A 41,173-nucleotide genomic window follows, 5' to 3' on the forward strand; every position below is an offset into this window, starting at 1 on the left:
GTCGGCGAGGAGGCGGACATGGGACGGCGGGGTGACGGGGTCGGCGCGGCCGACCAGGACGAGCGTGGGCGCGGCGATCGTCGGCAGCTCCTCCCGCAGGTCGTAGGTGGCCAGGGCGTCGCAGCACGCCGCGTACGCCGCGGGCTCGGCGGCGCGCAGATCCGCCAGCAGACCCGGATGCGTGAAGCCGGCGGTGAACCACCGCTCGGCGGCCGACGCGGCGACCGGGGCGGTGCCCTCGCGGCGGACCAGGGCGGCGCGCTCACGCCAGCCGGCGGGGTCGGGGAAGCGGGCGGCGCAGGACACGACGGCGAGGCGCTCGACGCGTTCGGGGTGGCGGGCGGCCAGCCACAGGCCGACGGCGCCGCCGAGGGAGACACCGGCGTAGGAGAAGCGGTCCAGGCCGAGGTGGTCGGCCAGGTCCAGGACGCGGCCGGCGAGGTCGGCGACGGAGGCGCCCGGCGCGAGGAGCCGGGGGGAGGAGCGGCCGTGGCCGGGCAGGTCCCAGCGGACGACCCGCCAGGCGCTGGACAGTTCGGGGGCGAGCTGGTCCCACAGCGCGGTGGACGTCCCGAGGGAGGTGCCGAGGATCAGGGGAGGCGCGCATGCGGGGCCCTCGGCGGTGTGGTGGAGCAGGAGAGGCGCGGCCATGGTCGTCCTTCCACGTCAGGGGCGTTCGAGGGCGCGGTCGGTGAGCGCCGTCGCGGCGCCCGTGCCGCGGGACGGGTCGAGGAGGCGCCCGAGGTCCAGGCCCGCGAGCTCGGGTGTGTCGGCGAGGACGGCGGCCAGCGTGCGGCCCCGCTCGCCGGCCTCCCGCGCCGCGGCGGCCAGCAGCTCCCGGGCGCGGGCACGGCCCAGGCGGTCGGCCAGCGCGGCGGCCACCTGCTCGGAGGCGATCGCGCCGCCCGTCAGGCGCAGGTGCGCGCGCATGGCGGCGGGGTCGACCCGCAGGTCCGCGAGGAGCGTGGCGGTGTGGTGGGCCCCCGCCCCGGCCAGCCGGAGCAGCTCGCGCAACGGCTCCCACTCCGCGTGCCAGGCGCCCGCCGGGCGTTCGTCCTCGGCGGTCAGGCTCCCGTAGAGCGTGCCGGCCAGGGCCGGGGCGCGGCGGGCCGCCGCGGCGACCAGGGTGGCGTGGACCGGGTTGGCCTTGTGCGGCATCGCGGACGACGCGCCGCCGCCGGCCTCGGCCACCTCGGCGATCTCGGTGCGGGTGAGCACGAGGACGTCGGCGGCGATCTTGCCGAGCGCGCCGGTGGTGAAGGCGAGGGCGCCGGCCAGGTCGGCGACGGGGGTGCGCAGCGCGTGCCAGGGCAGCGTGGGCTCGGCCAGTCCGAGGTCGGCGGCGAAGGCGGCCACGACCGGCAGCCCGGCACCGCCGGCGGTCCCCGCCCCGGCCTCCCCACCCGCGTACGCGTCCGCACCCGCGTACGCGTCGAACGCGCTGAGGGTGCCGGCGGCGCCACCGAGTTGGGCGGGCAGCGTGTCACGGACGGCCGTGAGACGGTCGCGGGCGTCGAGGACGAGCCAGCGCCAGCCCGCGGCCCTGAGGCCGAAGGTGGTGGGCACGGCGTGCTGGGTCAGGGTGCGGCCGGGCATGACGGTCTCGCGGTGGTCGAGGGCCAGCCGGGCCAGGGCCGCCTCCGAGTCGGCCAGGTCGGCGAGGACCAGGGCCGTGGCGCGGCGGGCCACGAGCATCAGCGCGGTGTCGAGGACGTCCTGGCTGGTGGCGCCGCGGTGCACGTACGCGGCGGCGGCCGGGTCCCGCTCGGCGACGGCCGCGGTGAGGTCGGCCACCAGCGGGATCACGGGGTTGCCGCCGCCTCGGGCGCGCAACGCCAGGTCCCGGGCGTCGAAGCGGCCGGCGTCGGCCGCCACGGCGGTGACGGCCCGTGCCGCGGCGGACGGAGCCTGGCCGCACGCGGCGAGGGCGCGGGTGAGGGCCGCCTCGGCGTCGAGCAGGGCCCGCAGGACCGCCGCGTCCCCCGTGGCGGCGGCCACGGCCGTCCCCGCGTGGCCGGGGCCGAGGAGCCCGACGTCGCCGTGCGGGACGGGGTCGCGGGTCACCGGAACTCCAGGAAGACGGTCTCGGCCTCGCCCTGGAGGTGGATGTCGAAGCGGTAGCAGCCGAGGTCTCCCGGCGCCGCGACGAGCGTCGCGCGCCGCCGCGGCGGCAGCGCGGCCAGCAGCGGGTCGTCGGCGTGCGCGGCGGCGTCCTCGGGGAGGTAGAGGCGGGTGTGGAGGTGGCGGAGCAGACCACGCGCGAAGACGCAGACGCTGAGGTGCGGGGCGGCCGGGCCGCGCGCGCCGGGCCGCAGGGTACGGACGGCCCAGTGGCCCTCCCGGTCGGTGGCGACGCGGCCGAAGCCGGTGAAGACCGCGGGGCTGCGGCCCAGGAAGCCGCCGGTGGTCTCGTCGCGGCGCAGCGAGCCGGTCGTGGTGGCGACGCGGCCGGCCGGGTCGGGCCCCCAGACCTCCAGCAGCGCGTCGGGGACGGGCGCGCCGTGGCCGTCGTAGACGTGCCCCGCGACGGTGACGGCGTCGGGGTGGCCGGCGGGGGCGACGTCGGGGCCGCCGGGGAAGGGCAGCGCGTGTCCGTGGAAGGGCCCGACGGTCTGCGAGGGCGTAGGGCCGGGCGGCGTCCCGGCGGCGGGGTCCGGGGCCGTGTCCGAGGTGGTGTCCGGGGCGGTCGTCATCGGGTGTGCCCCTCCTCGGTCCAGGTGGCTGTGGGGCCGTCGAGGACGATGTCCCAGCGGTAGCCGAGGCTGTGCTCGGGGCGCGAGAGGGTGTGGTCGTAGGTGGCGACCAGGCGTTGGCGGGCGACGGGGTCGGTGACGGACTGGGCGACGGGGTCGTGGGCCAGCAGCGGGTCGCCCGGGAAGTACATCTGTGTCACCAGTCGCTGGGTGAGGGCGGTGCCGAAGACGGAGAAGTGGATGTGGGCCGGGCGCCAGGCGTTGGTGTGGTTGCGCCAGGGGTAGGCGCCCGGCCTGATGGTGGTGAACCGCCAGCGTCCCCGGTCGTCGGTGAGAGTGCGGCCGACGCCGGTGAAGTGGGGGTCGAGCGGCGCGGGGTGCTGGTCGCGCTGGTGGGCGTAGCGGCCGGCCGCGTTGGCCTGCCACACCTCGACGAGCTGGTGGCGCACGGGGCGGCCGTCGCGGTCCAGCAGCCGTCCCTGGACGGTGATGCGTTCGCCCAGCGGGGCGCCGGGGTGCTGGAGCGTCAGGTCGTTGTCGTGCTCGGTGACGTCGCTCTCCCCGAAGGCCGGGGAGGTCAGCTCCACGGCCTCCGGGTGGCGCGCCGCGGCGACGGCCACGAGCGGCTGCCGGGGGTGGCGCGCGGCGGTGGAGCGGTACGGGGCGTAGGCGCGGTCGGGATGGTACGGGTGTGAGGGCCGCTTCTCGCGGGCCGCCGCCGCCTCGCGTATCTCGCGGTCGATGTCGTGCTGGGTGAGTGCCACGGCTCGGCTCCTCTCTTCGGCGCCTCGGCTTCTCGACTTCTCGGCTCCTCGGCTCTGCTGGGTCCGCTCTCCTCGGCTCGCGTCCGCTCTCCCGGGGCCCGTCGGGCGTCAGCGTTCGAGCACCAGGGCCAGGCCCTGGCCGACGCCGACGCAGAGGGCGGCCACGCCGACGCCCGAGCCCGCGGCGGCGAGCTGGTGGGCCACCGTGCCGGCGAGGCGGGCTCCGGAGGCGCCGAGCGGATGGCCGAGGGCGATGGCCCCGCCGAGGGGGTTGAGCACGGCCGGGTCGAGCTCGGGCCACTCGGCGAGACAGCCGAGGACCTGGGCGGCGAACGCCTCGTTCAGTTCCAGGACGGTCAGGTCGGCGAAGTCGCGGCCGGCGCGTCGCAGGGCGCGGGTGACGGCCGCCACGGGACCGAGGCCGTAGTACCGGGGGTCGCAGGCGGTGACGGCCCAGGCGGAGACGCGGGCCAGCGGCTCGCGGCCGATGGCCGCGACGCCTGCCGCGTCGGCGAGGACGAGCGCCGCCGCGCCGTCGTTGAGCGGGGAGGCGTTGCCGGCGGTGACCGTGCCGCCGGAGGGGCGGAAGCTGGGCGTCAGACGGGCGAGGGCGGCCAGCGAGGTGTCGCGCCGCACGCACTCGTCGGCGTCCGCGGTCGCCCCCTCCGCCCCGGTCCCCGGTCGCGGGCCCGTTCCCGGCCCGCTCCGGGGGAGGGGCACGGGCGCGATCTCGGGGGCGAAGCGGCCGGCGTCGTGCGCCGCCGCGGCCTTCTCGTGGGAGGCGAGCGCGTACGCGTCCTGCCGCTCGCGGCTGATGGCGTGCTTCTCCGCGACCAGCTCGGCGCCCTCGCCGAGCGGAACCGTCCACTCCGGGCTCATGCGCGGATTGACCATGCGCCAGCCGAGGGTGGTGGAGTACAGGCCCGCGTCGTGGGTCGGAAAGGCGCGCTCGGGCTTGGGCAGCACGTACGGCGCCCGCGACATGGACTCGACGCCGCCGGCCAGGGCGACGCGGGCGTCGCCGAGCGCGATGGCACGGGCGGCCTGGACGACGGCTTCGAGACCGGAGGCGCACAACCGGTTGACGGTGGCGCCGGGGACGGTGACGGGCAGGCCCGCGAGCAGCGCGGCCATGCGGGCCACGTTGCGGTTCTCCTCGCCGGCCCCGTTGGCGTTGCCCAGGTGGACGTCGCCGATCAGCTCCGGGTCCAGGCCGGGGCTGCGGTCCAGGAGGGCACGCAGCACGTGGGCGGCCAGGTCGTCGGGACGGACGGCCGCGAGCACGCCGCCGTACCGGCCGAACGGGGTGCGCACGGCGTCGACCACGTACACCTCGCGGACGTGTCGCCCCGTCATCCGCCCTCCCCCTCGCCACGTCCTGCGAGCCCCGCCGCGACGCGGAGCGGGGCGGCGGTCCGGGAGACGACCTGGGCGACGGTGACGTCGGGTGCGAGCTCGGCGAGCAGCAGCCCCTCGCGGGTGACGTCCAGGACGCCGAGGTCGGTGATGACCCGGTCGACGCAGGCGCGGCCGGTCAGCGGCAGGGTGCACTCATGGACGAGCTTGGGCTCACCCTCGCTCGTGGTGTGCGTCATGGTCGCGATGACGCGGCGGGCGCCGTGGACGAGGTCCATGGCCCCGCCGATGCCGGTCACCAGCCGGCCCGGCACCGCCCAGTTGGCCAGGTCGCCCGCCGCGGAGACCTGCATGGCCCCGAGCACCGCGGTGTCGATGTGCCCGCCGCGGATCATCCCGAACGACAGCGCCGAGTCGAAGAACGCCGCCCCGGGCAGGACCGTGACGGTCTCCTTCCCGGCGTTGGTCAGGTCCGGGTCGAGTTCGTCCTCGGTCGGGTAGGGGCCGGTGCCGAGGATGCCGTTCTCCGAGTGCAGCACCACCGTGATCCCCTCCGGGAGGTGGTCCGGGATGAGGGTGGGCAGGCCGATGCCCAGGTTGACGTACTCGCCGTCGCGCAGCTCGCGGGCGGCGCGGGCGGCCATCTGCCGACGGGTCCAGGGCATCAGCTCGGCGCCTCCCTCTCGCCCGGGGCCCTCCCCGTGGCCGGGGCAGGCACGGGGTCGGCGCGCACGGTGCGGATCTCGATCTGCTTGTCGGCCGCCTGACAGGGGTCGAGGGCCACGACGCGCTGGACGAACACGCCCGGCGTGTGGACGTGGTCGGGGTCGATCCCACCGGGCTCGACCAGCTCCTCCACCTCGGCGATGGTGACGCGGCCGGCCATGGAGGCCAGCGGGTTGAAGTTGCGGGCCGACCTCGCGAAGACGAGGTTGCCGTGGCGGTCGCCGCGGGCGGCCCGCACCAGGGCGAAGTCGCACCTGATGCCGCGCTCCAACACGTACTCGACGCCGTCGAACGAGCGGACCTCCCTGCGCGGGGAGGCCACCGCCACGCCGCCGTCCGCGGTGTGACGCCAGGGCAGGCCGCCCTCGGCGACCTGGGTGCCGACGCCCGCCGGCGTGTAGAACGCGGGGATGCCGGCCCCGCCGGCGCGCAGCCGCTCGGCGAGCGTGCCCTGGGGGATCAGCTCCAGCTCCACCTCGCCGGCCAGGTACTGGCGGCGGAACTCCTGGTTGTTGCCGATGTAGCTGCCGGTGACCCGGGCGATGCGGCCGGCGGCCAGGAGCACGGAGAGACCGGAGTCCATCGCGCCGCAGTTGTTGGAGACGACGTGCAGACCGGCCGGACCGCCGTCGAACACGGCGCGGATGAGCACGTTCGGCACGCCGCTGAGCCCGAAGCCGCCGACGGCCAGCGACGCGCCGTCCCCGATGTCCGCGACCGCCGCGGCGGCCGACTCGACCGTCTTGTCCATGGCCGTGCTCACTCCGCTTCCACCGGAAGGCCCGTGTACTGCGCCGCGAACTCCGCGGCGGCGTGGGGGGAGGTGGCGAGGCGCTCCAGCTGGGCCAGCTGCAACCGTGTGGCGAACGCCGACTGGTCCGGGTCCCGGTGCAGCAGCGAGGTCATGAGGTTCGAGAAGTGTTCCGCGCGCCAGACGCGGCGCAGACAGGTGGCGGAGTACGTGTCGAGGAGCCGAGTCGAGCCCGTGACGTTGAGGTGGGAGAAGGCCCGGCCGAGGACCGTCACGTCCGCGGCGGCCAGGTTCAGGCCCTTGGCGCCGGTCGGCGGCACGATGTGGGCGGCGTCGCCGGCGAGGAAGACGCGGCCGTGGGCCATCGGCTCGGTGACCGAACTGCGCATCGGCAGCACCGACCTGGCGGTGATGGGGCCGCGGTGAAGCCGCCAGCCGCCGTGGGGGGCGAGGCGGGCGTCGAGCTCGTCCCAGACGCGGTCGTCGGGCCAGTCCTCGGGGTCCGTGCCGTTGGGGACCTGCAGATAGAGCCGGCTCACCTGCGGGGAGCGCATGCTGGCCAGCGCGAAGCCCCGCTCGGAGTGCGCGTAGACCAGCTCCTCGTACGCCGGCGGTGCCTCGGCGAGGACGCCCAACCAGGCGTAGGGGTGGCCGCGTTCGTAGGTCCTGAGCACTCCTCGCGGCAGCCCGTGTCGCGTCACGCCGTGGTAGCCGTCGCAGCCCACGACCCAGTCGCAGCTCAGGGTGTGCTCCCGGCCGGAGCGCGTGTAGCGGATGACGGGGTTGTCGGTGTTCGCGCCCTCGACGGCCAGCGCCCGCGCCTCGAACAGCAGCGGCGGGCCCTCCTTCAGCTGGAGGGCGACGAGGTCTTTGACCATCTCGGTCTGGGCGTAGACCCACACCCGGCGACCGCCGGTCAGCGAGGGGAAGTCGAGGCGGAAGGAGCGGCGGGAGAAACGGAGTTCGATCCCGTCGTGGGGGAGGGCCTCCCGCTCCAGACGGTCGGCCGCGCCCACCGAGCGGAGGGCGTCGACGGTGCTCTGTTCGAGGATGCCGGCGCGCTGGCGCCGCTCGACGTAGCTCCGGTCGCGGCTCTCCAGGACCACGCAGTCGATGCCGCTGGCGTGTAGCTGTCGGGCCAGCAACAGCCCGGCGGGTCCGGCACCGACGATGCCCACGCGTGTCCTGACGGGTTGCCCCACGCCCACCTCACGTTCGCCTAGTGAAGGAAAATTCACATAGCCAGGGGCAGTCTCGCCCGTGGTGCGGAACATGTCAACCACCCCCCGGTGGCTCGACGGCAAGGCCGGGGCCTGTCCGGCCGTTCGCGTGTGGTCTGCTGGTGCCATGAGCGTGGTAGGCGATGAGGGCGGCCAGCCGAACGGCCGGTTGGTCGTGCGGCCCGAGACACTGCTGCTGGTGCTGTTCGGCGATCACGTGTTGGGGCGGCGGGTGGCCGTCTCGACGGGAAGCGTGATCGCGGTGCTGGGCCGGCTGGGGGTGACGGAGCACGCGACGCGCACGAGCCTGGCCCGCATGATGCGCCGCGACCTGCTGCGTTCGGTGCGCCGGGGCCGCCAGGTGTTTCTCGCCCTGCCGCCCCGTGGGGCCGAGGTGCTGCGCGACGGCCTCGCCCGCCTGGGGACCGAGGTCGTGGACCGCGCGTGGGACGGCCGCTGGACACTCCTGGCGTTCTCGGTGCCCGAGGCGCGGCGGGCGGACCGGCACGCGCTGCGGCGGCAGTTGGGCTGGGTGGGCTTCGCGCCGCTGCGCAGCGGGGTGTGGGTGTCGCCGCGGGAGGCGGACGTCGGCCAGATCCTGTCCGGGCTGAACCTGCTGGACCACGCCGAGGTCTTCCGGGCGGAGGCGGTCGGCTGGAGTGATCCGGCCAGGATCGTCCGTGAGGCGTGGGACCTCCCCGCCCTCGCCGCCGACTACCGGGCCTTCCACTCCCGCTGGTCGGGGGAGGTGGGCGGCGAGCTGGACGCGTTGTCCCTGAGGACCCGCCTGACGGCCGAGTGGCTGCTGTTGATACGTCAGGATCCGCGGCTGCCGGCGGCCCTGCTGCCCACGGACTGGCCGGGGGTGCGGGCCCAGGAGTGCTTCCGTGCCCTGCAGGGCCGACTGCTCGGACCCTCGCGCGACCAGGCGGCGGAACAGCTGGCGACCATCGAGCTCGCGTGAGGGGCGAGGCTTCCTCCCAATATTAGTCGCATCCTTGACGACCGTCAGAAGCATGCCTAGCTTTTGCTCGGGGGCATTCGACAAGGAGGCAGCAATGACGCGAGTGAGAGCCGCGCTCGCCGCGATCGCCAGCACCTTACTGATCACCGTCGCCGCCCTCGCCCTGCCCTCGACGGCACACGCCGCCGAGCTGGTCGAGATCACCAACTTCGGCGACAACCCCGGCGGCGCGCGCATGCACGTCTACGTCCCCGACTCCCCGCAGGAGAGCCCGCCCGTCGTGGTCGCCATGCACGGCTGCGGCGGTAACGGCCCCGGCTTCGCGCAGTCCAGCGGGTTCAACGCGCTGGCCGACCAGTACGGCTTCATCGTCATCTACCCGACCGCGACCCAGCAGACGGCCTTCGGCACCTGCTTCGACGTGTGGTCGCCCGAGTCCAAGACCCGCGGTGGCGGCAGCGACCCCGTCTCCATCGCCTCGATGGTCAGCTACGCCCACCAGCAGTACGGCGGCGACACGGCCCGTACCTACGTCACCGGTAGCTCCTCCGGCGGCATGGAGACCAACGCCCTGCTCGCCCTCTACCCCGACGTCTTCGCCGCCGGCTCGGTGTTCATGGGCGTGCCCTTCACCTGTTTCCTCAACGAGGCCGACTTCCCGCCCTGGTCCAGCCAGTGCGTCAACGGCAGCAAGAACCAGACGCCGCAGGCGTGGGGCGACGCCGTCCGGCAGGCCTACCCCGGCTTCAACGGCACCCGCCCCCGGGTGCAGCTGTGGCACGGCACCAACGACACCCTCATCCCGTTCCAGCTGCTCCAGGAGGAGATGGAGCAGTGGACCAACGTCCACGGTCTGAGCCAGACCCCGACCTCCACCGACCAGCCCCAGGCCGGCTGGCAGCGGCAGAACTTCGCTGACGCCGCCGGCACCGTGCAGGTCGAGTCCATCGCCGTCCAGGGCGCGGGCCACACCCTGCCCATGAGCGGCATGGCCGCGGCGGCCGTCGCCTTCTTCGGTATCGACGGAGGCTGACGCGGTCGCGTCGAGTCCAGGGCTCGGCGCCGGTGCCACGAAGGTGGGGCGTCGGCGCCGGGCCCTCCCTCTCCGCCTCCCGCCGTTCCCGCCCTTCCCGCCGTTCCCGCCCCGCACCGAGCGGAGGCTAGGCGTAGAAGCGGGTGAGGCTCTGGAGCACGGCCGCCGGCTTCTGGCCGCCCTCGATCTCGATCGAGCCGTCCACGGCGAGCTGGACCCCGCCCGGCACGTCCTCCACGGAGGCGAGGTCGGCGACGAGCCTGAGACGGGACTCGACGGGGACGGGCGCGGGGAAACGAACCCTGTTCAGCCCGTAGTTGACCTTCGTGGTGACGCCCCTGACCTCCAGCAGTTCCGAGAACAGGGGGATGAACAGGGAGAGGGTGAGGAACCCGTGCGCCACGGGCACCCCGAACGGCCCGTCCTTGGCCCGCTCCGGCTCCGTGTGGATCCACTGGTGATCGTCGGTGGCGTCGGCGAAGGTGTTGATCCGACCCTGGCTGACCCGGACCCACGCGCTGGCCCCGAGGTGGTGTCCGGCGAGGCGCCGGAGTTCGTCCAGTCCGTTGACGGTGAGGCTCATGCGCGGTGTCCCTTCCTGGTTCGGGCTCTCGTTCACGGCGTGCCGTACAGCTCGCGGACCAACGGCTTGACGACCTTGCCGCTGGCGGTGCGCGGGAGCGTCTCGGCGATGACGACGGACTTGGGGATCTTGTAGCGGGCCAGGCGGCCCGACAGCCGGGCGAGCACCGCCCCGGCGTCGAGCGAGGCGCCCTCCCGGAGCACGACGACCGCGCGGGGCACCTCCCCCCACCGTTCGTCGGGCGTGCCGATCACGGCGCACTCGACGATGTCCGGGTGGTCGAGCAGCAGGTTCTCGATCTCGGCGGGATAGACGTTCTCGCCCCCCGAGATGATCATGTCCTTGACACGGTCGACGATGTGGACGTGGCCGTCCTCGTCGACGCGGGCCGCGTCGCCGCTGCGGAACCAGCCGTCGGCCAGGCAGGCCGCGGACGCCTCCGGCGCCCGCCAGTAGCCGGGCATCACGTTCGGGCCGCTGACCAGCAGTTCCCCCGCCTCGCCGGCCCGCACCGGAGTGAGGTCGGGCCGCACGACGCGCACGTCGGTGAAGAAGTGGGGGACGCCCGCCGAGCCCGCCTTGGTGACCGCGTGCTCCCGGCCGACGAGCAGCACGCCGGGCGCGGCCTCGGTCATGCCGTAGCCCTGCTGGAGGACGAGCCCACGCTCCTGGTAGGTCGCGAGGAGGGAGGTGGGGACGGGCGCGCCGCCGCAGGTGAGCGTGCGCAGCGAGGAGAGGTCGGCCGCCGGCCAGCCGGGATCGCGGGCCATCAGGTCGAACATGGTGGGCACGCCGAAGACGAAGGTGATCCGTCGCGCCGCCACCACCGCGAGGACCTCCGCGGCGTCGAAGCGTTCGAGGAGCACGCAGGTACCGCCCTTGAGCAGCACGGGCAGGGCCAGCATGCCCAGGCCCGCGGCGTGGAACAGCGGGGCGGCGACCAGGGCCCGCTCGTCCGCCGCCAGGTCGAGGTCGACGAGGACGTTGACGGCGTTCCAGGTGAGGTTGCCGTGGGTGAGGACGGCGCCCTTCGGCGCGCCCGTGGTCCCCGAGGTGTAGATGATCAGGCACGGGTCGTCCAGCCCCACCGGCTCGTCCAACGGCCGCGCGGGGGACGTCGCCACCAGCTCCTCGTACCCGGAGCCCACCGCCACGCGCACCGGCACGTCGACCCCCAGGCCGGGCAGTTCCGCCACCAGCCCGGCGTGGGAGGGCGCGAACACCAGCGCCCGCGCGCCGCAGTCCGTCAGCTGGAACGCGGTCTCCGAGGCCGTCAGGCGGGAGTTGAGCGGAACGAACACCGCGCCCAGCGCGCCGACGGCGAAGAGCGTCTCCAGGAAGGCGGGGTGGTTCGGTCCCAGGTAGGCCACGCGCTCGCCGCGCCCGACGCCGAGGGCGCGCAGGCCGTGGGCCAGGCGGGTGGCCCGCTCGTGCAACGCGGCGTAGCTGAGGGACCCGCCCCGGTGCAGCAGGGCGGCGCGGTGGGGGGTCATGCGCGCGCGCCGCGCCGGCCAGGACCCGAGTCCTTCGTCGCGCATCGTCGCGTCCTCCCTTCGGGAACGGCTAGCGGGGCGGCTGGGGGAGTGACGGGGGGACGAGGCCGAGGAGCCGGGCCGCGTTGTCCTTGAGGATCCTCGGCCTGACGTCGTCCCGGATGTCGAGCTCGGCGAAGTCGGCGAGCCAGCGGTCGGGAGTCAGCACGGGGTAGTCCGAGCCGAAGAGGACCTTGTCCTTCAGCAGGGTGTTGGCGTACCGCACGAGTTGGGGGGGAAAGTACCGCGGCGACCAGCCGGAGAGGTCGATGTGCACCCCCGGCTTGTGGGTCGCCACCGCGAGCGCCTCGTCCTGCCACGGAAAGGACGGGTGAGCCAGGATGATCTTCAGGTGGGGGAAGTCGGCGGCGACGTCGTCGACGTACAGGGGGTTGGAGTACTTCAGGCGGATGCCGCCCCCGCCGGGCAGACCGGCCCCGATCCCGGTCTGCCCGGTGTGGAACAGCGCGATGGTCCCCGTCTCCTCGATCACCTCGTACAGCGCGTAGGCGAGCGCCCGGTCGTTGGGGCGGAAGCCCTGGAGGCTGGGGTGGAACTTGAAGCCCCTGACGCCGTGCTCCTCGACCAGGCGGCGGGCCCGCCGGACCCCCGCCCTGCCGCGGAACGGGTCGATCGAGGCGAAGGGGAGCAGCACGTCCGCGTGGCGCGCGGCGGCCTCGGCGACCTCCTCGTTGGGCACCGGTTCGATGCCCAGGGCGTGCTCCGCGTCCACGGGGAACACGACGGCCGCCATCCTCCGCTCCCGGTAGTAGGCGGCGATCTCCTCCAGCGTCGGCTGCCGCGCGCCGGTCACCCCGAAGTAGGCGGACGAGGCCTGGTTCAGGCGCTCGTCGAGTGAACCGCGGCCGGTCCTGGAGGAGATTTCGGCGTGGGTGTGCACGTCGATGGCGACCAGGTCGTCGACGCGCAGCGGGCCGGCCATCACGCCTCCGGCGTCTTCGGAGCGGGGATGCCGACGCTCTGCGGTTCGGCGCCGACCGAGGTGTGCCAGGAGGTGGCGAGGGCCTCGGGGGTCCAGCCGCCGCCGGCGTACGCGGTCCGGACCTCCTGCGGGTGGGACCAGAGGCTGAGCCGGTCGCCGCCGATGCCGACGCACTGACCGGTGACGTCGCGGGCGGCGTCGGAGGCGAGGAAGGCCACCAGGGCGGCGCAGTCCTCGACCGCGCCGAAGCCCTCGCCGGCGCGCAGGGAGTCGGGGAGCGGGAGGCCGTGGCGCAGGGCCTCGACGTACGGGGCGAACGCCGGGATCCGCTCGGTCATCGCCGTCGCGGCCACCGGGATCACCGCGTTGACGGTGATGCGGGCCCGGGCCAGCTCCATCGACCAGGTGCGGGCCATCGCCGCGATGCCCGCCTTCGCCGCGGCGTAGTTCGTCTGGCCGACGTTGCCGCGCTGCCCGGCGGGGGAGCCGACCAGGATGATGCTGCCGCCCTCGCCCTGCTCGCGCATGCGGACGGCCGCCGCGCGGCCACAGGTGAAGGTGCCCCGGAGGTGGACGGCGACCACCGTGTCGAAGTCCTCGTCGGTCATCTTCCACAGCATCCTGTCGCGCAGCACGCCCGCGTTGGCGACCAGGACGTCCAGCCGCCCGAACTCCTCGACGGCGCGGGTCACCAGGCGCTCGGCGGCCTCGGTCGGGCCGACCGCGACCGGTTCGGCGACGGCCCGGCCGCCCGCCGCGCCGACGAGCGCGACCGTCTCCTCGGCGGCGTCCGCGTCGACGTCGTTGACGACGACGCGGGCTCCGGCCGCGGCGAGGGCCTGGGCGTAGGCCCTGCCCAGGCCACGGCCGGCGCCGGTGACGACGGCCACGCGGCCGCCCAGGTCGACGGCGGGCGGAGGAGGGGAGGCGGACATGGTGTCAACTCCTTGGTTCGCTTGACGCACGGGACGCGCGAGGCGCGCGGTGCGGAAGGCGCCCGAGGGCGGGCCGAAGAGGAACGGAGACGATCCCCCGGGGCAGGAACAGGACGACGAGGACGAGCAGCGTCGCGTAGACGGCGTAGCTGAGGATGCTGGGCGCGGTGGCGGGCATGCCGGGCATGGTGGCGAGGTCGTTGAGCAGTTGGACGAGCAGCGTGATCGCGCAGGCGCCCAGGAGCGCACCCCACAGGCTGCCCAGGCCCCCGACGACGACCATCACGAGGAACTCGACGGACAGCAGCACGGGAAACGAGTGGGGGGCGATGTAGCCGATGTAGAAGGCGTAGACGCCCCCGGCGAGGCCGGCGAACGCGGCCGCCAGCGTGAAGACGACGAGCTTGTAGCGGGCCACGGGCACCCCGCTGGCGCTGGCCGCGGTCTCGCTGGTCGCCAGCGCCCGCAGCGCGCGCCCCACCCGGGACGTCGTGAGGTTGTGGGCGAGGAGGAGGATGACGGCCAGGGCCGTCCCGGTCAGGTACGCGTAGTGGATGTCCTCGCCGAACTCGAAGCCGCCGGCCGACAGCAGCGGTATGCCCGCCACGCCGACCGACCCGCCGGCCCACTCCCACTCGCCCAGCAGGGAGATCAGGATGAGCTGGGTGGCGATGGTGGCGAAGGCCAGGTGGTGGCCCCGCAGCCGCAGCAGCGGCCCGCCGACCAGGGCGGCACAGGCCGCGGCGGCGACGGGCGCGGCGGCCAGCGCCAGGAGGGGCGGCACGCCGTGGGTGCTCAACAGGGCGGCCGCGTAGGCGCCGGCGGCGTAGAACGAGGCCTGGCCGATGGACACCTGGCCGGCGTACCCCATGAGCAGGGTCAGGCCGACGGCGACCATCGCCGACAGGCCCAGCAGCACGAACACCGACAGCTGGCCGCTGTCGAGAAGCGGCGGCAGCGCGAGCGTGGCGATCACGACGACGGCCAGCATCCGGCCGGCGGCACTCATGCGAGCCTCCCTTCCGGGGTGCGGGCGGACTGCCACAGCAGCAGCGCGAGGATCAGGCCGAGCGCGACCACGGTCTGGTACGGGGCGTAGCCGTAACCGGCGACCATCGCCTGGGTCACGCCGAGCAGCAGGGCCCCGGCGAGGGTGCGGCCGATGTGGTGCAGGGAGCCGACGATCGCCGCGGCGAAGCCGTTGATGATGAGGGAGACGTCGGAGTCGAACGACATCGAGCGCGTCGGCATCAGCAGCACGCCCGCCAGACCGCCGAGGCCGCCGCCGAGCGAGAAGGCGAGAAGGCCCATCCGGGTGACGGGGATGCCGACGATCCGCGCGGCGTACGGGTTGGAGGAGCAGGCCGACAGAGCTCTGCCGGTGTCCGTCCGGTTCAGCAGGACGGCCAGGGCGACGAACAGCACCGCGGTGACCGCGATGATGAGCAGGTAGTGCTGCTGCACGCGGGCGCCCAGCACGGTGACGGTGCCGGGCAGCCCCTCCGCGGAGCGGCCCTGGTCACCCCAGACCAACACCTCGACGGCGTACGCCAGCACGCTCACCCCGAGGGTGACGATGAGCGCGGACTGGGGCGAGGTGCCCGGGCGGCCGATGGCGATCAGGCCCGTCAGCAGCCCGACGGCCGTGGCGGTGACGATGCCGAGGAACTCGGCGGCGCCGTGCGGCACACCGGCGTCGAGCAGGGAGATCGCGGTGAACGCACCGATGACGGCGAACGTGCCCTGGGCGAAGTTCACCACGCGGGTCACCCGGTGGATCAGCACCATGCCGCTGCCGACCAGGGCGATGCCGCAGCCGGTGCCGAGGCCGGTCAGGAGGTAGACCACGAAGTCGCTCACGGCGCCTCCCCGGCCGCGGCCTCGTCCGGGCGGGCCTTGTCCCGTGGGGCGGAGGTGTGGGGGGTGGAGGCGCGTGGGGCGGAGGCACGTGGGGAGGCCGGGTCGCCGAGGTAGGCGCGGGCCACCTCCGGGCTCGCCGACAGTTCGGCGCTGCTGCCGGCCGCGGTGACCAGGCCCGCTTCGAGGACGTAGGCCCGAGGGCACAGGTCCAGCGCCAGCCGGGCGTTCTGCTCGATGAGCAGCACGGCGGTGCCGTGTTCCTCGTTGAGGCGGGACAGTTGGCGCGCCAGGCCCGTGACGACGAGGGGCGCGAGGCCCATGGACAGCTCGTCGATCGCGATGACGTCGGGCCGGCCCATCAGGGCCCGGCCCACGGCGACCATCTGCTGCTCGCCGCCGGACAGGCTCCCCGCCCGCCGCTGCCGCAGCCGCGTGAGCTCGGGCAGCATCGCGTAGATCCAGGCCGTGTCGCGGGCCGCGCGCCGGTTGCGGGCGGGCAGCCGCCAGGCGCCGAGGCGGAGGTTGTCCTCGACGGTGAGGTCGCCGAACATCTGCCGGCCCTCCGGCACGTGAGCCAGCCGGCCGCGCACCGAGACGGTGCCCGAGGCGGGGGTGTGGATGCCGGACAGGGTGTTGACCAGCGTCGACTTCCCGGCGCCGTTGGGCCCGATCAGGGCCACCATCTCGCCGGGCGCGACGCGCAGGGACACGCGGTCCAGGGCGGTGGCGGCGCCGTGCCGGACGACGAGGTCGCGCACCTCGACGACGGCGGGAGCCGAGCGCGCGGCGGGGGCGCTCACGCCGGGCCGTCCACGTGCGCCGGCGGCGGAGCCGTTCCCAGGTACGCGCGCACGACCGCCGGGTCGGCGCGGATCGCCTCCGGCGTTCCCTCGGCGATGACGCGACCGAGGTCGAGGACGGTGACGCGGTCGGCCAGGCGCCCCACCAGGCCGACGTCGTGTTCGACGAGCACCATGGTCACGCCCTCGGAGCGAAGGTCCTCGATCAGCTCGGCGAGCCGTTCCCGCTCGGCGGCGCGCAGCCCGGAGGCCGGCTCGTCCAGCAGCAGGAGCCGTGGCCGCCCGCACAGGGCACGCGCGAGCTGCACGGCCCGCTGCCGGCCCAGCGGGAGCTGCTCGGCGGGGTGGTCCGCCCACTCGGCCAGGCCCACCCGGCGCACAGCCTCCCGTGCGCGCGCGGCGATCGAGCGTTCCTCGCGGCGGTGCCTGGGCAGGCGCAGCGCGGCCGCCACGAAGCCCGCGCCGGTCGTCGCGTGGGCGCCGACCATGACGTTCTCGACGACCGTCATGCCGTGGAAGACGCGGGCACCCTGGAAGACGATGGCGACGCCCAGGCGGGCCCGTGCCTGGGGCGACAGCCGCTCGACGCGGCGGTCCCCGAGGCGGAGCGTGCCGCCGTCGGCCCTCAGGTGACCGCTGATCAGGTGGAACAGGGTCGACTTCCCCGCTCCGTTGGGCCCGATGACGCCGAGCGTCGTGCCGCGCTCGACGGCCAGGTCCACCCCGTCCACGGCGAGGACGCCGCCGAACGCGCGCGTCAGGCCGGCCGCCTCCAGCAGGGGCCCGCTCACGGCGCCTCCCGGTTCGCGTCGCGGTCCTCCGCGTGCGCCGCGGCGGCCGGGCGGCTCACCGGGCCACCCGTTCCATCTCGCGCAGTGACCGCTCGGTCGGCACGAGCTCGCCGTCGACCACGGTGTTGACGGAGATGTAGTCGGGGGACAGGCCCGAGCGGTCGTCGGCGCTGTAGTGGTAGGTGCCGTTGGGCGTGGTCAGGGTCAGCCCCTCCAACGCCCGTCGGATCTCCTCGGGCTCGGTGCCGCCCGCCTCTTCCAGCGCCGCGGCGAGCACCATGACGCCCGCGTAGCCGTCCTGTGCGAACTGCGGCGGTTCGTAGCCGTGCCTCTCCTCGAAGGGCACGGCCATACCGTCGATCACCCGCCTCAGCTCCCCCTCGGGCAGGTGGTCGCCCACGACGCCGATCGCGCTGGCCACCGTCGTGCCCTCGGCGGCCTGACCCGCCGGGTCCAGCCACAGCTCGCTGGCCTGCGAGCCGGTGAAGGCGATCGGGATGTCGAGCCCGGCGGCGTCGTACTGCTTGACGAGGGTCACCGCGCCTCCGCCGGTCAGCCACACGACCAGGGCCTGGGCGCCGGTGTCCCGCACCCGTGTGAAGACCTGGCTGTAGTCCTCGGCGTCGCCCTGGATCTCCTCGGTCGCCACGATCTCGATGCCGTGGTCGCCGGCCATCCGCCGCATCGCCTCGTTGCCCGCGAGCGGATAGGTCGTCTCGGTGTCGTGGGCGACCGCCAGCCTGGTGACGCCCTGCGCCTGGTAGTGGCGCAGCAGCGCCTCGGCGTAGTCGGAGGCGAGCGCGGGGATGACGAAGACGTACGGGTGGTCCTCGGTGACCTGGGCGTCGACCGGCGTGAGGGAGAGATAGGGGATCTCCGCGCGGTCGACCGAGGGCAGCGTGCCGCTGGCGACGAGCGAGGACGGCGAGCCGAGCACCGCGGCCACGCCCTCGTCCTCGAAGTCGTTGAACGCCAGCACCGACTGCTCGGGTCTGCCCCGGGCGTCGCTCACCAGGAGCTCCAGCGGCCTGCCGTCGACGCCGCCGGCTTCGTTGATCTGCTCGACCGCCAGTTCGGCCGCCTTGCGCCCCTCCGTGCCCAGGGTCTGGAGCGGCCCGCTGAGCTCGGTGATCATGCCGATCTTGATCGGTCCGTCGTCGCCGGTGCCGGAACCGCTCCCGCAGGCGGAGACGGTGAGTGCCAGGCAGGCGGTGAGCGCGGCGACGGGAATTGCAGCACGCACGGGACCTCCCGAGGACGGGGTTACGGCCGCGTGACACGAGCCGTGATGGAAGACTAGGACAATCATTGTTGATGTCAATAGTTGTCGCTGACACCTCTCCTGAGGCATGCTGGTCACTCGCACGAACCACCATCAGCAGGAGGCAGTCATCGCCACCGCACGACCGGGCGGCGGAGCCCGGGAGCACGCCCACGGCGCCGTCGACTCCGACGAGCCCTGGATGCGTTCGCTCCACTCCGACACCGGATACGTCCTCTACCGGCTCGGCCTGCGCGCGGGACAGCTGTTCAACGCGACGCTCCAGGAGTCGGGTCTGCGCCTGCGCCACTACGCGCTGATGCGGTACCTGTCCACCGTGCCCGGGGCGCTCCAGCGCGAGTTGAGCGTCCACCTGGGGTACGACCCGAGCGCGATCGTCAGCCTGGTCGACGACCTGGAGCGGCAGGACCTGGCGGTCAGGCAGCCCGATCCCTCGGACCGACGCAACCGCGTCGTCGTCCTGACCGAGGCCGGCTCGGCCTTCCTGCGCGACAGCGACGCCGCCGCACGGCGCGTCACCGACGAACTGCTCGACCCCCTGGAGCAACAGGAACGCCGGACGTTGCACCACCTGCTGCTGCGGATCGCCGCCCCGAAGCCGGGGGCGCCCGACGGCGGACGCTGACGACCCGTGAGCCGCCACGCGGCACGGCCCGGGACGATCCCTGGCCGGCCGACGGGGCCGGGTCCGTGCTCTCCCGGCGGGTGCCTCAGACCGTCGGGAGGGCGGCGAAGCGGCTGGCGACGCGGAGGTCGGCGCTGATTCCGTCGGCCGTCGCCCGCAGCGCGGGAAGGACCTCGGCCACGCACTCCCGGGCGGTCCGCCGGCCGGTGTGCGTGGCGACGTTGACGGCGGCGACCGCCCGACCGGCCCGATCGCGGACCGGCACGGCGATCGAACGCAGCCCCTCCTCCAACTCCTCGTCGACCAGCGCGTACCCCTCGGCGGCCGCACGGTCGACGAGCCCTGCCAACTCCCCCCGGTCCGTCACCGTGGCCGGCGTCAGGGGCCGCAGCTCGACGCGGTCCAGCCACGCGGCGCGGTCGGCGGGCGGCAGGTCGGCCAGCAGCACCCGGCCCATCGAGGTGGCGTAGGCCGGGAACCGCGTCCCGACCGTGATCTCCACGCTCATGATCCGTCGCGACGCCACCCGGGCGGTGTAGCGCACGTCCTTCCCGTCGAGCACCGCGAGGGAGGTGGAGTCCTGGATCCGCTCGGCGAGCGCCGCCAGGTGGGGCCGGGCGATCTGCGGCAGCCTGAGGCGGGACAGCGGCGCGTAGCCGAGCGCCAGCACGCGCGAGGTGGGGCGGAACACGCCCGAGGTCGCGGCCACATAGCCCAGGTGTTCCAGCGTGATGAGGGCCCGGCGGGCGGTCGCCCTCGCCTGGCCGGTCGCCTGGGCGACGGCGGCGAGCGTCAGCGCCCCGCGCCCCGCGCCGAACGCCGTCAGCACGCTGAGCCCGCGAGCCAGGGACCCGACGAACTCACGGCCGAGCTCCTGCTTGGACGCGGCGATCCACGACGCCCGCTCCTCGGGCGAGGGCTCGGGAGCCGGGGCCGCCGGGTTCGTCAGCGCGCGCTCCATCGCGTCCACCGCCTCCCGCAGCCGGGGCATCAGCCGCTCGCGCAGTTCCTCGGCGCTGTGCCTGCTGGTGTGGCTGACCAGACTCGCGACGCAGGCCGTCGTCCCGTCCGAGTGGCGCACCGGCACCGACAGCGCGACCAGGCCCGGCTCGATGAGCTGGTCGTCCAGCGCGAAGCCCCGCTCGCCCGCCTGCCGTGCCCAGGCCGCGAACTCCTTCGGGGTGGGCAGCCGCGTGGCCTCCCGTGGCGGCAGCGCGGTGAAGGCCCGCCCCATCGGGTCGGCGGCCCGGCGCCGTCGCCAGCGTTCCCAGTCCGGGTCGCCCCAGCCGGCGGCGACCAACGGGCCGGGCGCCACGCACTCGACCGGGAGCAGGTCCCCGACGCGGAAGCTGACCGACAGCGTGCGACGTCGCGTGGACTGGTGGACGAACCGGACGCCGTCGCCCTCGGCCACCGCCAGCGACACCGACTCGCCCAGCTCGTCGGCGAGCCGCCGCGCGTGCGGACCGAGCAGATCGGGCAGGCGCAGCGCCGCCAGGTAGGCGTTGCCCAGTTCCATCAGCGGTGGGGCGAGCGTCACCACACGGCCGTCCAGCCGGAGGTAGCCCAGGTGCGCGAGGGTGGCGGCGATCCGGTCGACGGTGGAGCGGGCCAGGCCCGTCGTCCGCTCCAGCGCGGGCAGCCCCAGCGCGCCGTCGGCGTCGGTGAGCGCACGCAGCACGGCCAGACCCCGCATCAACGGTGCCACGGCCTCGGGCGGGACCTCGTCGGCCGCGGGTGCCGAAACCACGGTCTCGGGCGAGGACATGGCGCCTCCGTGCTGTTCGGACCGGCATCTCTCGGGCGCCGGACGCGCCCGACACACGCTATCCCGCCGGGATCGTCGAGGGGTGGCCTCTCCCCGCGGCCGGACGCCGGCGGCGAGGGGCGTGGGGGAGCCTGGCCACGAACCGGGGGAGCATTGGTGAAGTTTTTTTCACGTGGGTTACGTGCCCGGAAGCGCGCTGCTACGTTGCGACTCGGCTGGGAGGTGTGGCTCACACCTCAGGGAGTCTCGTGTCGACGAACAGGCGAAGGGTCGCCGCCCTCGCTCCCGCCCTCGTGTCCCGCGGGAAGGGGAGCCGGGTGGGCGGCGAGGTGACGCGCCCGCCGACGCGACGACACCGCTCCTCGCCGACGCACGAGCCCTCCCCGGAGCGGCCCGGCTGCCCGCCGACGGCCCGTCACCGACGACGGCGCCGCCGCCCCGTGGTCTCCCGCGCCGCCGCCCCGTGAGCCTCCCACCCCGACGAAGGAGGAGCACATGTCGACCATGCGACGGCACACCATGGCGCGGAGGGCGAACCACCGGTTCCGGCTCGCGCCCCTGGCCGCGCTCGCGGCGGCCCTCGGCCTGGTCACCGGGGGACAGGCGCTGGCCACCGGCCCGGCCGCGACCGCGCCGCCGGACACGCGGACCGCCGCACCCGCGGACGACGGCGTCCTCGACGCGACGGCCGGCTGCGGCCAGACACCGACGCTGCGGGACGGCACCTACACCATCCAGAGCAGCGGCAAGAACCGCAGCTTCATCCTGGACGTCCCCGACACCTACGACAGCGGCCATCCCCACCGGCTGGTCCTCGGTCTGCACTGGTGGGGCGGCACCGCCGAGGACGTCGCCACCGGCCGCACCGTGGAAACAGGGACGTGGGCCTACTACGGCCTCAAGCGACAGGCGGGCGACAGCACGATCTTCGTCGCTCCCCAGGGCCTGGACAACGCCTGGGCCAACACCGGGGGCGAGGACGTCGTCTTCGTCGACGACATGCTCGCCATGATCGAGGCGGACCTCTGCGTCGACACCTCGCTGCGCTTCTCCATCGGCTTCAGCTACGGCGGCGCCATGAGCTACGCGCTGGCCTGCGCCCGGCCCGACGACTTCCGCGCCGTCGTGTCCCAGTCCTCCCCCGGGGTCGTCAGCGGCTGCGCCGGCGGCACCGAGCCCGTCGCGTTCATGGGGGTGCACGGAATCAGCGACGAGTTCGGCAACGCCCACGAGGGGCAGCGCGACACGTTCGTCAGGAACAACGGCTGCACCCCGCAGACCCCGCCGCGCGCGGCGGCCGGCAGCCTGACGCACATCACCACCGCCTACCAGGGATGCGCCGAGGGGTATCCGGTGGTCTGGGCCTCGTTCGACGGGAACCACAACCCCGCCCCGCGGGACGGCGCCTCCGGCAGCGGTGGCGACACCTGGGTCCCGGGAGAGGCGTGGGAGTTCATCACGCAGTTCGCGTCCACGTCCACCCCGTGACCGACGGCGCACACCGGGGGTGGACCCCGACCGGGCCCCCCGGGCCCGCCGCCGGTCCACCCCCGGGCGCGCCGCCGCACGCTCGGAGGGTGGGGCCGGTCGGACGCGCGGTCAGCCCGCGGTCGGTCAGGGAGTGACGCGGAAGGTGGCGTCCTGCCGGTCGGTGGCGCTGGAGGAGCCCCCGACCGGGTCGACGCGCAGCACGTAGCCGGAGTGGCGAAGGTAGCGGGTGGCGTCGGCGTGGGAGCGGAACGACGACCAGCTCGCGTCGGCCAGACCCGGCGTCTGGTGGAACGTGGCGTCGGCTCTCAGGCCGCCGGAGCCGTCGTCCGGGTCGAGCCGGACGACGGAGTCGAGCTGCCGCAGGTAGTGGTCGGGGTAGTTCAACGACTCGAAGGAGACCCCGCTCGGGTCGGCGAGCCCGGGGACCATGCGCCACATCTGGTCCTGGTACGGGTCGAACGGGTACGCGTCGAGCCGGGCCGTGAAGTCGGCGTGCCGCACGAACCGGTCGGGGAAGTTGAAGGACTTCAGGCGCACCCACCCGGGCAGCCCCCACCGGGCGACGAGGGCGTCGTACTCGGCGTCGGTGATGCCCACCATCGACCCGTGTTTGGCGTTCAGCGGCGGGGTGTAGTCGCGCTGGTTCAGCGGGGTCCAGCCGTCGCCGGAGATGTTGGTGGTGCGCCAGGCGTAGTAGACGGCGTTGACCGGGCTGAAGGAGTCCGCCCACAGCCGCCAGCCGCCCTCGTTGGTGCGCAGGAGCAACGGCGCCTCCATGGCGTTGCCCTGGAGGAGACCACCGGTGTAGGTGGTGAAGCTGTTGGGAGCGCCGGTGGCGGACCGGGCGCCGTAGGTGCGGCCGTCGGAGAGGTTCTTGTAGTACAGGTAGGTGGTGGAGCCGTCGACGACGACGTCGCCGTCGAGGACGGGGAAGCCGGGGCTGAAGAAGACCTGCGGCGGGCTGACGGTGCGGAAGTCGCTCGTGTGGTTGACCAGGAAGACGTCGCCGTCGTCGGTGTTGGCCGAGTAGACGATGCCGTACGCGCCCCGCGCGGCGTCCCAGAACGCGGTGGGCGCCCAGGTGTGGGTGTCGGTCATGGTGTGCATCCGCAGGCGCCGGTACCCGGTGAGTTCGGTGAGGTCGGTGGAGTCCCAGACGTGGAGGTACTGGCTGCTGAGCGAGAAGTCGGTGCCCCGCAGGTCGGTGGCGAGGACGACGAAGGTGCCGTCGTTCGTGCGGAACACGAAGGGGTCGCGTAGCCCCCGCGTCCCCTCGGTCGGCGTGGCGACCGGGTTGTTCTGGTTCAGCGGTGTCCAGTTCAGACCGTCGCGACTGACGGCGAGGTGAAGGCCGTAGTCCGCGCCGTCGAAGTTCGGCGACTCGGTGAAGTAGCTCATGAGGTAGGCGGTGTTGCCCTGCGCTGTCGCGGCCGCTGCCGCGCGCGGCAGCGACGCCACGCCGGCACCGACCGCCGCCGAGGCCACCACGGCCTGACCGAACCTGCGCCTGCTGAGGGACATGCGTGCTCCTCCTGGGAGTGGGAAGAAACGGGGCCGTCGACGAAGCGCTCCCGGGGCGACGCCTGGGCCGACCGCCGTCGGGCCGAGGGCGGATGACTCCGTGGCGGCTGTCCCGGAGGACCCGTCCCACGCGTCCCTGTCGTCCTCGGGCCGCACGGGAGGGACCGCTCCGGAACGGGAACGGAGTGGTGCGCGTGCTGTCGTGCCGTGGCCTCGTGGGCGACGCAGGCCACCCGACCGTGCGTTCGGTATCACGAACGCTGGTCGGGTCGTCAGACACGCATCATAGGCAGTCCTCCCGCGCCGTCAACCGCTCCTGCTCGTCCGGAGAAAGGGGGGCGGGGGTCGCGCCGGACGGTCCCTTGGTCGTGGCCGGGCGCGAACGCGTCCGACGCCGCCCGGCTCTCCCGGCACCCGGGTGTCCCGCTCCGACATCTCGCCATCGTTCGACATGGCGGACGTAGTTCACCATGTCGAAAGTCGGTGCTAGCATTCCTGTCGTGTACACGCCTATGCGTGCGTGAAGAACGACGCAGGGTGAAGCGGCGAGCCGTGGCGGCGCGACGGTCGTCGGGCAGGTCGGCCCCCGGTCAGTGGACGCTGGCCGGGACCGTCGACCCGGCGACGAGTACGACGTCGAGGCCGCCGGCCGACCCACCGTCCGGGACGGTGCGGGCGCCTCGGCCGAGTCCGTGGAGAGGGGCGTCCGCAGAGCCTCCGCCCCGCCTCCCCGTACGCCGACGACACGCCGACGCGCCACCCGGTCCGCGACCACTCGGACTCTCGTCGCTCCTGCTCACCAGCAGGAAAGGAGGACCCGCGATGACGTCCCGCAGACCGTTCACCCCGCACGTCGTCGACGGCACCGCGTACCTCTTCACCGGCCGGCACCAGGTGGCCTCCGGCCGGCGACGGGCCGTCAGGGACGCGGGCGTTCGTCGACGACCAGGCACCCCGCGGAGGCTCGTCCAGACCTCGTGAACCCGGGGGTGGCCCTGATCCCGCCGGGGTCGCCCCCGCCCCCCACACACATCTCACCGAGAAGGCGGTCCCATGTTCCGAAGACTGAGAAGCGCAGGCGGGCGGGTCCTGCGACGACGCGGCCTCGCGCTCGCCACCGCGTTCGCCACGGCCCTCGTGCTCGCGGGCTCGGCGGGAACGGCCAGCGCGGCCGTGGAGACGCAGCAACAGGGGAAGCAGACGCGGATTCCCCAGTTCCTCATCGACGAGGGTGCCGAGACCGGGAACGTCGTCGAGTCGGAGCACTTCGCCGTCCGCTGGGGCGACGCGGTCGACGTCGTCGCGTGGGGACGGCAGAACCGCGGCATCGACAACTACCCGCAGTGGATCGCGGACCACATGGACGACATCTACGACTTCTACGTCAACGAGGTCGGGTTCGTCGACCCCGCCGACCACGAGGTCGGCTCCCGGTACAAGATCAACCTCTACCTGTGCGGATCGTGGTCGGGCGGCTTCCTGCCCCCGGCCAACTGGGCCGGCCCCGACGAGATCGGCCTGGGGCACATGTGCATGCCCTACGACAAGATCTGGGACGAGTGGGTCGAGTCGCACGAGTTCAACCACGTCCTCCAGAGCTACGCCGTCGACCTCAACATCGCGGCCGGCAACGGCGGCGGCTGGGGTGCCGGCAACCCGGTGGCGGGACCGGTCTGGGAGGCCCACGCCAACTACATGGCCCGCATGAAGCGTCCCGACGTCGTCGTCGGCTCCGGCTACTACGTCGACCGCCAGCACTTCCGCTGGCTGGCCCAGGAGACCTACTACGGCGACTGGATGCTGTTCAACACCATCCGGGAGCTCTACGGGGCGGAGGTGATCGACCGGTTCTGGTACGAGGCCCGGCAGGGCGAGCACCCGATCGACACCATCAAGCGGGTCCTCGGCCTCGACCACCAGGAGTTCGCCGAGCTGATCGCCGAGTACACCTCCCGGCAGGTCGTCTACGACTTCGCGGACGGGGCCGCGATCCGCGGCGACCTGTGGCGCAACGGCGAGAGCTACCGGCCCCTGCACACCGACCCGTTGCAGAGCCTCGGCGGCGGCCGGTACCAGATCGCCGGCAGCGACGCCCCGCACCAGTACGGGCACAACGTCATCCGGTTGAACCCGAGCGGTGGCCAGGTGTCCGTCCAGCTCCAGGGGCGGTCAAGCCTCTCCGGCGCCGACTGGCGGTTCCGCCTGGCGGCGGTCTCGCCCGACTTCTCCGTCCGGTACAGCGACGCCTTCGCCCCCGGACAGACGGCGAACCTCAGCCTGCAGAGCGGCGAGACGCACCTGATGCTCGTCGTCGCGGCCACCCCCTCGCAGCACCGCAACTACCAGATGTGGCAGGTCGGCGTCGGGGACCCCTTCCCCTATGAGCTCACCATCCAGGGGGCCTCGCCGGCCTAGACGGGCGCCGGCCCGAACCCGGGGGAGACGGCGTCAGGAGCGTCGGGTTCCCCGGGTGAACGCGGCCCGTCGCACCGTACGTCACCGGAGGGCCGGGAAGCCGGGCGCTTCCCGGCCCTCGCCGCTGAGTCCTCCGCCCGCCCCGTCGAGTTGCCCGCGACTTCCTCTGTCGTATTCCGATATCGGAGGCCGTAATAATGGAGGAGTCGTGAGAGCCGTGAGAGAGGTGGCGCCATGAGCGAGGCGACGACGGCGGACGCCCCGGGCACGCTGCGGCGCAGGCTCGGGATGCCCGACGCCGTGGTGATCGGCCTGGGGTCGATGATCGGCGCGGGCGTCTTCGCCGCCCTCGCCCCGGCGGCGCGCGCGGCCGGTTCGGGTCTGCTGCTCGGCCTGGCCCTGGCCGCCGTGGTCGCGTACTGCAACGCCACCTCGTCCGCGCGGCTGGCCGCGCGCTACCCCGCCTCCGGCGGCACCTACGTCTACGGCCGGGAGCGGCTGGGCCCGTTCTGGGGGTACCTGGCCGGATGGGCCTTCGTGGTGGGCAAGACCGCGTCGTGCGCGGCGATGGCGCTGACGGTGGGGCTGTACGTCTGGCCGGACCAGGCGCATCTGGTGGCGGTGCTGGCGGTGGCCGCGCTGACCGCGGTGAACTACGCCGGGGTGGAGAAGTCCGCCTGGCTGACCCGGGCGATCGTCGCCGCGGTCCTCGCCGTTCTGGCCGCCGTGGTGACGGCCGCGTTGACCTCCGGCGAGGCGGATCCCGCCCGGCTGGACATCGGCGCGGACGCGTCGCTCGGCGGGGTGCTGCAGGCCGCCGGCCTGCTGTTCTTCGCCTTCGCCGGCTACGCCAGGATCGCCACCCTGGGCGAGGAGGTGCGCTCCCCGCAGCGCACCATCCCCCGGGCGATCCCGCTGGCGCTCGGCATCACGCTCCTGGTGTACGTCCTCGTCGCGGTGGCCGCCCTCACGGTGCTCGGCGGCGACGCGCTGGCCGCCGCCGCGGCGCCGCTGGACGCGGTGGTGCGCGAGGCCGGCGCCGGCTGGCTGACCCCCGTCGTGCGGGCCGGGGCGGCGGTGGCCGCGCTCGGCGCGCTGCTCGCCCTCATCCTGGGAGTCTCGCGGACCGGCCTGGCCATGGCCCGCGACGGGCACCTGCCGCACCGCCTGGCCGCCGTCCACCCGCGGTTCGGGGTGCCGCACCGGGCCGAGGTGGCGGTCGGCGTCGTGGTGGCGGTCGTGGCGGCGACGGCGGACCTGCGCGGCGCGATCGGGTTCTCCTCCTTCGGCGTGCTGGCCTACTACGCCATCGCCAACGCCTCCGCCTGGACCCTCGCCCCGGACGAGGGCCGGCCGCCCCGGATCATCCCCGTCGTCGGCCTGGCCGGCTGCCTGCTGTTGGCCTTCACCCTGCCGACCGTCTCCGTCGCCTCCGGCACGGCCGTCCTGGCCGCCGGCGCCGCGCTCCACGCCGCGCGGCGCGCGATCGCCGCACGCCGCGCCCCGTAGCCGCGCCGAGGTGCGACCTCGGCCGCGTCGCGAGAGCCTCCGGCCACGCCGACCGGCCACCGGCCACCCGCCACCGGCCTTACGACGCGTCGTCCCCGAGCACCTCACGGGCCAGCTCCCTGAGCGCCGCACGGTCCTCCGCGAGGGCCCGCCTCCCGGCCTCGGTCGCCCTGTAGACCCGGCGGGTGCGGCCGTCGACCACCCGCTGCTCGGAGACCAGCAGCCCGTCCGCCTCCATCCGGTGCAGCGTCGGATACAGCGTCCCGGGGCTGATCCGGTACCCGTGGCGGGCCAACTCCTCGGTCATCCACGCACCGTGGATCTCCTCCTCGGCCGCGTGGTGCAGGATGTGCAACCGCACCGCGCCCCGCTGGAACTCCCGCACCCGACCCACCTCCACGCCCAGCGGACAGTGACGAAACCGATATCGACATCCGATCCTACGCTCGGTCACCCTCCCGAACCCGCCGCGTCTCGGACACGTACACGCGAGCACACCCCCACACACCGCGCCGACGTGCCCGCCCCCGGGCCACGCGGATCCGGCGGAGCCTCGTGCGTCCCAGCGTCCCCGGACACGAGCAGATCGGCGTCGAGTCCCTCGTCCCATAGCCGGATGAAGTCCCGACCGAGGTGCGGGCGCCGATGGAACCCCAGGGTGGCATCGCCATCGGCGGTGCTCTCGCTTCCTCCGGATCAAGCAGATCCGGTATCAGTGTGTCCATCACTCAGGGGGAGGCTTCCACCACCTGCTGAGCTCTGCCAGTCACTGAGTCGTCCAATGAGCCAGACGAACACCTGCGTATCCCCGGAGAGCACACAGGCGCCCGCGAGCACGCTCTCCAGCAGGCGCCCCACGTTCCGTGAGCACAGCGCGGCTGTTGCCGCATCGTCGATCAGGCGAAGCGAACAGGCAGGCGTCGCGGTGGTGCTGTCGGGTTCGCGGGTAACCCCGTGTTCGTTGATCCGGACGACAAGACTTCCTTCGTCCTCTGGCAGGGCGATCGTGACCGTGAGATGTGGCGCCGGTGTGGGAAGCTCGGCCAGGACGGATTCCAGATAGGTCGTAAACGCGTCAGCCCAGTGCGCCACGTCCCATGGTGCGGACTCCTCGTCCCTTTCCTCTCGCAGGTCCATGGCATCATGCGGCGCGGGGGCGGTCGCGGCTTCCGCCTCGGCTTCGATCAGGGCCTGTAGTGTCGCGTCAACATCCGCTCGGGTATGGGACGCCGAGCAGATGAACCTCAATCGGCCCCGCCCGCGCTCGACAATCGGGTACGTCACGGCAGCGGCATGGACGCCCCGCCGGAGAAGCCCTCGGGCTATCGCATGCAGGTTCTCGCCGTCGGAGAAGAAGGGCGTGATGATAAGCCCGTCCCCGGCGCCGAGTTCGTAGCCGGCCTCCGAGAAGCGCTTCCGCATGTAGTGCGCGGTGTCCCACAGCCTGGCCCGCAGCGTGTCGCCGGCAGCGACCCTGCGCAGGGTGGCAAGAGCCGCCGCCACGTCGGCGGGTGAGATGTTCGCCTGGAAGATGTACGACCGCGCCGATGCCCTCAGCAATGCAATGTGCTGCTCCCGGGCGGCGACCACACCGCCGATGCTCCCGAGGGCCTTGCTCAGGGTCGTGAGGATGAAGTCAACGTGCTCGGTGACGCCTTCCGCGGCGCACAGTCCGGCGCCCCGCACTCCGTAGAGCCCGAACGAGTGGGCCTCGTCCACAAGGACGAGCGCGCCGGACTCCTTCGCGGCAGACACGATCTCCCGCAGCGGCGCCGCCCCCTCGCCCATGCTGTACACGCTCTCGAGCACCACCAGCGTCGTACGGTAGGGCGAGGACTCCGCTGTGAGGACCGACCGCAGGTCGGCCGCGTCGTTGTGCTTGAAGGTCCGCACCCTCGCGCCGCTCAGGCGGGCCCCGTCCACCAGGGAGGCGTGGCAGAGCTGGTCCATGACCACGACGTCCTGATCGCCCACGATTCCGGCGACGGCTCCGAGGCTCGCGGTGAACCCGGTGGGGAACAGGCAGGCCGCCGGCTTGCCCACCATGGCGGCGAACTCCTGCTCGAAGTCCGTGTGGAGGCCGGTCTGCCCCGAGCCCGCCGCTGATATCCCCATCCCGGTACCGAAGCGGTCCAACCCTCTGCGTGCCTCCTCGATGACCTCCGCGTCGCGGTTGAGTCCGAGGTAGAGGTTGGTGGTCCAGATGAGGGCCTCATGCTCCTCGCCCGTGCCCGGGTCGGCGACGACGCCCCGGTCGGCGCTTCCGGTGCGGACGACCTTTCCGTACGGGTCCAGTCCCGAGCGCGCCAGGAGGTCCCGGAAATGCTGTACGAGCGCGCCCCGGTCGGTCGCGGACCAGGCCGGGACCTTGGCGGCGAAGGCCGGCGGGTATCCGGCGCGGACCTGTTCCTGGAACACGCCGAGCCGATCCGCGGCCCCGGCGCTCCGCGGGCGCCCGCACACCTGGCCGCCGCCGGAAGCACGGCCCAGCACCGCCAGCAGCCCGTCGACGGCCTCCATGGGAGTCATCTGCTCCACCAGGGTGGATGAAGTGAGGTCAGTGGCCAGCCCTCGGGACAGCCGCGCCGTGAGCTCCGCGATGTCCAGCGAATCGAACCCCTGCGCGATCAGTGGCTCGTCCGGCCGGACCGCGTCGGGGCCGGGGGCGTCGAGGAGCAGCGTCGCCTCCTCCAGCACCATGGCGAGGAGTACCGAGCGCCGCTGCTCGTCCGGCGAGGGCGGCGCACCGGGGCCGGTTCGCGAGGCGGCCGGGCCGTCGCCGCCCGCCCTTCCCTCAGGGGTCGCCTCGTCGCCGTGCTGCGCGGGGGCGGGGAGCCGAAGCCGGTCGACCTTGCCGTTGGGCAGTTTCGGCAGCTCCGCCGGCAGCATGATGTGGTGCGGGATCATGTGCTTCGGCAGGCGGTCGGCCAGCTGGGAGCGCACGGTCAACGCGGTCACCGACTCCTGCCGGCTCACCGCGTACGCCGTGAGGAGACTCTTGCCTTCCTCGCCTGTGGTGACAACGACCGCCGCCTCGTCCACTCCGGGCAGCGAGGCCAACTGGACCTCGATCTCGTCGAGTTCGATCCGGTGACCCCGGATCTTGACCTGCCGGTCGGCACGGCCGAGGAACTCGAGCTCTCCTGTTTCCGTCCACCGGGACAGGTCGCCAGTCCGATAGATCCGCTGCTCCGGGATCGGGCCGTCCGGCGCGAGAGCCGGGAAGCTCCGCCGGGTGCGCTCGTCGTCATGGAGATATCCCCTCGCCAGCTGGTCGCCGGCGAGCGCCAGCTCTCCCGCCGTGCCGGCCGGCACCGGCTGCAGGGACTCGTCCAGCACGTACGCTCGCGCGTCCGGGACCGGGCTGCCGATGGTGATCGGCCCGTTTCCCACTTCGGCGGTGGTGATGAACACGGTGGCCTCGGTCGGGCCGTAGACGTTCACGACCCGCGGTGCACAGGGATCAGCGTGTAACCGCTCCACCAGAGAACGGGACAGGACCTCACCACCCAGCACCACACACCGCAACCCACCGGGCAGCGGTCCGGCCGCGAGCAGCGCCTTCATCGCGGACGGCACCATGATGGCCGTGCGCACGAGGTGCGCTGCGGGCAACTCGCGCAGGGCAAGCACGTTCTCCGCCAGGACGACCGTGCCACCGAGGATGAGCGTCCCCAGAATCTCCATCACCGAGGGGTCGAAGCAGACCGAGGCCGCGGCCAGGACACCAGCAAGGTCCTCGTCGCCCAGCAACCGGCGCATCGAGGCGGTCATCGCCACCACGCTGCGGTGCTCGACCGCCACGCCCTTGGGCTTCCCGGTTGACCCCGAGGTGTAGATGACGTACGCGAGATCACCGGCCGAGCAGGCCGCCCGCGATGCCGCCGGGCGGTCCGGCACCGCGTCGAGGCGCACGCGATCGGGGGCCGCCGAGCACAGCGCCGCCGTACCGGCATCGACGACCACCGCCGCCGCCCGAGAATGCTCGATCATGTAGCGCACCCGTTCGGCCGGGTAGGCGGGGTCCATTGGCACATAGGCGCAGCCTGCCCGCAGTACTCCCAGCAGGGTTGCTACCAGCTCCCATGTCCGGCCGAGGCACACGCCGACCAACTCCCCCGGTGCCACGCCCCGGGCTGCCAGCTCCCCGGCGATCGCCTCCGCCCGTGCCCGCAGCCGCTCGTAGTCGATCTCGACCGCCCCGTCCACGACGGCGATCCGGCTCCCCCGGCGCGCCGCCTGGGCCTCGAACAGCTCCCAGACGGTCTCGTCCGGACCACCGCCCGCAGCGGGTACGGGGGCGTCCCCGCAGTCCGGGGCGCCCGCTCTCCCGCGGGCGGCCTCGTGCTCGGCGTGGTGCATCTCCGGCTCCCAACAAGATAGAGATGGTCACGGGGTACGAGCCGGGGCGGGACCTTCGAGCGGCGCCGGCCAACCGTCGCTCCCGACACGCCACGTCCCGATAGCCGCATCGCGTGCCTCCAGGGTCCACGGACGGTCGCCAGTCCACCGAAGCACGCTCGACGTGACGGTCACAGGGTGGCACACGAGCACGAGGAAGCGGCCTCGCTCCCTGCCACCCTCCGCCATGCCAGGGAACCCGCACGGAAAGATGCTCGACAAGGGCATAACGGACTCTCCGGGCACCGTGCTGCACAAGTCGCCCCATCCTAGGGTCTGTCCGATGCCGTGATAAGGGGCGGGATGACCTTCGACGCCACGCATCCGGTCGCGTGTGGCGCAGGTCGTCGGCCGTCGTGTGTGACGCGGCCATGGTCAGTCGTCGGCTGGCGTCCACCGAAGGCTGGGTGTCGTTGGCGGTCACGGGCTTCACGTCGCCGGGTATGGGCACCCGCCACCCAGGGTGGGACGATCGACGGCAGGTACTGGACACGCCGGTGCATGAGACGTTGACTTTCCACGGGCTTCGCCATTCACACAGGACCTGGCTGATCGAGGACGGCAACCCCGACGTGGCGCAGGCCCGCCGGCTCGGTCACACGCTGCAGAACCAGATGGACGAGACCTACGGCCACGTCGCCGCCAGCATCGACGCTCGGCTGCTGACCGCGCTGGAAGACCGTTGGCCCCGATCCCCGACCGCCTCCAACGACGCCAATCCCGCCGCCCCCCTCGCCGACAGCGCGGAAGATCGGTCAAGATCGTGCCTGCGGGGGGTACCCGGCGACGCGCCCCTCGGGCGAGACCAGTTCCGGTTCACCCCCGCGCGGGGAACACGGCAGGCACCTGCGCGAGGTCGGTCATGGACGAGGTCTACCTCCGCGCCTGCCGGGAACACGGTCCGCCAGTAGATCGTCAGGCCCATCGGGGCGTGCTCCCCGCAGGCGCGGGGAGCCGTCCTTCAGACGGACGGGCGCGGCCAGCTCAGCTGACGTCCTGAGAGCCTGGGAGCGCGAGGGCTCCCAGGTTTCGCTCCCATGGGAGCGAAGGGCACGCGAAAGGCCGCCCCCGCCAACGGCGGAAGCGGCCTATGACCTGCGAAGACGCTGGTCGGGACGGCGGGATTTGAACCCACGACCCCCTGACCCCCAGCCGCGTTGCCCGGGGCGGTGAGGAGCCGCTGACGGACGCACCGGGAAGTCCCGTGCCGTCCGCAGACGTCTGCAGGTCTATAAGGTGCACTGAACCGACAAGGGACACCGAGTCGGTGGACAGCTGCGCCGGTTCGAGTCCTGGGCGGGGGGCCCGGAATCAGAGCGCAGCCAATGCCGCAGGCAGCGGTCATGGAATGGTGATTCGCGCGGTCATTCCGGTTCGGCGGTAAGTCATCTGGCCGCGGGTTTGAGTGTCGGGCAGGAGCCGCCACGAAGGGTTGGTCGTGGCACAACCGCCGCCGACCTGCGCAGACGCGCTTGATCGTACGGTGGGGCACCCTCGGCAAAGGACCCGGGACGTGGGCTAATTAGCCCCGCGCTTTCATGGAGTGGGTCTGTCCGACTGGTGATCAAGAATGCAGAAAGTGCCTCTGACCAGCGAGAATGAGGATTGTCGAGGTCCTTGTTCCCACTGCTGCCGGAGGCACTTCCCAGGTGAAGTCCTATCCGCGTGTTCGTGTTGAGGGCGGTGGCCACGGGGTGGTGTCCCAGGCCGGGGCCGTGCTGCTGGTGGAGACGATCCGCAAGGCCGGGCTGGACCAGGCGATATCGACAGCGCTGACGCCGTGGCGACGTCCGCGGGCGGTGCACGATCCGGGGAAGATCCTACTGGACGTGGCGCTCGCGGTCGCGTTGGGCGGTGACTGCCTGGCGGATGTCGGGATGCTGCGGGCTGAGCCGGCCGTGTTCGGACCGGTTGCCTCTGACCCGACGGTCTCCCGGCTCGTCGACACCCTCGCCGCCGCTGGGCCGAAGGCCCTGTCCGCGATACGGGCCACGCGGGCCGAAGCCCGCGAGCGGGTCTGGAGGCTGGCCAAGAACACAGCTCCGGATGCCGCAGGTCAGGTGATCGTGGACCTGGACGGGGTGCTCGTGCTGGCCCACTCCGAGAAGCAGGACACCACTGCGACCTGGAAGAAGACCTTCGGACACCATCCCCTGATGGCCTTCGTCGATCACGGCAGCACGGGTAGCGGTGAGCCGGTGGCCGCCCTGCTCAGGCCGGGCAACGCGGGCAGCAACACCGCCGCCGACCACATCACCACGGCCCAACTCGCCCTGGCCCAACTGCCGAGGAAGTACCGGCGCGGACGCCAGACGCTGATCCGTACCGACTCCGGCGGCGGCACCCACGAGTTCGTCGCCTGGCTCGCCCGGCGCGGCCGGTGGCTGTCGTACTCGGTCGGCATGACCATCACCGACGCCATCCACCACGCCGTCCTCAAGGTCCCGCCCGCCGCGTGGACGGTGGCCGTCGAGCCCGAGGGAGACATCCGCGACGGCGCCTGGGTTGCCGAACTCGACGGCGACGTCCTCAAGGGCTGGCCGCCCGGGATGCGGCTGATCGTCCGTAAGGAACGGCCCCACCCCGGAGCCCAGTTGCGCTTCACCGATGCCGACGGCCTGCGGCTGACGGCCTTCGCCACCAACACCACCAGCGTGCCCATCGCCTCCCTCGAACTGCGGCACCGCCAGCGCGCGAGGGCCGAGGACCGCATCCGCGCCGCCCGTGCCACGGGCCTACGCAACCTACCCCTGCACGACACCGGGCAGAACCAGATCTGGTTGGAGATCGTCCAGATCGCCCTCGACCTCCTCGCTTGGATGCCCATGCTCGCTCTGACCGGCGAAACACGCAGTGGGAACCCCGTCGCCTGAGGCTCCGCCTCTTCTCCGCCGCCGCCCAGATCGTCACCACCGCCCGCCGCCGGCACCTGAGGTTCGCCCGCCACTGGCCCTGGACCGACGTGATCACCAACGCCCTGGACCAGCTCGTGGCCCTCCCGAACCCTGGCTGACCAGCACGTCCCCGTCCCTGCGAGCAGCACCACCCCAGACCGGAGCCGTGGAACCCGACGCCCACCCGACGCGACAGCCGGGCCATCAACCTGGCAACCACCAGCCCGAACAACCGAAACGGCCCGCCGAAGAGACCGACGAACCATCACGAAAGATCGGGGTTAGGTGGATTCATCGCATACCGGATGAGGATCGCTTCGAGCCCTCAACGGCTACCATCCGGCCCGAGCCACTGCGGCCACTGCCACCGCGTCCCGACCGCCAGGATCGACGATGGGCCGTCCAGCTTCGACACACGATATGTGCCGCTGGCCTCTCCCGTACGGCGGTTGTACGCGTTGGCACGACCACACGGCCGACAACCCGGCGAACCTGCATGGCCACAGCAGCAGTTACTCTCGATCGAGATACTGTTCCACGTAACAAGACAGCCAACGGCGGCGACGACTTAGGATCTCTACGGACTGGACTGCAGAGGAGGACTTATGGGGCGGTTGCTCTCAATGGCCTTGGATGACGGCGATGCGGCCGTGGCGGTGTTCGAAGTCGATGACGATCTCGTCGGTTCTGAGCTAGAGATGGCGGCGAGCGGCCGTGGCACGGTGGCCCGGGCACGGGCATCGCTGACTGACGCGTTAGCAGAGGTGAGGCCGACGCTGTCCAAGGTGGTGCAGACGGTCCGTGAGCTCGGGCCAGATCAGGTGGAGATCGAGTTCGGGCTGAAGGTCGGCGGGGACACGAGTGTGATCATCGCCAAGGGCACGGCTGAGGTCAATTTCGCAGTGCGACTCACCTGGAACCGGTCCTAACGCTATGGGGGCGCAGCGGGAGGGTTTTATCGTCAAGATTCGCTGCGGCGCGAAGGATTATCCCGCCGGGGTGGGGTTCCTTGTAGGTGACAAGCAGATTGTGACTTGCGCCCATGTGATCAACGTAGCGTTAGGCAGGGACAAGCCGGTCCGCGACCGTCCTGCGGATACCGCTCGTGTGCAGATTGAGTTCGTGCTACTCGGAGATGCGGAGGGTGCGCCGTTGCGGAACTGCCGTATCAGCGCCTGGGATCCACCCCCGGGCCCTGGCCAGGCCGGCCGGGACACGGCAGGACTCGTACTCGTCGGGGGAGACACGCTGCCCGTGGGTGCGGGCGCCGCACGACTGCTGGATACGCGGATGGGCCTGCCTGCCGAGGGAAAAGCGACAGTATTCGGGTTCCCGGGCAATCCACCACGCAGGCTCAACGGTGCGTGGAGCACCTGTGAGCCTCGCGGCGCTGTCGGTGGTGGGCTGGTCCAGCTTGACGTTGGCAGCGAGTCGGCTCTACGGGCGCAGCCTGGCTACAGCGGCGCGCCTGTGATTGTCAGGGATAGCTGGGGTGATGCGGTCGTCGGGATGCTCGCTGTCACGAGTCGCGATGGTTCGACGGGTGATGCTTACGCCGTGCCGATGTCGGAGGTTGCGGCGGCGTGGCCGGAAGTACTCGATCCGAGCTTGCTGCCCGATTGTCCTTATCGTGGTCTGCACTCCTTTACAGCGGAGGATGCCCGCACTGGGGTTTTCGTGGGGCGGGAGCGCGAGGTCACAAGGTTGCGTTCCATGGTGAAAACGCAGCCGCTTGTGGTGGTCACGGGTCCTTCTGGGGTGGGGAAGTCATCCTTGGTCGCTGCAGGTCTAGAGCCTGCGCTTGCTGCGGATGGCTGGGTCGTGGCTTCCTTCCGCCCCGGGGCTACGGCGTACGATGCGGTCGCCCGAGCGCTACTGGACGTTGAACGCCCCGCGGGGCAGCATTCTCTTGAGCAGTTGGCGAGCAGAGCTCGGGCAGTACGAGAAGAGGGATTCTGGGCCGTCGCCTCGAAGGTAGCGTTATTGACTGGCCGACGGCTAGCTCTGATCGGTGACCAGTTCGAGGAAGTTCTCAGCAGTGGCTGGGACAGGAAGGAGCTATTGGAATTTCTCGGCCGAATGTTTCCGTCTCAGGGGCAAGCGCAGAGCTCTGACGTGCGTCTCATTTGTACGCTGCGTGCCGACTTTCTGCCTGATCTGCTCGAGCTTCCTGACATAGGACAGCGTCTGCAGGATCGGCAGTTGAACGTGCCTCCGCTAGACGAGTCAGCACTGACACGCGTAATAGTCGAGCCCGCCGCACTAGCTGGCGTAACCTTCACCGAAGGCTTAGCCGGAGCGATCGCCCGGGAGGCTAGCAGAGGGCCGGGCGGTCTACCGCTCCTCGAGTTTACATTGACCGAGCTGTGGCCGATGCAGCGCGATCGACGAATCAGTTTCGATAGCTACTATGCCCTGGGTGGCGTGTCGGGCGCTTTGAATCGTCATGCCGGGAAGGTGTACAGCTTCCTCACGGCACACGTGGATGAGGCTCGTATTCGGCGCGTTCTTCTTTCAATGATTCGGGCCCGTGGCGGATCCGCCAGCGCTGTTCGCGTCACCGCTCGGCGCTCCCATCTGGGGGAAGACTGGCATGTCGCGCAACTTATGTCCGAGCCCGAGCAAAGACTCGTCGTACTTGGCCCGGATGGATCCGACACCGCGGAGATCGCCCATGAGGCCTTGATCCGCGGATGGAACAAGCTGGCCGCATGGGTTGATGAGGACGCAGATTTCCAGCAGTGGCTGGCGATGATGGAAGAACGTGCGGCGGAAGGGGACCTGCTGTCTGCCCTCCGCGTCGCAGAAGCACAACGATGGCTTGACGAGCGCCGCGCCGACGTTCCATATGCTGTAGTCGAATTAGTTGAACACAGCAGTTCGGTGATCCTCCACCAACAAAAAACTGAAAAAATGCTGGGAGAATCCCAGCGTCTGGCGCAAGAATTGATGGAGCAATCTTCGGAATTGATGAAGCGCCAGCGGCAGTTGGAAGAGTCCAATACTGAACTGGCAAGTAAGGCGCAACAGTTGGCTGACATTAATCGCGACATCAAGATCAAGAATGTCGAGATCGAAGATGCGCGACAGGTCCTGCAAGAGCGCTCTGAGCAGCTCGCGGTATCGATGGAGTACAGAACGCAGTTCCTGGCTAATCTTTCTCACGAGCTGCGTAACCCTCTCAACTCGCTGCTCATATTGGCCAAGCTCCTTGCCGATAATCTCGAGGGGAACCTCTCGGCGAAGCAGGTGCAGTTCGCCGAGACCATCCATGGCGCTGGGTCAGATCTGTTGCAGCTCATTAATGACATCCTCGATCTGGTGCACATCGAGGGGCATAGGATACAGATCAACCCGACCCGATTCGAGCTTTCCCATTTTGCGGATCACATAGAAGCGATTTTCCGGCCACTGACTCTTAGTGAGGGCCTCGACTTTCATGTTAGCATTTCTCCGGAGTTGCCAGCCACGATGTATACCGACGAGGCGCGGCTGTTGCAGATTCTACGCAATTTATTGAGCAATGCGGTCAAGTTCACTGATGCCGGGTCCATAAGTCTTCTGATTCAACCTGCAGAGCGGAGCGCCTTTCGTGAAGCGCCACAGAAGGAGAATCCATCACGCCCCGACAGGCAGCATTTGATCTCCTTCGCCGTGAGAGATACTGGCATCGGCATCGCCCCAGACAAAATGAACGTGATCTTCGAATCATTCCGTCAGTTGGATGGTGCCAAGAGTCGCAAGTACGGCGGCACGGGCCTAGGTCTCTCAATCTGCAGAGAGATTGCCCACCTTCTGGGCGGGGAAATACTCGCATGTAGTCAGCTTGGTGAAGGTTCTACCTTCACGCTCTACTTGCCGATCGATAGCAAGGAGCCGCCATAGAGAGGCCGACAGGACATCTCCGGCAGGAACGGCGCCGATGAGCGAAAGAGGTTCTATCCGAATTCCTTTCAGGTGTCCGCCAGGCTTGCACCGCTATTCAAACGGAGAAAGATTATTCATCGATGATGATGTTCGAAATGACTATAACTCTTACTGCGGCACTGGAACAGTGTGGACTCACTGTTTTTGTTCACCGAAGCCGACCAAGAAGGCATCGGAGTCCTGAAAGTGCGCGGAAATGTGGCGCTTGTATTGATGGGCATGATGTCGCCTGAAATGAATGGTTGTGTTGCCATTACTAAATCCGGAAGGTGTCTCGGTTCCCCAATCTGGCAGTTATCGCTGTGCGGGAAAAACTATTCCGTCTGGGCGCTTCGGAATATACTGCCAAACCGGTCGGCGAGGTTCTTGCCGGTCGTCGAGATTCTTTTGTTTTCCCTAATAGTAAGCGGATGGGTTATCGGTGAAACTCGGTCGATGGTCTTGAGGCGGGGAGAGCGCGGATTCGATACGAAGCCAGACAATGATCCTCCTTTGCGCGCCCACGAGAACGGGAGGTGACACCGTGATGTAGCGGTGTTTATGCCGCTCGGAGGCTCGTCGTCTGCCGGTGGAAGTCCGGTCCAGGTAGCTGTCAGGAGGTCCGGCAGTAGGCTGGCGGCTTCGAAGGGAAACGTCCGGCGGCGAAGCCCGGCGTCAAATGTCCTGTAACAGGGTGCTCCCCGCGGGCGCAGGGTGGCGCGGGGCACTGGGGGTAGGCGAGGTCACGAACTGGACTGCCAGGACGATGTGGTGTTCGCGAAGCAGAGGAAGGCTTCGTCGAGGATGAGTGAGGGCGGGTTTGGAGTTCTCCAGGATGGTCGGTAGAGGTCGTCGTCACGGCATCGAATTGTGATGTTGAGCATCCAAGGAATCGCTGTTGAGTGAGCGAATGAGATGTTTGAATGAGGGTCGTGTGACTTCAAGGGGCCCATGCTGTGGGAATTTGGAATCGCGCAGGAGAAGTGTGCTTCCAGTATCGAAGAGTTCCACGCAATCGTTGGCTCCACCGCTGAAGGAGCTCTTCCGCCAGCGTCCTGGAGGGATATTGGTGGGCCGGGGAGTGCTCATGTGTCGAAATCCTTGATCATCTCGGCGAAGCGAGTGCGGGTGTCAGAAGGGCTGAGGGCGCAGGCGCGGAGGTGGTCGAAGATTTCCCAGTAGTTGTCGACGTCCGTGCTGGCCTCAAGGTAGACAGAGTTTCTGGGGTTTTCGAGCCAGACCAGGTCGGGGGTGTGGGCGGGGAAGGTGAGGATGACGAAAGGGCCGTAGAGGCCGGGGTGGGCGCCGAGGGAGAAGGGGAGGAGTTGGACGGTGATGTTTGGTTGGTCGCTGGCGGTGATGAGGTGGTCGAGCTGGTTGGCCATGACGGTGGGGGAGCCGATGGTGCGGTGCAGGACGGCTTCGTCGAGAATGGCCCAGAGTTTGGTGGGGTTCGCTCCGCTCAGGCGGGTGTGCTGGCGTTCCAGTCGGATCGTGACGAGATCCTCGACCTGAGGCGGCGTCAAGTCCATCCGCATCTGGGCGATGACGGATCGGGCGTAGTCCTCCGTCTGGAGTAGCCCCGGGACCAGCATCGGCTGGTAGTTGGAGAGGGCCACGGCTCCTGATTCGAGTGCCAGGTAGCCGTCGTACCGGGTGGCCGTGAGAACGGTGGAGTACTTCCGCCACCAGGACTTCTGCTGCTCCCTGTCCGCGCGGACCAGGTCGAGTACGTCGTTGCGTTGCGCGGGGTCATCGACGCCGTAGCACGTCAGAAGAGCTCCGGCCAGGACGGGCGTTGTGCCCCGCTCGCCGTTCTCGATGCGGCTGAGAGACCCCTGGTTGATCTCGACGCGCGCCGCGACCTCGGCGAGGGTGAGGTCGGACGTCTCCCGCAGTTGCTTGAGGCGCGCGGCGAGTTGGCGCCGGTAGACGGACTGGGGGACGAGGGTCTTCTTCCGGGGCATGCCCGCAGTCTGGACCGGTCGTCGCGCTGCCGACAAGTCGCCCAGGCAACTTGCCGAAGGCATGTTGCCTGGATCGGATCGGAGTCGGCACACTGTCTGGGTGTCACGGGACGTCTCCATCCGAACACGCGAACGCTCGTCTCGGCTCCCAACCGTCCGGGGGTGTCCATGCCTCGTCCGACCGTGTTCCGGCAGCTTCTCCAGCGGCGTCACCTGACGACCTATGAGGCGTTCGCCACGCAGTTCAGACGGGCTGCTCGCGAGCTCGCCGAGCAGGTGGGAGACGCGCGGTTGGCGTCGTTGGACGTGTCGTCGCGGCAGTTCGACCGCTGGATGGCGGGAGAGCTGCGGACTCTTCCGCGCCCGGACACCTGCCGGGTCGTGGAGCATCTGCTCGGCAGGCCGGTCGACGAGCTCTTCGCGACACCCGGGGAACGGGAGGC

32 protein-coding genes and 2 pseudogenes are annotated in these 41,173 nt (G+C 71.5%); 11 read left to right on the plus strand and 23 right to left on the minus strand.

Features of this window, described 5'->3' with window-relative positions; genetic code table 11:
• From ACTWP5_RS29525 to ACTWP5_RS29560, 8 genes are all read right to left on the minus strand, one after another.
• On the minus strand, positions 1-651 hold a 651-nt coding region (locus tag ACTWP5_RS29525; RefSeq protein WP_443224226.1), incomplete at its 3' end, for an alpha/beta fold hydrolase.
• Between the two features lie 15 nt (positions 652-666).
• Positions 667-2,064, minus strand: a complete 1,398-nt coding sequence (gene pcaB, locus ACTWP5_RS29530) for a 3-carboxy-cis,cis-muconate cycloisomerase (RefSeq protein WP_443224227.1) — start codon at positions 2,062-2,064, stop codon at positions 667-669.
• Positions 2,061-2,693 (minus strand): protocatechuate 3,4-dioxygenase subunit alpha, encoded by a 633-nt coding sequence (gene pcaG, locus ACTWP5_RS29535; protein WP_443224228.1) that lies wholly within the window; start codon positions 2,691-2,693, stop codon positions 2,061-2,063. The genes pcaB and pcaG overlap by 4 nt, the downstream gene beginning before the upstream one ends.
• Positions 2,690-3,457: a protocatechuate 3,4-dioxygenase subunit beta gene (gene pcaH, locus ACTWP5_RS29540; protein WP_443224229.1), complete on the minus strand. Its 768-nt coding sequence runs from the start codon at positions 3,455-3,457 to the stop codon at positions 2,690-2,692. Before pcaH ends, pcaG begins: the two co-directional genes overlap by 4 nt.
• A gap of 108 nt (positions 3,458-3,565) precedes the next feature.
• Positions 3,566-4,813, minus strand: coding sequence for a thiolase family protein (locus ACTWP5_RS29545; protein ID WP_443224230.1), 1,248 nt, complete (start codon positions 4,811-4,813; stop codon positions 3,566-3,568).
• Positions 4,810-5,478 carry a 3-oxoacid CoA-transferase subunit B gene (locus ACTWP5_RS29550; RefSeq protein WP_443224231.1) on the minus strand — a complete coding sequence of 223 codons (669 nt, stop codon included), beginning with the start codon at positions 5,476-5,478 and terminating at the stop codon, positions 4,810-4,812. Before ACTWP5_RS29550 ends, ACTWP5_RS29545 begins: the two co-directional genes overlap by 4 nt.
• Positions 5,478-6,290 (minus strand): CoA transferase subunit A, encoded by an 813-nt coding sequence (locus ACTWP5_RS29555; protein WP_443224232.1) that lies wholly within the window; start codon positions 6,288-6,290, stop codon positions 5,478-5,480. The genes ACTWP5_RS29550 and ACTWP5_RS29555 overlap by 1 nt, the downstream gene beginning before the upstream one ends.
• An 8-nt stretch (positions 6,291-6,298) precedes the next feature.
• Positions 6,299-7,468 carry a 4-hydroxybenzoate 3-monooxygenase gene (locus ACTWP5_RS29560; RefSeq protein ID WP_443224233.1) on the minus strand — a complete coding sequence of 390 codons (1,170 nt, stop codon included), beginning with the start codon at positions 7,466-7,468 and terminating at the stop codon, positions 6,299-6,301.
• 169 nt (positions 7,469-7,637) lie between these two features.
• On the opposite strand from ACTWP5_RS29560, the gene ACTWP5_RS29565 reads away from it, so the two are divergent.
• Both ACTWP5_RS29565 and ACTWP5_RS29570 read left to right on the plus strand, forming a co-directional pair.
• Entirely contained in the window at positions 7,638-8,474 is an 837-nt protein-coding gene (locus ACTWP5_RS29565; RefSeq protein ID WP_443224234.1) for a PaaX family transcriptional regulator, read from the plus strand.
• A 94-nt stretch (positions 8,475-8,568) separates the two neighbouring features.
• Positions 8,569-9,507, plus strand: a complete 939-nt coding sequence (locus tag ACTWP5_RS29570) for an extracellular catalytic domain type 1 short-chain-length polyhydroxyalkanoate depolymerase (protein ID WP_443224235.1) — start codon at positions 8,569-8,571, stop codon at positions 9,505-9,507.
• A gap of 127 nt (positions 9,508-9,634) precedes the next feature.
• Here ACTWP5_RS29570 and ACTWP5_RS29575 read toward each other — a convergent pair whose 3' ends face one another.
• Genes ACTWP5_RS29575 through ACTWP5_RS29615 form a run of 9 tightly spaced genes read right to left on the minus strand, consistent with a single transcriptional unit; the run spans position 9,635 to position 18,194 of the window.
• On the minus strand, positions 9,635-10,090 hold the full coding sequence (locus ACTWP5_RS29575) for a MaoC family dehydratase (protein ID WP_443224236.1): 456 nt from the start codon (positions 10,088-10,090) through the stop codon (positions 9,635-9,637).
• 32 nt (positions 10,091-10,122) lie between these two features.
• Positions 10,123-11,628: an acyl-CoA synthetase gene (locus tag ACTWP5_RS29580; protein ID WP_443224237.1), complete on the minus strand. Its 1,506-nt coding sequence runs from the start codon at positions 11,626-11,628 to the stop codon at positions 10,123-10,125.
• Between the two features lie 25 nt (positions 11,629-11,653).
• On the minus strand, positions 11,654-12,565 hold the full coding sequence (locus ACTWP5_RS29585; protein ID WP_443224238.1) for an amidohydrolase family protein: 912 nt from the start codon (positions 12,563-12,565) through the stop codon (positions 11,654-11,656).
• Positions 12,565-13,500, minus strand: a complete 936-nt coding sequence (locus ACTWP5_RS29590; protein WP_443224239.1) for an SDR family NAD(P)-dependent oxidoreductase — start codon at positions 13,498-13,500, stop codon at positions 12,565-12,567. The genes ACTWP5_RS29585 and ACTWP5_RS29590 overlap by 1 nt, the downstream gene beginning before the upstream one ends.
• A gap of 4 nt (positions 13,501-13,504) precedes the next feature.
• The gene (locus ACTWP5_RS29595; RefSeq protein ID WP_443224240.1) at positions 13,505-14,509 is read right to left on the minus strand and encodes a branched-chain amino acid ABC transporter permease; all 1,005 of its coding nucleotides are present in this window, start codon (positions 14,507-14,509) and stop codon (positions 13,505-13,507) included.
• On the minus strand, positions 14,506-15,360 hold the full coding sequence (locus ACTWP5_RS29600) for a branched-chain amino acid ABC transporter permease (protein WP_443224241.1): 855 nt from the start codon (positions 15,358-15,360) through the stop codon (positions 14,506-14,508). The genes ACTWP5_RS29595 and ACTWP5_RS29600 overlap by 4 nt, the downstream gene beginning before the upstream one ends.
• The gene (locus ACTWP5_RS29605; RefSeq protein WP_443224242.1) at positions 15,357-16,160 is read right to left on the minus strand and encodes an ABC transporter ATP-binding protein; all 804 of its coding nucleotides are present in this window, start codon (positions 16,158-16,160) and stop codon (positions 15,357-15,359) included. Before ACTWP5_RS29605 ends, ACTWP5_RS29600 begins: the two co-directional genes overlap by 4 nt.
• The gene (locus tag ACTWP5_RS29610) at positions 16,157-16,951 is read right to left on the minus strand and encodes an ABC transporter ATP-binding protein (protein ID WP_443224243.1); all 795 of its coding nucleotides are present in this window, start codon (positions 16,949-16,951) and stop codon (positions 16,157-16,159) included. The genes ACTWP5_RS29605 and ACTWP5_RS29610 overlap by 4 nt, the downstream gene beginning before the upstream one ends.
• A 55-nt stretch (positions 16,952-17,006) precedes the next feature.
• A complete protein-coding gene (locus ACTWP5_RS29615; RefSeq protein WP_443224244.1) occupies positions 17,007-18,194 on the minus strand; it encodes an ABC transporter substrate-binding protein in 1,188 nt (395 codons plus the stop codon).
• A 220-nt stretch (positions 18,195-18,414) separates the two neighbouring features.
• On the opposite strand from ACTWP5_RS29615, the gene ACTWP5_RS29620 reads away from it, so the two are divergent.
• Complete coding sequence (locus ACTWP5_RS29620; protein ID WP_443224257.1) at positions 18,415-18,858, plus strand: MarR family winged helix-turn-helix transcriptional regulator; 444 nt, start codon at positions 18,415-18,417, stop codon at positions 18,856-18,858.
• A gap of 85 nt (positions 18,859-18,943) precedes the next feature.
• Here ACTWP5_RS29620 and ACTWP5_RS29625 read toward each other — a convergent pair whose 3' ends face one another.
• Positions 18,944-20,626, minus strand: coding sequence for an IclR family transcriptional regulator domain-containing protein (locus tag ACTWP5_RS29625; protein ID WP_443224245.1), 1,683 nt, complete (start codon positions 20,624-20,626; stop codon positions 18,944-18,946).
• 495 nt (positions 20,627-21,121) lie between these two features.
• Between ACTWP5_RS29625 and ACTWP5_RS29630 the strand changes: the two genes are divergently transcribed.
• Complete coding sequence (locus ACTWP5_RS29630) at positions 21,122-22,114, plus strand: alpha/beta hydrolase family esterase (protein WP_443224246.1); 993 nt, start codon at positions 21,122-21,124, stop codon at positions 22,112-22,114.
• A 126-nt stretch (positions 22,115-22,240) separates the two neighbouring features.
• Here the strand turns inward: ACTWP5_RS29630 and ACTWP5_RS29635 are convergent, their stop codons facing one another.
• Complete coding sequence (locus ACTWP5_RS29635; protein WP_443224247.1) at positions 22,241-23,638, minus strand: glycoside hydrolase family 43 protein; 1,398 nt, start codon at positions 23,636-23,638, stop codon at positions 22,241-22,243.
• A gap of 822 nt (positions 23,639-24,460) precedes the next feature.
• Between ACTWP5_RS29635 and ACTWP5_RS29640 the strand changes: the two genes are divergently transcribed.
• The 3 genes from ACTWP5_RS29640 (at position 24,461) to ACTWP5_RS29650 (ending at position 27,562) form a co-directional block, all read left to right on the plus strand.
• On the plus strand, positions 24,461-24,619 hold the full coding sequence (locus tag ACTWP5_RS29640; protein WP_443224248.1) for a hypothetical protein: 159 nt from the start codon (positions 24,461-24,463) through the stop codon (positions 24,617-24,619).
• Positions 24,620-24,691: 72 nt separating this feature from the next.
• Positions 24,692-26,053 (plus strand): DUF6055 domain-containing protein, encoded by a 1,362-nt coding sequence (locus ACTWP5_RS29645; protein WP_443224249.1) that lies wholly within the window; start codon positions 24,692-24,694, stop codon positions 26,051-26,053.
• A 234-nt stretch (positions 26,054-26,287) separates the two neighbouring features.
• Positions 26,288-27,562, plus strand: a complete 1,275-nt coding sequence (locus tag ACTWP5_RS29650) for an APC family permease (protein WP_443224250.1) — start codon at positions 26,288-26,290, stop codon at positions 27,560-27,562.
• A 79-nt stretch (positions 27,563-27,641) separates the two neighbouring features.
• On the opposite strand, the gene ACTWP5_RS29655 is transcribed toward ACTWP5_RS29650, so the two are convergent.
• Both ACTWP5_RS29655 and ACTWP5_RS29660 read right to left on the minus strand, forming a co-directional pair.
• A complete protein-coding gene (locus ACTWP5_RS29655) occupies positions 27,642-27,947 on the minus strand; it encodes a PadR family transcriptional regulator (RefSeq protein ID WP_443224251.1) in 306 nt (101 codons plus the stop codon).
• Positions 27,948-28,258: 311 nt separating this feature from the next.
• Positions 28,259-31,924, minus strand: a complete 3,666-nt coding sequence (locus ACTWP5_RS29660; RefSeq protein WP_443224252.1) for an amino acid adenylation domain-containing protein — start codon at positions 31,922-31,924, stop codon at positions 28,259-28,261.
• 1,637 nt (positions 31,925-33,561) lie between these two features.
• Here ACTWP5_RS29660 and ACTWP5_RS29665 point away from each other — a divergent pair.
• From ACTWP5_RS29665 to ACTWP5_RS29675, 3 genes and pseudogenes are all read left to right on the plus strand, one after another.
• Positions 33,562-34,901, plus strand: a pseudogene (locus ACTWP5_RS29665) (IS1380 family transposase); the annotation flags it as partial.
• A 561-nt stretch (positions 34,902-35,462) separates the two neighbouring features.
• A complete protein-coding gene (locus ACTWP5_RS29670; RefSeq protein ID WP_443224253.1) occupies positions 35,463-35,786 on the plus strand; it encodes a CU044_2847 family protein in 324 nt (107 codons plus the stop codon).
• A 361-nt stretch (positions 35,787-36,147) separates the two neighbouring features.
• Positions 36,148-38,742 carry an nSTAND1 domain-containing NTPase gene (locus tag ACTWP5_RS29675; protein WP_443224254.1) on the plus strand — a complete coding sequence of 865 codons (2,595 nt, stop codon included), beginning with the start codon at positions 36,148-36,150 and terminating at the stop codon, positions 38,740-38,742.
• Between the two features lie 876 nt (positions 38,743-39,618).
• Here ACTWP5_RS29675 and ACTWP5_RS29680 read toward each other — a convergent pair.
• Both ACTWP5_RS29680 and ACTWP5_RS29685 read right to left on the minus strand, forming a co-directional pair.
• Positions 39,619-39,852: a DUF397 domain-containing protein gene (locus ACTWP5_RS29680; protein WP_443224255.1), complete on the minus strand. Its 234-nt coding sequence runs from the start codon at positions 39,850-39,852 to the stop codon at positions 39,619-39,621.
• Positions 39,849-40,730, minus strand: a complete 882-nt coding sequence (locus tag ACTWP5_RS29685) for a helix-turn-helix domain-containing protein (protein ID WP_443224256.1) — start codon at positions 40,728-40,730, stop codon at positions 39,849-39,851. Before ACTWP5_RS29685 ends, ACTWP5_RS29680 begins: the two co-directional genes overlap by 4 nt.
• A 168-nt stretch (positions 40,731-40,898) precedes the next feature.
• Between ACTWP5_RS29685 and ACTWP5_RS29690 the strand changes: the two are divergent.
• Positions 40,899-41,173: pseudogene (locus ACTWP5_RS29690) on the plus strand (hypothetical protein); the annotation flags it as partial.

It is taken from the genome of Streptomyces sp. 4N509B, from assembly GCF_052245655.1.
GTDB lineage: Bacteria > Actinomycetota > Actinomycetes > Streptomycetales > Streptomycetaceae > Streptomyces.

Excerpts from the sequence above, each read along its gene's own strand:
- pcaG (WP_443224228.1), bottom strand. The coding sequence starts at position 2,693 with ATGACGACCGCCCCGGACACCACCTCGGACACGGCCCCGGACCCCGCC.
- ACTWP5_RS29545 (WP_443224230.1), bottom strand. The coding sequence starts at position 4,813 with ATGACGGGGCGACACGTCCGCGAGGTGTACGTGGTCGACGCCGTGCGC.
- ACTWP5_RS29550 (WP_443224231.1), bottom strand. The coding sequence starts at position 5,478 with ATGCCCTGGACCCGTCGGCAGATGGCCGCCCGCGCCGCCCGCGAGCTG.
- ACTWP5_RS29555 (WP_443224232.1), bottom strand. The coding sequence starts at position 6,290 with ATGGACAAGACGGTCGAGTCGGCCGCCGCGGCGGTCGCGGACATCGGG.
- ACTWP5_RS29565 (WP_443224234.1), top strand. The coding sequence starts at position 7,638 with ATGAGCGTGGTAGGCGATGAGGGCGGCCAGCCGAACGGCCGGTTGGTC.
- ACTWP5_RS29570 (WP_443224235.1), top strand. The coding sequence starts at position 8,569 with ATGACGCGAGTGAGAGCCGCGCTCGCCGCGATCGCCAGCACCTTACTG.
- ACTWP5_RS29575 (WP_443224236.1), bottom strand. The coding sequence starts at position 10,090 with ATGAGCCTCACCGTCAACGGACTGGACGAACTCCGGCGCCTCGCCGGA.
- ACTWP5_RS29580 (WP_443224237.1), bottom strand. The coding sequence starts at position 11,628 with ATGCGCGACGAAGGACTCGGGTCCTGGCCGGCGCGGCGCGCGCGCATG.
- ACTWP5_RS29585 (WP_443224238.1), bottom strand. The coding sequence starts at position 12,565 with ATGGCCGGCCCGCTGCGCGTCGACGACCTGGTCGCCATCGACGTGCAC.
- ACTWP5_RS29590 (WP_443224239.1), bottom strand. The coding sequence starts at position 13,500 with ATGTCCGCCTCCCCTCCTCCGCCCGCCGTCGACCTGGGCGGCCGCGTG.
- ACTWP5_RS29595 (WP_443224240.1), bottom strand. The coding sequence starts at position 14,509 with ATGAGTGCCGCCGGCCGGATGCTGGCCGTCGTCGTGATCGCCACGCTC.
- ACTWP5_RS29620 (WP_443224257.1), top strand. The coding sequence starts at position 18,415 with ATGCGTTCGCTCCACTCCGACACCGGATACGTCCTCTACCGGCTCGGC.
- ACTWP5_RS29625 (WP_443224245.1), bottom strand. The coding sequence starts at position 20,626 with ATGTCCTCGCCCGAGACCGTGGTTTCGGCACCCGCGGCCGACGAGGTC.
- ACTWP5_RS29630 (WP_443224246.1), top strand. The coding sequence starts at position 21,122 with ATGTCGACCATGCGACGGCACACCATGGCGCGGAGGGCGAACCACCGG.
- ACTWP5_RS29635 (WP_443224247.1), bottom strand. The coding sequence starts at position 23,638 with ATGTCCCTCAGCAGGCGCAGGTTCGGTCAGGCCGTGGTGGCCTCGGCG.
- ACTWP5_RS29640 (WP_443224248.1), top strand. The coding sequence starts at position 24,461 with ATGACGTCCCGCAGACCGTTCACCCCGCACGTCGTCGACGGCACCGCG.
- ACTWP5_RS29645 (WP_443224249.1), top strand. The coding sequence starts at position 24,692 with ATGTTCCGAAGACTGAGAAGCGCAGGCGGGCGGGTCCTGCGACGACGC.
- ACTWP5_RS29650 (WP_443224250.1), top strand. The coding sequence starts at position 26,288 with ATGAGCGAGGCGACGACGGCGGACGCCCCGGGCACGCTGCGGCGCAGG.
- ACTWP5_RS29660 (WP_443224252.1), bottom strand. The coding sequence starts at position 31,924 with ATGCACCACGCCGAGCACGAGGCCGCCCGCGGGAGAGCGGGCGCCCCG.
- ACTWP5_RS29670 (WP_443224253.1), top strand. The coding sequence starts at position 35,463 with ATGGGGCGGTTGCTCTCAATGGCCTTGGATGACGGCGATGCGGCCGTG.
- ACTWP5_RS29675 (WP_443224254.1), top strand. The coding sequence starts at position 36,148 with ATGGGCCTGCCTGCCGAGGGAAAAGCGACAGTATTCGGGTTCCCGGGC.
- ACTWP5_RS29680 (WP_443224255.1), bottom strand. The coding sequence starts at position 39,852 with ATGAGCACTCCCCGGCCCACCAATATCCCTCCAGGACGCTGGCGGAAG.
- ACTWP5_RS29685 (WP_443224256.1), bottom strand. The coding sequence starts at position 40,730 with ATGCCCCGGAAGAAGACCCTCGTCCCCCAGTCCGTCTACCGGCGCCAA.